The following is a 57,671-nucleotide window of genomic DNA, read 5'->3' on the forward strand; positions in this document are numbered from 1 at the left end:
TGAATACACTATTGGTTTTTAAATTGGTTTTAGTACTGCTACTACTGTTCATATTAGTTAATTTAGGCCGTGCCTTGTTTGTGATGGTTAAAGGAGAAAAGAGTGTTCCTATGAGCCAATATTTGGGTCGCCGAGTTGTCTTTTCCGTGCTGGTGGTCATGTTGCTTTTATTGGCATTAGGGACTGGGATTATCACGCCCAATCCCAGACCTTATTAAGCCGTTATTTTTGTGCTATTTATGTTTAAATTAGAGTACATAAACAAATATAAATAGGCACAACCAAACTACGTCAACAAAGTGCCAATACCAGCTACCTGCTTGAAAAGCAAAGTGATGTTCTGGTGTGAAATGGCCTTTAAGCACTCTAAAAAACAGTACAATTAGAAACACCGTTCCTAAGGTCACGTGCATACCATGAAAGCCGGTAAGTAAGAAAAAGGTATTACCGTAGACGCCAGAATCCAGCGTTAGCCCCATCTCTTGGTAAGCGTGAATGTACTCCTCAGCTTGCAGGAATAAAAAGCCAATCCCCAACAAGATAGTGAATGCTAGCCAGATAGTGAGTGCTTTGCGTTTATTGCTCTCTAATCCAACGTGAGCAAAATGCAAAGTGACTGATGACGTTAGTAGGATCAATGTGTTGTATAGCGGTAATCCGGTCCAGCCCATGGCTTCAGTTGTGGTGCCTCCAGGCGTGGTAACCAGTGGCCACACGGCTTCAAATGCTGGCCAAAGCACTTCATGGGTCATCGCATTGTTTGATGCGCCGCCCAGCCAAGGTATAGCAATCATTCTGGCGTAGAACAGCGCACCAAAAAAGGCGCCGAAGAACATCACTTCTGAAAAGATAAACCAACTCATGCCTTGTCTAAATGAGCGATCCATCTGTTTTGAATAAAGACCTGCCATTGATTCTGTAATCACAGTTCTAAACCAGCCAAAAAGCATAAAAATAATGACCGCGATGCCGGCAAGCAAAATATAACCGCCGTTGCCGCCGCCGTTTTTTAATTCAGAGACATAGCTACCCGCACCAAATGCGATGAGGAAGAGTCCAACTGCACCAATAATCGGCCAAGCACTTTGTGCAGGCACATAATAAGGTTCGTGCTTGGTCGTCATGGTGTTGCTCCTTGCTCTACACTATCGACAGCGCCAATTAGCAGCCCGGTGTGCAGTGCTAGCACATTGTTCGGTACATATATTTTGTTCATCTTGCAGCTCCTTACTCTGCAACATTTTCGACATAGCCTTTGTCGGTGATGTTGTAGAGGGTATAAGAGAGGGTCAAGGTTGAAATGGAGTCCGGTAATTCAGGGTCCACATAAAAGATGAGTGGTAGATCTGCGCTAGCGTTTGCGGCTAACACTTGCTGATTGAAACAGAAACATTCAGTTTTATTAAAGTAGGCAGCGCCTAGTCCAGGAGATACTGACGGTATTGCTTGGCCAACGATGTGTTTCGCTGACAAATTCTTAGCAACAAAGTGGGTACGTATTAACTCTCCGGGGTGGACCTGCATGGTATTCACTTCAGGTTTGAATTCCCAAGGCATATCACTTTGCACTTGGGAAACAAACTCAACAGTGACCATTCTACTTTTATCTACCGTGATGGGCTTATAAACACTGGCAGTACTTTGGGTTTTGCCATTAATACCTAAGGTGTCGCACAGCACATCATATAAAGGCACCAAAGCAAAACCAAAGCCAAACATACCGACAGCGCCAAGCAGGAGCATACCGATAAGCTTACGATTAGACTTACTCTGTGCCTGATTCATCTCTACTTCACCTCAGGTGGTGTGGTAAATGAGTGATATGGCGCCGGACTTGGAATGGTCCATTCTAAACCTTCGGCTCCTTCCCAAGGCTTAGCAGGGGCTTTCTCGCCACCGCGGATACACTTGATCACTACAGCCAAAAAGATAAATTGAGACAAACCAAAGGCAAAACCACCAATCGATACAATCTGGTTTACGTCAGCAAATTGAATCGCATAATCGGGGATTCGGCGAGGCATACCTGCTAACCCGAGAAAGTGCATTGGGAAAAACAGTACATTCACTGAGATAACTGAGCACCAAAAATGCCAGCGTCCTAAAGTTTCGCTGTACATGTTGCCGGTCCACTTAGGCAGCCAATAGTACGCTGCTGCCATGATGGAGAATATAGCTCCGGTGACAAGTACATAGTGGAAATGAGCCACCACGAAGTAGGTGTCGTGATACTGAAAATCCGCTGGGGTAATAGCCAACATCAAGCCTGAAAATCCGCCAATGGTAAAGAGTATGATAAACGCAACTGCGAATAGCATTGGGGTTTCAAAACTGATTGATCCGCGCCACATAGTCGCAACCCAGTTAAAGACTTTTACCCCCGTAGGTACTGCAATGAGCATAGTGCAATACATGAAGAAAAGCTCGGCAAACACCGGCATCCCCGTGGTAAACATGTGGTGTGCCCATACCAAAAATGACAGCACGGCGATACTCGCGGTGGCATACACCATCGACGCGTAACCAAATAATGGTTTGCGACTAAAGGCGGGAACGATGGCAGAGATAATACCGAAAGAGGGTAAGATCATGATGTAAACTTCAGGGTGGCCGAAGAACCAGAAAATATGCTGGAACATCACGGGATCACCACCACCTGCGGCATCAAAGAATGCAGTACCAAAATACTTATCGGTTAATACCATGGTGACGGTGCCCGCAAGCACTGGCATCACCGCTATCAACAAGAATGCGGTTATTAACCAGGTCCAAACAAATAACGGCAGCTTCATCCACGACATGCCGGGGGCGCGCATATTGACGATGGTGACGATAACGTTAATCGCCCCCATTATCGAACTTATCCCCATGATGTGAATGGCAAAAACGAACAGCGCAGTACTGTCTGGACTATAAGTGGTCGATAGTGGCGCGTAGAAAGTCCAACCAAAGTTGGGCCCTCCACCTTCCATAAACAATGAGCTCAATAGAATTGTGAAAGCAAAAGGTAAGATCCAAAAGCTCCAGTTATTCATACGAGGCAGTGCCATGTCAGGTGCACCGATCATCATTGGAATAAGCCAGTTAGCCAAGCCTGTAAAGGCTGGCATAACCGCACCAAATACCATGACTAGGCCGTGCACTGTGGTCATCTGATTGAAAAAGTTAGGTTCGACTAACTGTAAACCGGGCTGAAATAACTCGGCGCGAATAACCATCGCCATCGCGCCACCCGTAAGGAACATAATAAAACTGAACCACAGGTAGAGCGTGCCGATATCTTTATGGTTGGTGGTTAAAATCCAGCGCATGATGCCTTTCGGCGCACCATGATGATGGTCATCATGGTGATCGTCCTGAGCTGCTGGTGAGTCTTGTGTGATTGTGCTCATTTTAGTCCCTTACTTTCCGTGACCAACAACGTCAGAAGCCTGAACAGCATCACCTGAGTTATTACCCCATGCATTGCGCTCATAAGTCACCACAGCTGCAAGCTGTTGTGGTGTCAGTAGCGAGGTAAATGCCTGCATAGCAGTACCCGGTTTGCCATTGATAACAGTATCGAGATGACCCGTTACTGGGCCGGTAATCACTGCGCTCCCCACTAACGATGGAAAGGCGCCGGGTAAACCCGTTCCTGCCGCTTGGTGACAAGCAACACAACTGGTCATGTAGACTTTCTCTCCCATGACCATAAGCTCATCCATTGTTAAGTCATCTAAAGCCACAGCTTTAACTTGTTCAGCCTCAGGTAAGCTGGCAGGTAAAGTGACCGGGATTACGGTGTTGGGATCGCTGGATGCAGCTGGGCTTGAACTCGCGCTAGCAGAGCTCACATCAGCGGCTTGAACTGTATCGCCTGAGTCATTGCCCCAAGCATTACGCTCAAAAGTCACCACGGCAGCAATTTCAGTTGCAGTCAGCTGTTTAGCAAATGCTTGCATAGCAGTACCAGGCTTACCATTGACGACGATATCGACATGGGCGCCGACGGGGCCGGTGGTAATTGGGCTGCCAATAAGAGAAGGGAATACGCCAGGCAGACCTGCACCATTGGGTTGATGACATGCAGCACATTGAGCGAGATAGATTTGCTCACCTTGAGCCATGAGTTCGTCCATGGTTAAGGTTTGCGAAAGTGCGGCCTCTGCTTCAGCTTCAGCATTATTAGCTTGTTGCTGCTGGGCAAGTAACCACTTATCGAAGTCTGCTTCTGAAAGCGCTTCGACAACAATCGGCATAAATCCGTGGTCTTTACCGCACAATTCAGCGCATTGACCACGATAAATACCGGGCTTATCAATTCGTGTCCAAGCTTCATTGATAAAACCGGGGTTAGCATCTTTTTTGACAGCAAAAGCCGGGACCCACCATGAGTGGATAACGTCATCAGATGTCATCAAAAAGCGTACTTTACGATTAATGGGTAATACGAGATGTTTGTCTACTTCAAGCAAATAGTGTTCACCTTTAGCTTCGGTGCCCTCTATTTGTGCTCTAGGAGTCGACATTAAGCTATAAAACTCAACGTCTTTATCGAAATAGCTGTAATGCCACTTCCACTGCGAACCTGTTATTTTAATGGTGAGGTCAGCATTACTGGGGTCTTCCATTGCAATCAAGGTTTTGGTTGCGGGAATAGCCATGATTATAAGAATAATAAAAGGCACTACAGTCCATAAAATCTCGACTTTAGTACTTTCATGAAAGTTGGCGGCGACTGCGCCTTTTGATTTGCGATGGTTGATCATGGCATAAATCATTGCGCCAAAAACAACAATGCCAATAGCACAGCAGATATAAAGGATAATCATATGGAGGTTATAAACCTTACCACTGATCTCCGTCACGCCTTCTGTCATATTAAACGGCATTTCTGATGCAAACAGTGTAGGCGAAAATATTAGCGCCAACACACAGTACAACAATTGCTTCACTAGACTTCTCCTCTGTCAACAAGACAAAGAAGAGTCACACAGTAAGTCTCTGCTCTATGTAAACTCTTCAGTTCCCAAAAAAGCAACGATGACTTCAAAGTGCGCGAGTGGTTTATCCATCGTGTCGTTATGTTTCGACTATCGATTAGACTTTATATAATTTCAGTATTTTAATACTGGTTAGTGTAACCACACTGGCACCTACGGCTGAAATATATCAGGCCGATCTCAGTCTTCATATACTCTTTAAGGATCTACAGTCCATACATAAAGACCGACGACTAAATCGCTCGGATATAACAATATATCGTTGTTATCAGTACCTACCCTACTTGGTGTTGAAATATTGATCAAGATCACTTTTTGATTCATTTGCTTAGCGGCAGTAATAAAAAAGCTCCCGTTAAGGGAGCTTTGCTTTAGAGACTAGATTTGTAATAGAAAGAATTGCTTAATGGACTGCTGCGAACAGTGAACCTTGTTTAAACCGCTCGTCCTGTGTATTTATTGTGCTGTCAGGTAAGTGAGCATTCGCATTTTCAATAATGATACCCACCGCTTGAGCACTCTTTGCGACTAACTGCAGTCGTCTACTGTCTCGTGCATCGACTTCATTCGTCCAGGTTATTACCGCGCTTGATGTGCCACTCGTGAGCGCTTTTTCCATAGCCCAAAGTGTTTCGAATTCATCTTTTGCGTGTACCAGTAGGATTCTATCCATGCGGACGCCAGCAGAAGCGAGCATCTGTTTGTAACCGATATTAGGTGGGCTAATTAATACAATCCAGCGACCTTGTTGGCTCAGTTGAGCAAGTTGGCCACTAATCTGTTTTAATTCAGTGCGCCCCTGAGTGTGAGATACCATAGTTTCGATATCTGTATTTACCTTTTTAGACATAGCTTGAGCAGGTATATCTTGCCAAAGGCCAGGGTGACGCGGGCTTACACCTAATAATTTGTTCATTGCCAATCTCCATTACGGATCACGCCAACGGCTAAACCTTCAATACTTAAGCTTTGGTTTGCCAGATCAACTTCTATCGGTGAATAATCTTCATTCTCAGCATGTAAATAAACTTTATTGCCTTTCTTTTCAAAGCGTTTAACCGTGACTTCATCTTCTACTCGTGCCACCACAACTTGACCGTTGCTTGCATGTTGGATCTTATGCACTGCAAGCAAATCGCCTTCAAGTATGCCGATGTTTTTCATGCTGTCACCGCGTACTTTAAGCAGGAAGTCGGCTGACGGGCGGAACATGGTAGGATCAATTTTATAATGTTGCTCTACATGTTCTTGAGCCAGAATAGGTTCACCTGCGGCCACTTGACCAATAAGCGGTAAACCAAGGTCGGCATCTTCGGTATCATCTTGAATTAACTTAATTCCTCGAGAGGTACCTGGCATGATCTCAATACAGCCTTTCTTCGCTAAAGCTTTTAAGTGCTCCTCGGCTGCATTGGCAGATTTAAAGCCTAAACGTTTGGCTATTTCAGCACGGGTGGGTGGCATACCTGTGTCTGTAATATTGCGTTTAATTAGCTCTAAAATTTCAGCTTGACGTGGTGTAAGTGGTCTCATTATTAAGCCTGTCTTTCCATACAGTAACTGTCAGTATATACAGTATTTCTGTTCGCGCAAGTATTAACCAAATTTATGTTAAAGTTGAATTTATTAGCACTAGGGTGGGGCTGAGAGATTAAGGAGGGATGAACGAGATTTAATCCTGATAGGCAGGATATACATAGACTTATGATGGCTTAAGTCATTGTTCTATAAATACGCAAATGTTTCCGAGTGCCATTATAAAGCAATTGCGCAAACACTCCGAAATTCTGGTATTCTACGGGGTTATTAGAAGCGACTATACTGCAAGCGAATCATGTCGAAAAAAGACTCTCTTTGGTTTAAATCATTACGCTGGATCCAAAAAAAGCTCGTGCACACTATTGTAGTGCCTCATGATCCTTTTGAAGACCTCAATCTCGATCCAAGCAAGCCACTCGTTTATGTCATGAAAACAGAATCTGTTAGTGACATAGCAGCTCTTAGTGAGATAACCGGTAAATTCGGTTTACCTAGCCCATATAATGACTTAGAGGTTAATGGGGTGACTGCGCCGCGCGTTGTCTGCCTTGAAGGTAGCAAGCCTCTATTTGGCGAAAGAGAAAGTGCCGAACAGTATTTGCATTGCTTTAAGCGCCTATTGAGTGTGCATAAGCAAAATGAAGAATTAGATATTCAGCTAGTTCCTGTGAGTCTTTATTGGGGACGAACCCCAGGCAAAGAAGACGACACCATGCGCGCTGCTGTGTTGGAGCGTCAAAATCCGACTTGGTTACGCAAGTGCTTGATGATCTTGTTTCTCGGTCGACACAACTTTGTGCAGTTTTCTAATGCTGTTTCTCTGCGTTATATGGCAGACGAACATGGTACTGATAAGCGCATCGCACAAAAACTAGCCCGTGTCGCGCGAGTGCATTTTCAGCGTCAACGTAAAGTAATGACTGGGCCTCAGCTGCCTAAGCGCCAAGCTCTGTTCCATGCTTTGCTAAAGTCAGAATCAATTACCCGAGCCATTAAAGAAGAAGCGACAAATAAAAAAATCTCCGAATCAGAAGCGCGTGCAAAAGCGATGGAGTATCTAGATGAAGTCGCGGCGGATTACTCCGATAGCTTAGTGCGTATTACCGAGCGTTTTCTTACTTGGTTGTGGAATAAGCTCTATAAAGGTATCAATATTAAAGGTGCGGAGCAGGTTCGTCAGTTGCACCATGATGGTCATGAAATCGTCTATGTACCGTGTCATCGCAGCCACATGGATTATTTGTTGCTGTCTTACATCCTCTATTATCAAGGCATGGTGCCGCCGCATATTGCTGCCGGCATTAATCTTAACTTCTGGCCAGCAGGACCTATGTTCCGCCGTGGTGGCGCATTCTTTATTCGCCGAAGTTTTCGCGGTAATAAGCTCTATACCGCGGTATTCCGTGAATACCTCGATCAACTCTTTACTAAGGGTTATCCGGTTGAGTACTTTACCGAAGGTGGTCGCTCACGCACAGGTCGTTTATTAGCCCCTAAAACAGGCATGATCGCCATGACGCTTAACAGTGTACTGCGCGGTGTTGAACGTCCTGTCACTTTAGTGCCGGTTTATCTTGGTTATGACCATGTAATGGAAGTGGCGACTTATCACAAAGAATTAAGTGGTAAAAAGAAGAAGAAAGAGTCGGTTTGGCAAGTGTTTGGTGCGATTCGAAAGTTAGGTAATTTCGGCCAAGGCTATGTGAATTTTGGTAAGCCAATTACCTTACACAATTTCTTGAACGATGAAGTGCCAACGTGGCGTGAAGATATCGTCCAAGACCCAGAACAAAAGCAACCATGGTTTACACCAGCGGTGAACAAGTTGGCCAGAGAGGTGATGACTAACATTAACGATGCTGCCGCGGTAAGTGCAGTGACGTTAACCAGCTTAGTTTTGCTAGCATCTGAGCAAAATGCGTTAGAGCGTAGCCAGCTAGAAAAGCAGTTGGACCTTTATCTCACGTTATTAAAAGAGTTGCCTTATACCGAATACACATCGGTACCAGAAGGCAGCGGTAAAGACCTTGTATCTCATGGTCTGGAACTGAAAAAGATTAAAATTGAAAGTGATTCGCTTGGGGATATCATTTCCATCGATGATAGCATTGCAATTACAATGACTTATTATCGTAACAACATTATTCATTTAATGGTTGTCCCCTCGCTAATTGCCGCTTGCTTGCTGCGTAAAGAGCAGTGTACTCGTGATGATGTGCTTAGCTTTGTCAGTGATTTTTATCCGTTGCTGAAAGCGGAACTGTTTATGGGCATTGAGGATCCGGCAGCCTATACACACCGCATTCTAGATATTTTTGTCGCGCAAGGCTTAGTGGCTGAAAATGGTCATTTCACTGTTGCTGATAATAAGGTGAATAAGTTGCTGCTGTTGTCTGGCACGATAGACGAAACCATGCAACGTTACGCCATTTTGTTTAATTTGTTGGCAGTAAAACCGAACATGGAACGCTCGGAGCTTGAACGCGACAGCCACCGTCTTGCACAAAGGCTGGGAGCGCTTCACGGTATTACGGCGCCAGAGTTTTACGACAAGAAGCTATACGCCACGCTCAGCGTTAAATTAAAAGAGTTAGGTCATCTAACGGATAGCGAAGGGTGCAGTGATATCAAACGGATTAAAGACAGAGCCAATTTACTGCTACGTTCATTGGTAAGGCAAACAATAGTCGATAGTGTTAATGCGGAGCAAAATAGCTAATGGCCAATCATATGAACGCGGCCAAGAATAAGTCTGCTGGAAAATCGGTGTTAGGCGGCGCAATGATCATCGCCGGCACCACTGTTGGAGCGGGCATGTTCTCGTTGCCTGTTGTGGGCGCTGGGATGTGGTTTGGCTATTCAATGCTGATGCTGGTTGGCATATGGTTTTGCATGTTGGTGTCGGGGCTGATGTTGCTCGAGACTAATTTGCACTTTAAACCGGGTGCGAGTTTTGACACATTAACGAAAACAACATTGGGTCAGTTCTGGCGTATCATCAACGGGCTCTCAATTGCCTTTGTACTGTATATTTTGACCTATGCTTACATTAGTGGCGGCAGCTCGATTGTTAACCATAGCCTTGCAGGGCTTGGGATTAACTTACCGCAAAGTATTGCCGGACTCATTTTTGCCGCCGTATTAGCGTCAATCGTTATTATCAGCACTAAAGCGGTCGATAGAATTACCACTATTATGCTGGGTGGTATGATTATTACGTTCTTTATTGCCGTAGGTAATCTGCTGATCGATGTGGATACCACTAAGTTGTTTGTGCCTGATGGCGAAACCAGTTATGCGCCATATTTACTTGCGGCTTTGCCCTTTGGCTTAGCAAGCTTTGGCTACCACGGTAACGTGCCTAGCCTGGTAAAGTATTACGGTAATCAACCAAAGACGATTATTAAAGCCATCTTCATTGGTACCTTCATCGCACTCGTTATTTATAGCTGCTGGTTAGTGGCGACCATGGGTAATATTCCACGCAGTCAGTTTATTGATATTATCGCTCAAGGCGGCAATATGGGCATATTGGTTGGGGCATTGTCAGAAGTGATAGCCAGTCGCTGGCTTAACACCATGTTGTCGTTATTTGCCAACCTTGCCGTTGCTTCATCATTCCTCGGTGTCACCTTAGGCTTATTTGATTACCTTGCGGATCTGTTTGGTTTTGATGAATCTCGTCAAGGCCGCTTAAAGACCGCCGCAGTAACATTTATACCGCCAACTATTTTGGGCTTGCTATTTCCCAACGGGTTCTTAATTGCTATTGGTTTTGCAGCATTAGCGGCAACTATTTGGGCAGCGATAGTCCCTGCTATGATGGCCTATAAATCACGACAAATATTTGCAGACAGTGACAGTTTTAAAGTGCCAGGTGGCACGCCTTTGATCGTCGTCATCATCATTTTTGGTTTGGTCACTGGCGCATGCCACTTACTGGCCATGGCTGGTATATTGCCCGTTTACGGTTAATCAGCATTATTCATCTGTATGATTAAAAAGCCTCCTTTATAGAGGCTTTTTGTTTTGTCGGTTTATCTTGCTCATATATTGCGTCGGGGTTTGCTTTCTAAAGCGAGCAAAGGAGCGACTGAAACTATGAGCATTTGCATAGCCTAAGCGTTGTGCTATCTCGGCTAAATCTTTTCCTTCCAACATGTATTTGATTGCTTGATTACACAATATATAACCCGATATGTGGGTGAAGCTAAAGCCTATTTTTAGCAAACGCCGTTGCAGTTGCTGCCCTGAGATCCCAAAGAGTTCTGCGACAGAAACCACCGTGGGTAGATCATAATAGCGAGCATAGTTGATCATTTCGTAGAGCACTTTGGGTAGGTCAGAGGGCTGTGGCATGTTCAAATAACTTTCAAGCTGAGCGAGTGACACTGAAGTGGTTAACGTCTCGGTGGGAAAATAATCCATCGGTGATGAACTGAATAAGTCGTCGATACTTATCCATAACTCAGTTTGTGCGGCATTCCAAGATACGGGGCAACCAAATATCGCTTCAGTCTCTTTTTGCTTAATCGGCGGGCCGCTGAGCTTGAGCTTTTTTAAAGTGTAATGATTGCCGGTAAAGTGTTTGATGGCATTAAACAAAGTGATCGCCACCCGCAGTGAATCATGTGAACGAGCCCTTTCTTTGGCATAAGGGTTGTTGTAGCACCATTTCAATATGTTACCTGATTGCAGCGCATAATAGCTTGCCCCAGAATGAAAGCTACAAATCCCATGGTTAATCCGCCGAAAACACAGGGCTAAATCAGGCGCCGACAAGAACCAGTTTCCCGGTATCTCTAGTGCCGAAATATCCAGGTAATGCTGAATTTTCACCATATAGTCGGTATCACCCGTTAGCATCTCTAGTTGTATAAACCATTTAGATACTTCGGTAAACGGGATGAGTGCCATTCGCTCGTCAAACAGAGCAGCTGGGATCGACAGCTCGTTTAAACTAATTCCATAGTGAGCTTCAACACCCTTAAAAACCGGCGCGATATAGCTAGAGCGGATAAATGCCGTATCCATTGTGATAACCATCTTTATTTCGAATGTGGATACCATATTGAATCATAGAATAGAGCTAAATGATATATAGAGGTATTCTGGCTTGTTCTAATTTATAGACAGGGCAAACTGCTTTTTCAATCAGTCGATTTTAAGGTCTAGTTCCCTATGAGTTTATTCAGTATGCCGTTCGTCGATACCGGTGTTGATGCCGCTTTACATGGCGTTGCAGGTGTCGTGATGGTGCTGACAATTGCCGCTGCCGCATTTGGCTTCTGGAAGATCCATGAAATGCCTATTAACAAGGCCCATAAAAAACAGCACCAACAGATAGGGCTCATTACCGCGCTCACCTGGATAGGCTTTGTCTGGCATTGGGTGTGGGTCATCGCGGTGATTGTTGCGTTCGTTGATAGCGAAAAAGCATTGCGCCGTGTGCGAGATATCTGGCGAGAAAACAGTAACGATGACACGAGTGATAACAATGCAGAAATAAAGCCACTTGAGATAAATGAGGAGCAAACCAATGCTTGAAGGTTTAGCGGTTTGGGCTCTATTGATCTACCTGCTGCGTTTAGTCGGCATGCCGTGGAACACTTATAGTAAAAGCTTCGCTTATTTAGGCGGAACGGGGTGGCTGATGTTTGTTTGGGTTGGCCTGCTCAACTACACCCCAATGGACATGTCGGGTGGCTCATTGGTGCAATCGCCACGTATTCAGTTACGGCCTGCCAATACCCAAATAAAAGGTAAGGTAGATAATATCTATGTACAACCCAATCAAACGATTGAGGCTGGTCAGTTAATCTATGATCTGGATGATGAGCCGTTTCAGATTGAGCTCAATAAGACGTTGGTGGCTAAACAGAGCGCAACAGTGGCACTGTCGCTAGCCAGCGAAGATGTGAAACTAGCACTGAAGCAACATGATGTCGCCATTGCTGATGTGAGCATTAGTCGTAATGAGCTGCATGCTGCAACTAAAGATCTACATTGGAAACAGAAAACGCTCGCCCGCTATATTGAGCAGAATCGCGTAGTGCCTGACACAGTGACCAAGAGTTTACTGGATGAACAACAAACGGCGGTCGATCTTGCCATGGCACAAGTGAACACCTATGGTAGCCAAATCGAAAAGGCAGTTACGGCTGAGCAAACGGCGCTACTCAATATTGAGAAGTCTCACCTTAACGTGCAAGGCCGTGAGTCGGACCTTAATAGCGAGATAGAAAATGTAGCGCAAGCACAGTGGAAGCTAGACAACACCAAGGTATACGCACCTGCGGACGGTTATGTCACTAACTTCATTATGCGTGAAGGTCAGTATGTTGGCGTTGCCCCTAGAATGCAGATGTATACCAACGAAAAATATGTGTTAATGCGAGTCAATCATCAGGCTATCCGTAATGTTAAAGTTGGCCAGATGGCGGAATTTTCCTCGGCTGTTTACCCTGGGAAAGTGTTTAATGCAGAAGTTGAAGGGATAGTAGAAGCCACGGGCGAGTCGCAAGGATCGTTACTGGGTTTTGATGACAATGTGAGGCAAACTACGGGGCTAAATGCCAGTAATAAGCACCATTTTGTCAGGCTAAAGCTGACCGAAACCGGTGACTATGATATTCCCGTAGGCTCTGTGGGGTTAGCTTGGATTTCGGGAACCAAACCCATCGCATTCCTTAATTTCTTGGACATTATTCGCGGTATCGTGATCAGAATGAAATCACAAATCTACTATTTTTATTCTTTATAATAAACGTCGGCCATGTGGGCTTCGAACTGAGACCGTGCATGGCTTTTATACTCAACGCCTTAGAAGCCCTCCTTTAAGAGGCTAGGCTCTGGTTAACTAAGCAAACACTCGATCTCTGCCATTCTTTTTGGCGATATAGAGCGCTTTGTCTGCTCGTTTTAGCGTCTGCTCAAAAGTGGACTCACCGTGATGCTCAGAGACGCCAATAGAGATGGTAATGTTGGCTGATTTGGTTGGAATTTGCGCGCTCTCTTTCCGGTTTGATTTACTGGTTAACATTCGCGAATCATTTCGTATAGCGATCTTATAATCCCTCACTTTAATTCTAATCTCCTCTAAGTGAGGCATAATCTCCTCCACGTCCTTATTGGGGAATACTATGGCAAATTCCTCGCCGCCATAACGGTAGACTTTACCCCCACCTCTAATTTTATTCAGTTTACAGGCGACCAACCGTAAAACTTGGTCGCCAATGTCGTGACCAAAATTGTCATTAAACTTTTTGAAATGGTCGATATCGACCATCGCTACGCTGTAGTGACTATTAAGTGACGGCGCCATGGTATTGAGTGCTCGACGAGAATAAAGCCCGGTGAGATCATCGCGGTAAGCCAACTGGTGAGACTCAAACAAGATGGCAAGCAGATAAACGAGAGCGAGCAAACAGAGTAGCAGTGCCAGTGGTAATTCAGCCGGTAAGTAAAATTGAAATAACCAAATAAACAAGGTGACAGTGATAGTCGAATCGATTCGGCTACCACGTGACACACAGCTAATGCAGGTGACCAGCGTTGCGATTCCTATTGGAACCTGCATCGGCGTTAGTAGCTCCAGTACAGTAGGGATCGTATTGGCAGGCGGTTGGTTAATAAAGGAAATCATCGCTATTGAGCCAAACGCGATGGCAAAACAAAGCGCGATACCGAGTATAATCTTGATTGAATACACTGAGAACAAGGCTCTATCGCGAGTTATCGCGAATAGCATAATGATTAATGTTCCGGCGAGAAAGATAGGTTCGCTTATTGGCTCAATAAGACTCGCGTCAACAATATCACCATACTCAAGCAGGTAATAGCTAAGCAGTAACAGTGCCAGGTAAGTGATGCGGCTAAAGTTAAATTGCAACGCCAACAACGCCGCCACTGGGAGCAGGTAGAGTGGCAGTTCACTTATTGTTGGCATCCACGCTTGCCAAATGTACTCATAATATTGCGCAGCGGCAATACCGCTGAACACAATAAAAATGGGCATAAAGAGGTAGCGGACGCTACGTAAAAATACCGACACTGAATATCCTTATAAATGGCCTCTTCAATATTATAGACGAGGCTCGCAGATATCAGTCATTAGTTGTCCTTTGAGATGTATATACCCGTTCTACTTTAAAGTGCATGTTTCAGAGCTGCTTGAGCGGGTTCAATTCAAGGCGCAGTGTTGTCATAATGGTGGTTCCCTTATAAGAGAATGCAACACGGAAGTGGATCCGCTCAGGCGCTCCCGTTGGGTGGGTTTAAAAGTGATTTATACTGCGTCACAGACCTTGGCAATAGACCTGCTATTCCACAACCGTCTTGGCCTTGTCTAAATCACTTTTAATTCCCACTGAAAGCAAGCATCTTGAGAGAGAACGGGGATATATACCCATCTAAGCAATTGACAAGTCTCACTCAATATTTTAATCAGCCAACAATGCCTCATTAGTTGGACAGTCCGCATAAATCAGTCTTAACTTCAAAGAGGGTAAACTGAGTTTGTGATGGGAATTAAAATGAAAATCGATCAATATTTTCAAGGCCAACCTTGCTGGGTAGAGTTAGCATCGTTAGATATTGCGATCAGCAAGCCTTTTTATCACGCATTGTTTGCTTGGGATATTGTTGACATGCCCATCCCACAGGGTACCTATAGTATGTTCAATCTAGAGGGGGACGATCTCGGGGCTATGTATCAATTGCCTGTTGAGATGATCAAAACGGGTGAATTAAGCCAATGGCTGATCTACTTTGCTGTAGAGGATCTCGATAATACGTTGGTGGATGTGGCAGGTGCAGGCGGCACCATAGTGCTTGGGCCTCATGATGTTGGTGAGGCGGGAAGAATGGCAGTGATTACTGATCCTGAAGGGGCAAAGTTTGCGCTATGGCAGGCCAACAATCATATGGGAGCTCAGCGCGCTGGTGAGAAAGGTACTTTATGCTGGGTGGAACTGGCTTGTCGTCAGCCTAAGATCGCAAAGCCTTTTTACTCTCATGTCTTTGGATGGGGCTCGCGAGTGACGGACATGGATGGTATGGAGTACACCGCGTGGCAGGTTGGAAGCCAAGAGGTTGGCGGTATGATGACAATGACTGACGAGTGGGGCGATATGCGAGCCCATTGGATGAGCTATTTTACCGTCGGCGATTGTGATGCAAAAGCACTGCAAGTGGTTGAACTTGGCGGTGCGATTTGCGTTCCTCCGACCGATATAGCCAATGTGGGTCGTTTTGCTGTGGTCAATGATCCTAATGGTGCCGTGTTCTCGATCATTGAACTGAAAATCGCGTAAACATCAGTTTTGTGTGAGTAATTGTAAATTAATGGTTTTTTATGTTGTTTAATCTTTATTGTTTGGTTAATTTGTTTGACTCCGTAGGACGGAGCCTAATCAAAGATGGTTATTTGATTATTAATAAAATTAATTTAGGGAAGACTACAAATGGTAAAGAAATGGATTGGCTTGATGTTGCCTATTGTATTGGTTAGCGTGATGGGATGTGCGTCAACTAGCGACTCAGAGAGTGGAAATGAGACTGTTGAAAAATCAAAGAAAAGCTGTTAAAAAGTGAAAACAACTGGTTCACGGTTAAGTCGCTGTCACTAGCCTTTATGAGTAAAACATAAAAAAGCACTGCTCTAGGCAGTGCTTTTTTGTTTTAGGACTAAAGCAAAGCATTACCCATTATTAGTGGTGATGCCTTTATCTAGATTTCTGCCATAGATAAGCAGGTAAATAGCAGGAATAACAAATAGCGACAGTAATGGTGCGGTCACCATACCGCCGACCATAGGTGCTGCGATTTTCTGCATCACTTCATTACCTGTACCACTACCCCACATGATCGGTAGTAAACCGAAAAAGATCGTCGCTACGGTCATGGCCTTAGGGCGAATACGCATCACGGCTCCGTGGATCAGTGCTTCAGATAAATCGCTACGTTGATTGTATTGCCCTGCTGCTTTGCGATCTCTGATGCTGTTATTCAGGTATACCTGCATCACCACACCAAACTCTGCTGCCACACCTGCAAGTGCAATCATGCCCACCGATACTGCAACCGAGAAATTGAAGTCCAAAAAGTACAACAACCATGCGCTACCCACGAGTGAAAAGGGCAGGCTGAGCATGATCACTGACGCTTGGATGAACGAGCTGAACGTCATCATCAGTAGCATAAAAATCACGATCAGCATCAGTGGTACAACCAACTCCATTTTGGCTTCGACTCGCTGCATATACTCATACTGCCCGGCAAAGGTGTAGCTATAGCGTGATGGTAGCTGGATCTGCTCATCAAGTGCTGTTCTTGCTGCCTTAATGTATTCACCAATAGAGATATCTTTTAAGTCAACAAACACCCAACTGATTAAGCGACCATTTTCACTGGCTAGCATGGGGGCACCATCGCTTACAGTAATACTCGCTAAATTGCCTAAAGGTAAGTATTTACCGGTTTTAGTCATTACCGGTAAATCCTTGAGTTTCTCAAGACTATCGCGCAGTTCGCGCGGGTAACGAATATTGATGGGATAGCGCTCTTGGCCTTGAATCGATTGGCCAACTTGCATACCACCAATGGCCATTTGCACCACGTCTTGGATATCTCTAAGTGTCATCCCGTAGCGAGCCGCATTCTTAAGATCCGGTTCAATATCGATATAACGTCCACCACTGGTACGTTGGGCAAATGCCGATGCGGTGCCTGGCAGCTTGCTAACCACAGCCTCAATCTCGGTCCCAATCCGTTGTAGCTCATCGATATCGGCGCCTGATATTTTGATGCCGACAGGCGTTCTCACCCCTGTAGAAAGCATATCAATACGGGTTTTGATAGGCTGCACCCATGCGTTGGTCATGCCTGGTACTTTGACGGTTTTTTGCAATTCAGCAATAATCCCCTCAAGTGTCATCCCTTCTCGCCATGTCTCTGGCGGGTTAAGCATGATGGTGGTTTCTAACATAGTTAACGGCGCGGGATCGGTTGCCGTCATTGCGCGGCCGACTTTACCAAATACCCGCTTAACTTCAGGCACGGTTTTAATCAATCGGTCTGTTTGTTGTAAGATCTCGGCCGCTTTACCCGCACTGACGCTGGGTAAGGTGGTCGGCATATAGAGTAAGTCACCCTCTTCAAGCTCTGGCATAAACTCGCTACCCATTTTCGTCATTGGGTATACAGCACTGCCAAGAGCCACAATAGCCAGCAAAATCGTGACTTTAGGAAAACGTAATACCAAGCGTAGCATTGGCTCGTATATCGCAATCAATACTCGGCTGATGGGGTTTCTGCGTTCGTCAGGAATTTTGCCGCGAACAAAGTAACCCATTAATACCGGGATCAAGGTGATCGCCAATATCGCACTGGCCGCCATGGCGAAGGTTTTAGTAAATGCCAGTGGATGGAATAAACGTCCCTCTTGTGCTTCAAGTGCAAATACAGGCACAAAGCTCAATGTGATGATCAGCAAACTGAAAAACAGCGCTGGCCCAACTTCAACTGAGGCTTGCCGGATGAGCTCCCAATGAGCATCGCCTGTTGGCGCTTCACCGTTATGTTTTTCACGATAGTGCTCTAGGTGCTTATGGGTGTTTTCGACCATCACAATGGCGGCGTCCACCACGGCACCAATGGCGATGGCAATCCCCCCTAGACTCATAATGTTGGCGTTAACACCAATAATATTCATCACGATAAAGCTGATTAATATCGAGATTGGCAGTGAAATAATCGCCACCAGTGTCGAGCGGGCATGCAGCAAGAAGACGAGACAAATAATGCCAACCACTAACATCTCTTCTAGCACTTTATGTGTCAGGTTCTCTACCGAATTGAGGATCAGTGTTGAGCGATCGTAAGTGATCACTAACTCAACCCCATCGGGTAAACCATTTTCAATCTCTTTTAGCTTATCTTTTACATTGTTGATGGTGGCTAGCGCGTTTTCGCCGTAGCGCATCACTACAATGCCGCCAACGACTTCGCCTTCACCATCCAACTCGGCGATGCCACGGCGAGCGGCTGGACCGGTACGCAGCTGCGCGACATCTTTCATCAAGATAGGGGTGCCAGACTCAGACACTATGCCGAGCGGGATCTCTTCAAAATCATCTAAGGTTTGGCGGTAGCCAGACGACGTGATCATGTACTCCGCTTCTGCCATCTCAATGACAGAACCGCCCGTTGAGCTGTTGGAGTTGTCTAAGGCATTTTTAACCGTCATCAAATCGATTTGATATAGGGCTAACTTATGCGGATCGACAATGATTTGATACGACTGCTCCATACCACCGATAGTGGCTATTTCTGATACGCCCTCAACGCTTTGTAACTCAAGCTTTAAGAACCAATCTTGCAAAGAGCGCAACTGAGCGAGGTCATGTTGACCCTTGCGATCGACCAAGGCATATTGAAATACCCAGCCTACTCCCGAGGCATCAGGCCCTAGGGTAGGTGTTACGCTGGCCGGCAGTTGTCCTTGGGTTTGCGACAAGTACTCCAATACTCGAGATCGTGCCCAATAGATATCGGTGCCGTCTTCAAAAATAATGTAGACGTAAGAGTCGCCAAACATTGAAAAGCCACGGACGGTCTTCGCACCAGGCACGGCCAACATGGCAGTTGATAATGGATAAGTGATCTGGTCTTCCACCAACTGTGGTGCTTGCCCTGGGTAAGAGGTTTTCACAATCACTTGCACATCTGATAGATCGGGTAATGCATCAAGGGGTGTCATGCGCATAGCTTGGTAGCCAATTAAGGCGATTATCGCAGTAAGCGCTAACACCATCACCCGCTGTTTAATCGCGGCGCTAATAATTTTCTCTAACATATCGTAGCCCTCCGATTAATGACTTGCGTGTGGATCGTCAGTAACATTGCTATTACTGCCACTTAAGCGCTGCAAACTGCCCTGAATACTGGCTTCTGAATCCAATAAGAATTGGCCAGACACTATCACTTTATCGCCAGCTTTTAGCCCTTCGATAATTTCAGCTTTTCCTTGGGAAATTATGCCCACTTTTACGCTGACAGAGGTAAATTTATTATCGTCTCGTTGCACCACGACTCGGTTCTCTCGGCCGGTAAGAATGAGCGCCTCGGTAGGAATGGACAGTACGTTTTTCTTTGGACCACCAAAGAGCGTGACATCAACTAAGGTGCCTGGCTTGAGTAGTTTTTCGGTATTTTCTAGCTTGATACGTACTCGCATTGCCCGCGAGACAGGATCCAGCTCTGGGTAGATGTAATCAATAGTCGATTCCAAATCAAACAAACCTTGAGAGGCGGAAGTCACCTCCACGGGGCGACCTTGTTCTAGCCAGCTTTGTTCGTTTTCAAACACGTCGGCAATTACCCACACACTGCTTAAATCAACAATTTCAAACAGCGTATTGCCAGGTTCAACATACATCCCATGGCGTACTGACAAGAGACTAACAAAACCATCTTGGTCGGCGTAATAAGGGACGCGATAAGTGGTTTCACCAGTTTGCTCTAAATGCTTGATGGTATTGGAGCTAACACCTAATAGTTCGAGACGTAAACGCGCTTTGCGCAGTAATCCTGCACCGCGATTCTTGTCTTGTTTGAGGTAATCGATAGCTTGCATGTAATCGTCTTGCGCATTAATGAGTTCTGGAGAGTACAATTCATAAAGAAGTTGCCCTTTCTTTACGCGTTGACCAACGGTATGCACCATTAAGGTTTCAATCCAGCCGCTAACGCGTGTATGCGCATGGCCAATAGCGTTTTCATTGTATTGCACGGTACCAATGGTCTTGACCTGCTTCCACAGAGTGCCCTCGGTGACTTGCTCGCTGCGCATGCCAAGAGCTTGTTGCATGCCGCCGGATACGCCGACAACGACCTCTTCAGTAACCCCACCTACAGTGACCTTTTCTAAGTTCATGCCGCATATAGGGCAAGTGCCTGGCACGTCAGAAACGACGTGAGGATGCATTGGGCAGACATATTTTATATTGCCATCCCCATTTGATTGAGCGGCAGGAATTAACGTCGGTTTTGGCTGACTTAGCAATTTCTCTGCTTTAGTTTGTGGCGCAACGGCTATTTTAGAGGCATCACTTTGATGACTGGCATGATCGTGGCCAGCATGTTCATTAGGGAGAGCTTCCTCCTCCTCTTCCTTGACTAAAAACATGTTACATTTTGGACATCGACCCGGTTCATGGCTCGTGACTTCGGGGTGCATGGGGCAGTAGTAATCTTTGTTCACTGCTGCGACAGTATCTGCTATTAATGTTCCACTCGATGATTCATCTTTGACGAGGAACATCTTACATATAGAACAACGGCCAGCTTCATGGCTGGTCTCTTCTGGATGCATTGGGCAGTAATATTCAGCGTTATGTTGCTGATTTTGTACTGTGGTTTCAGATTGCTCTTGTGATAGAGCTTGGCTGTAGCCAAGTATCGGGGTTGCAGCAACTAATAAGCTGCTTAGCGCACACACTGCGTTTTTACGAAACTGTTTTGATTTGAATAAACTCATAATGCCTTATCTCCACCCTAGCTTTTAGTGATGCATGTGACTTTTTTTATCGGCGTTTTCGCTATTTGCGATAGGCGTTAAGTCCATGCCACATTTAGGGCAGCTATCACCCGCTTTACCCGTAATTGCAGGGTTCATTGGACATGCGTGAGTGTCAGCAGTCATCTTATGATGAGCTGTCTTTCCCTTTTTTGGGCAAGAATCACAGTTATGTCCAGCGGCTTTTGTTGCTTTCAAGTCCATACCGCATTTAGGGCAAGAGTCGCCCTTAGCGCCGGTGACTTCAGGATGCATTGGGCAAGCGTAGCTTTGACTCTGCTCGGCGCCGTGATCATGTGCATGCGCTGATACAGCAGGTGCCCAGGTTAAAAACAAAAAGGTAGTTAATACCATGCTAATAAAGGTTTTCATAACTTAACTCCATCAAAGAGATGGCCGAATGCTGTAAGTGCTAATGCACAAAACAATTAACGGCTTAAATAATTGCTTAATAAGAATAAATAACGTTTTAAAAATGTAGAGACAGGGGGGCGTCTCGATTTACGCTATTGGAGGTCTTAAATCTTGTGGCAATGAGATAGAGTGGAAATGAGGCATTGGAGTGGCCATTGCAATATCGGAGGTGTTGTTGCCAGGCCATGACAACACATTAAACAGTGAACCTGTTACTGAAATTACCAAGCAATGGTTACAATCACTCTGGCATGATCCGTTGCCGTTGCAGCAATTCTTAGAGTTGCCGGGAAGCATTTGCGTATCCTCATCAGAATCACAGCAATGAGTGTTGCTATCTATTTGCTGTTGGTGGCATTCAGCCCCATCTTGCATGCTCATCATTGGCATATCATCAGCCATCGCATTCGGTACCATCAATGATCCATTAGATAGCATTAGCTGACTCAACAAAGCGAGTAGCGTAAAGGCTATTAATGTATGACGGCGAAGGATGCTAAACATGATGGTTCCAAGTAATGTGCTTTGATTAGTCTAACACAGCAAAAAAGTTACACATTGATAAAGTTCACAAATTCACTTTATCAATGTGTTAACAGCTGCGGGAGCTAGATTGCTATTTTTGCAGTAATATTTTAGCCATCAGTTGGCTATGAGTCATCAATGCGACCTGTTTCTCGCTACCGCTATCATCGGTTAACTTAATATAAGGCGAGTTGATAAACTGGTAAGCATCCTCTTCAGATAAAATACTCGGGGTGATCGCCTCATAGTTAGCGGCCGTTTCCAGATCGATATAGAGATATAGCGGTTCAGAGCGGACCCAATTAGAGTCATCGGCATTTGATTCAAAAAGATCGCGGTACTGTAGCTCAATTAAGTTTTGACCGTTCTCCAGTTGCAGGTATCGACTGTCAACATTATTTAACCCATTCACTCCGAGTACTTCAAGTGATTCAGGAAAAGAAACAGAGGCTGCCATACTGGTGAAACTGGCAAGAGAAAGTGCGATAACGCTGATAAATTTTTTCATAATAAACTCCAAACAAAACCGGTAACCATGGGCTGAATGCCTATGGATAAATTACATAGATGTAAATTGCGCTGAGCGCTTGTGATTTAAGGTTAAGCTTGCAGTGAGATCGGTGGTGGGTTAATTGATGCTTGTTCCGCAGTTTGAGGAGACCAAAAGATGGTTTGTAGGCTCTGTCCCGCTTGTTGAGAGCCGAGGTTGAGCTGAGCTTGTGCAATAATAGCGGGGATAGAAACACAGTGTGATACACAATCACCCATGCCTAACACCTCACACAATGCGTCACAATCAACCATGCTCGTGTTAATGCTTAGCATGGCGCTACCACAGCTGGGTGTATCTTGATGGGGAACGGCTATTGAGCTTATCAACACTGGGTTTATCGGTAGCTGAGTTAGTTCGATTTGCTGAACATGTTGGGAAGCGTGTGAGCTGGCATGCAAAAATTTAGGCATAGCCATCGCTGGTGAAAGCAAAAATTGCCCGACCAGTGAGATGAGTAATGCTAAATATGCGATGCGTTTGCACATGTTCAACTTTTCCAAATAATGATGATGTAACTAGATAGACCTTGCTACTAGGTAATTAGTTTCAGGCTACACATATATTTTTTATATTTGTTTGAACTCTGACTCATTTTCACATCTTGAAAAACTCAATTAAATGCTTTAAATACCGCATTATCAAGCCGATAAGACATAATCCTTGCGATAAACAAGGCTTTAGGCTAACTTTAGTGAAAGCGCATATATAGTGAGCAATTTTTGATTCAGTTGAGAGAGTTAGAGCCATGTCTCATTTTGCACTTTTAGTCCCAGATTAATCAGTAGGATATGGTTTATACTAGACCGCATAAATAGAGATGAAGTAAAACTTACATCGATATAAAAATTAAATATTTGGAGATGAGTGATGAACTGGCGAGCACTATTTAAACCTAGCGCAAAATTTTCGATTCTAGCATTGTTGGTCGTTGGTATCGTAGTTGGTGTTGTAGGTTATTTTGCGACACAACAAACTTTGCATGCAACAAGTTCAGATCAGTTCTGTATGAGCTGCCATAGCAATCATTCATTGAAAGATGAAGTGATGGCTTCTGCGCACGGCGGAGGACGCGCAGGTGTTACTGTGCAGTGTCAAGACTGTCACTTACCGCACAATCCAGTTAAGTACCTAGTTAAGAAAATTATTGTGTCTAAAGACCTATATGGTTTCATGACTATCGATGGTTTCAATACTCAAGCATGGTTGGATGAAAATCGTAAAGAGCAAGCCGATCACGCACTTAAGTACTTTAAAGGCAATGACTCAGCTAACTGTCAGCACTGTCATACTCGTATTTACGAAAACCAACCTGAAGCAATGAAGAAGATGGCGAAGAGAATGCACGCTAACAACTTCAAGAAAGCTGATGATAAGCGTAAGACTTGTGTTGATTGCCACAAAGGCGTTGCTCACGTTTACGTTAAATAAGACTCAGTAAACAACAAGCACTATGAATGCAAGTTAGATGAGCTAGCATTCACAGCTTAAAGCCCCATGATAGAAATATCACGGGGCTTTTTTGTGGCTGTTATTTGGGAATCGATAGGGCAGAGACGGTAAGTCGATAGAGCTGAGACGGTAAGTCGATAGAGCTGAGACGGTGAAGCCGGATAGGGCTGAGATGGTAAGTCGATAGGGCTGAGACGGTAAAGCCGATAGAGCTGAGACGGTGAAGCCGATAGAGCTGAGACGGTGAAGCCGATAGAGCTGAGACGGTGAAGCCGATAGAGCTGAGACGGTGAAGCCGATAGAGCTGAGATGGTGAAGCCGGATAGAGCTGAGATGGTGGAGCCGGATGGAACTGAGGTGGTGAAGCCGGATAGAGCTGAGATGGTGAAGCCGGATAGGGCTGAGATGGTAAAGCCGGATGGAACTGAGGTGGTGAAGCCGGATAGAGCTGAGATGGTGAAGCTGGATGGAACTGAGGTGGTGAAGCTGGATGGAACTGAGACGGTAAAGGCGGTGGGGCTGAGATGGTAAGTCGATAGGGCTGAGACGGTAAAGCGGATAGAGCTGAGATGGTGAAGCCGGATAGGGTTGAAGCATAGGTTAGGAATAACCGAAATAGCAAAGAATATGCAGCTTGCTGAGTATCCTTTGCTTTGCCGTCAGCGAAGCGCCCGTCTTAGACTTTTCGTCTAAGCACTTGTCGACTTAGTATATTTCGGCTGTTAACCGTTCTAGCTTTTTTGTTGAGCCAAAACCTGTTGGCGATATTGCAGTAAGCTAAAGACGCCGAAAATAAACACTTGTAGATAATCGCCCTTTTTTAACGCTATTAGGCTTTTAAAAATAGTGTGAAAGATCATCGTTTGGAAGCTGTGCATAAGCACTGTCACGGCCAGAAGAATATTCAAAATAACGGCAATGTTTCCGTCAAATGGCACCGCTAGATTATAAAACATCATTAACCATGCCAAGGCGGTGGCTAGCTTTCCTAACAGTAAAACCAGTTTCATTTAAACACTCTCCTCAGCACCTTGAGTATCGTCAGTTTCCTGCTGTGGGCTGTATTGATATAAACGATAGATCACTTGTCCTGCTTTTTTCTCTTTAAGTTGTGTCCAACTCGCGGGCACATCAAGCTGTGCTAATTCAGACTCAGTTTCAACATAGATAAGTGCGTCAGCGAGTAACCATTGCTGCTGATCTAGCAATTGGATACTTTTCTCTGTCAGTGACTTTCTGAAAGGCGGGTCGATAAATACAATATCAAAGCCTTTATCAGGCGTTGTCGCTAATAGCTTTAAGCTATCGCCCTTAATCACATCGGCGTCGTCACACTTTAACGTCGCTAAGTTTGCAACGAGTTGCTTTGCCGCCTGCGGTTGTAGCTCAAATACTCGGGCATAGGCAGCGTATCGTGACAAAGACTCTAAACTCAGCGCACCACTACCACCAAAACAGTCCAGCACTCTGGCGCCACGTACATCGTTTGCTATCCAATTAAACAAGGTTTCACGCACTCGGTCAGTCGTGGGGCGCAATCCTTCTAGATCATGAATAGGCAGTTTGCGTGATCGCCACTGGCCAGAAATAATCCTTACTTGGCCACTTGAGAGTATTTTTTTGACCATGGTGTCCTCGTGATTTTGCCTTATGGCAGAAAGTGGTAGACTATAGCGTCTGATTTAAGGTCGTTATTTTATATCAAAGCATCACTAAAAGGTAAAAAGCCGTCGTGTACATACGATTCGGTTATATTTTTGCTGCTTTAAGCAGCGTAATTTTGCCATGCTTTTGATATAACGTCCTCCTCCTAACGCATTTATGTACAGCTATTTGAGCATCGGTAAAACACATGGCAAAGAAAGGTTTTTTTTCCTGGTTCCGCAAGGATAAATCTACAGAACAACCACAGGAAGCTGAAGCAGAGTTAAACGTATCAGCTTCGGCTGAAACTGAGCAAGCTGACGCTAAACAAATTGAAGCTGATAACGTTGCTGCAGAGCTCGTTGAATCAGAAAGAGTCGCTGCAGAGCAAGTCGCAGAAACGGAAGCTGCACGTATTGCCGCTGAGCAGGCAGAGGCTGAAACAGTCTCTGCCGAGCAAGCCGCAGAAACGGAAGCTGCACGTATTGCCGCTGAGCAGGCAGAAGTTGAAAGAGTTGCTGCCGAGCAAGCCGCAGAAGCTGAAGCTGCGCGTATTGCCGCTGAGCAGGCAGAAGTTGAAAGAGTTGCTGCCGAGCAAGCCGCAGAAGCGGAAGTTGTACGTATTGCCGCTGAGCAGGCAGAGGCTGAAAGAGTTGCAGCCGAGCAAGCCGCAGAAGCGGAAGTTGTACGTATTGCCGCTGAGCAGGCAGAAGTTGAAAGAGTTGCTGCCGAGCAAGCCGCAGAAGCGGAAGCTGCGCGTATTGCCGCTGAGCAGGCAGAGGCTGAAAGAGTTGCTGCCGAGCAAGCCGCAGAAGCGGAAGCTGCACGTATTGCCGCTGAGCAGGCAGAGGCTGAAAGAGTTGCTGCTGAGCAAGCCGCAGAAGCGGAAGCTGCGCGTATTGCCGCTGAGCAGGCAGAGGTTGAAACAGTCGCTGCCGAGCAAGCTGCACAAGCTGCACAAGCTGACAATATAGCAACAGAGCAACAACCAGAGCCGCAAGCTAAGCCGGTAAAAGAGGGATTATTTGCCCGACTTAAACGTGGTTTAAAGCGTACGAGTGCAAGTATTGGTAGTGGCTTTGTTGGTTTATTTAGCGGCAAAAAGATTGATGACGATCTTTTTGAAGAGTTAGAAGAGCAGCTACTGATCGCTGATGTCGGTGTTGAAACCACCACCCGCTTGATTAAAAATTTAACCGAGCAGGCCAGTCGCAAACAGCTCAAAGATGGTGAAGCGCTGTATGAGCTGATGCGTGATGAGATGCAAAAAATATTAGATCCGGTATCAATTCCACTAATTCCAGAAAATGCAGATGGTCCGTTTGTTATTTTAATGGTCGGTGTCAACGGTGTGGGTAAAACCACGACTATCGGCAAGCTGGCTAAGCAATATCAAGCTGAAGGTAAAACAGTCATGCTAGCGGCGGGTGATACTTTCCGCGCAGCAGCCGTTGAACAGCTGCAAGTGTGGGGACAGCGTAATGATATTCCGGTAATAGCACAGCATACGGGTGCCGATAGTGCATCAGTGTTGTTTGATGCTCTGCAAGCCGCAAAGGCACGTAAGGTTGATGTGCTGATTGCCGATACCGCAGGTCGCTTACAAAATAAAGCACACTTGATGGACGAATTAAAGAAAGTCGTACGTGTGATGAAAAAGCAGAACCCAGCAGCCCCGCATGAAGTGATGCTCACCCTAGATGCAAGCACAGGCCAGAATGCGATTAACCAAGCAAAAATTTTCCAAGAGGCTGTGGGAGTCACAGGGATCACTATTAGTAAGCTAGATGGCACCGCAAAAGGCGGGGTGATTTTTGCAATTGCTGACAAATTTGGTATTCCTATTCGTCATATTGGTGTTGGTGAGCAGATTGACGATCTTCGTACTTTTGATGCAAAAGACTTTATTGAAGCACTGTTTAGTCAATCAAAAGACGACATAGACACAAAATAGCGTTAGTTTATAAACCTTAATAGCGATATCGACGACGAAGAAATCTAATTAATGATTCGATTTGAGCAAGTAAGTAAAGTTTATACCGGCGGGCAAAAAGCGCTATCGGATGTGAGCTTTCATTTAAAGCGTGGCGAAATGGCGTTTCTTACTGGTCACTCTGGTGCGGGTAAGAGTACCTTGCTTAAGTTGATCACGGTAATTGAACGCGCTAATGGCGGCAAGGTGTCAATTAACGGTCATGACATTGCTAAGCTCCGCCGTGCTCAAGTGCCTTATTTACGTCGGGATATCGGGATGATTTTTCAAAATCATCACCTATTAATGGAAAAGAGTGTATTTGATAATGTCGCACTACCGTTAATTATTGAAGGTTTTTCCCATGGAGAGATCCGTAAGCGAGTGGCTGGTGCACTTGATATGGTTGGCCTCTATGGTAAAGAACGACATCATCCCATTATGCTTTCAGGCGGTGAACAGCAACGTGTCGGTATTGCCCGAGCGATTGTGAATAAGCCGCCGCTATTACTTGCCGATGAACCCACGGGTAACTTAGATCCTAAATTATCGATGGACATACTGCGCCTGTTTGAAACTTTTAATGATTCAGGTACCACGGTATTGATCGCAACGCATGACTTAGGTCTTATCGCACGCATGAAATACCGCACTCTCACGCTTAAGCAAGGTCGTGTGCTTGGCGCTCAAGAATTAGATCAATCTGACACTTTAGGTGCCTACTGAGGATTATGATGAATAAGCAACCTCAGTTAACTCGCAGCAAACTACCCATATCCGGTCAAATAGTGATGTTTTTTATTCGCCATATCCAACACGCTATGGCGAGTTTAGGTGAGTTATGGCGCAATCCCATTTCATCATTAATGACGATGGCCGTACTTGGAGTCAGTCTCAGTTTGCCAGCTGCGTTGCAAGTGCTGGTTAAAAATGCCGAAACTATCACTCAATCATGGAACAGCGCTGCCGAAATATCGTTATTTGTCGATGAAGGGCGCAGTGAAAAAAGTATTCAAAGTTTGATCGCTCGACTCAAAGTTTACCCCGAAGTGGCAGAGGTTAATTATATTAATCGTGATCAAGCCCTAGAAGAGTTTCAACGGCTTTCAGGCTTTGGTGAAGCATTATCCTATTTAGATGTTAACCCACTTCCAGCTGTCGTGATGGTGACGCCCAGTCTTAAATATTCAAGTGCTACGGGCGCGCGCGAGTTGCTGAGAAAGCTGGAGCAAGAAGCTGAAGTGAGTTTTGGTCGACTTGATATTGAATGGTTAGAACGATTACAAGCCGTAGTGCGTTTACTTGAACGCACGGTATTGGCGATTGCAGCGCTACTGGTGTTAGCGGTTGTGCTTGTTATAGGTAACACTATTCGCCTCGCTATTATGAACCGCCGTACCGAAATCGAGGTGATGAAGCTTGTTGGTGCCACGGAAGCCTTTATACGAAGGCCATTCCTTTATACCGGTATTTGGTTTGGTATCATTGGTGGCATATTAGCCTGGGTGATTATTAATTTACTGGTATGGTATTTAGACTCCGCACTGGCTGAGTTACTTGGTTTGTATGGCAGCCAGCTGCATATGGAATCACTGACATTAACAGAGCTTGGGCAACTGGTTCTATTAGCTTCATTTTTAGGTTGGCTTGGCTCATACCTCTCCGTACGCCAACATTTGCGGGCTATTGAACCTTCATAGTTATATATTAGGTATAGATGAGGCGCAAAGGCAAAGATGAACTATCCTTCATTTGCGTTGTCTCTATGTAGGTGTGAAAATTCAACCGTATTAGATAACGCCGATGGTTGACATATTTTGTCAATTAGTCGATAGTTCACGGTCCATCTCAATAGAGGTGTGATTTTCAGGTTTAGTTAGACCGTAGTATTAGTAATAAGTAGCAGGAGCGTGAATGACAGATCAAACGCAAACAATGGCACTAATGGTTCCTCAAAGTAGTGGAAGCCTCGAGTCTTATATTCACTCTGCGCATAGAATTTCTATGTTGGATGCAGAGACAGAACATGAGCTGGCGAAGCGTCTGCAGGAAACCGGTGACCTACAAGCTGCGAAACAACTGATTATGTCGCACTTGCGCTTCGTGGTACATGTTGCAAAAGGCTATTCTGGATACGGTTTACCGCAAGCCGATTTAATTCAAGAAGGCAATATTGGCCTGATGAAAGCCGTTAAGCGTTTTGACCCAGATGTGGGTGTGCGCTTGGTGTCATTTGCTGTTCATTGGATCAAAGCAGAAATTCACGAATATGTGCTTAAAAACTGGCGCATAGTTAAGGTCGCAACCACAAAAGCACAGCGTAAGTTGTTCTTTAACCTTCGTAAAACTAAAAAGCGTCTTGGCTGGTTTACGGATAATGAAGTAGGCATGGTTGCAGAAAGCCTAGGTGTTGCAAAATCTGACGTGACCGAAATGGAATCACGCATGGCAGCCCAAGATCCCGCTTTTGATTTGGCCAGCGATAACGATGATGAGAAAGACTATGCACCTATGCATTATCTTGAAGATCATTCATCTGATTTGGCTAACCAAGTTGAAAATGATAACTGGGAAAAAAATAATCAAACGCGCCTGCTTTCAGCTATCAAAACACTTGATGAGCGTAGTCAGCACATTCTTCAGGCTCGTTGGTTAAATGAAGATAAAACAACGCTACAAGAGTTAGCGACCACTTATCAAGTATCGGCAGAGCGAATCCGACAACTTGAAAAGAATGCCATGAACAAACTAAAAGGGCGAATGGAAGCTTAAGGCTTTTTATTTGCACTGACTGAAACCTGCTACGGCAGGTTTTTTTATGTCTGGAACATTTATGCCGAAAGCCCATGGATGGGCAGCTTACGGCTTTATGTCTGGAACATTTGTTTCAGACATTGTTTTTGAAATCAAGCTGCGCTTGACCAAAGTCGTGGGATTCCATCCCACACCCGGCCAAGAAGGGGTCAACAGCAACCCCCTCTTGGATCACCCCTGCCGCCCCAGACGAAGTTGTCTCCCTCGTACTTATGGATAAATCACTAACGCTTCCGATGGGGCATCCTGCCTGCGAAAGCTAACCCGACATCTCTGTCGGGCTTACGCGATTTATTCCAACGTACTTCGGCAACTTCGATGGGGAATAGGTGTTTTCTGTTCGTTAGGTATGAAATCTAACTGTTGAGTTCCTATTTTTAAACTCAAATGCCTAATGGATGCGCTTTTCGAAACCAGTGTAGATGCAGCAGAGGTCGTTGAAAACAAGGCCAATTCTGTTCCAGACAGAATACGGCATTCCATCCATCCTTGGAGGTCAGATGTTTTCGTTGAGGCCACAAGGACGTGCTTGCGGCGAGCCTCAGCAGTATCTGCACATGCGGTCGTTCATTCATATCTGCCCCATATGGATATGGGAAATGTCTTTATGATGTCGGGGACATCATTGACCATGTGATCACGACATTCGGACATCCTGTCCAGCACCACCGCAGGTCATTGGAACCAATGTGGCTGGAGTTATTCTGAGACTTTATGCATAAGACCTAACAGCCGAGAAAAGTAGTAAATAGGAAATTCACGGCGTATATCAATCGGATTCTAATTTATGTGTCTAAAGTTGAATGAAATTCAACTTACTATTTAGTTAGAAGAATCGCTGCAATAATCTGTTTGCGTACAACCTTAATCCCTACTGTAGCGACATCTGGCCACGGGTAATAATATCTTGGCCGCTTGAAGCGGGCAATTTTGTCGGCGAGAAACTCTGTTAACTCTGCTTCTGACGGCTGACTTGCTAAATCATTAGCAAGTTTGATAATTGCTACAGGTAAGTGACCAAACTTGTCATCAGCTTTAGCGAAGACGATGGCATCAGCAATCAAAGGGTGCAGCTTTAACACGGCTTCAATCTCTTCAGGTTGCAGGTTTTCACCACCGCAAACAAACATGTTGTCTAAACGGCCGTCAATGCACAGATTGCCGTTTTTATCCCAATGTCCTAAGTCTGTACTGCGAAACCAACCTTGTATCTCTAATGAAGTGTCCTGTGGCTTATTAAGGCCATCGACACCAAGGTAGCCAAGAAACAAACAGTCGCCTTTTAGCCATATCTCACCGTCGACTATTTTTAACTCTCGTTGAGGTAAAAGTTGGCCGCTTGAGCTATCAGCACGGGCGATGCCAGTGGTGATCTGTGAGCCCATCTCGGTCATGCCGTAACTGGTAAAGGCGTTAATATTGAGCACTGCAAGTTGGTTGAGTAGATCGGCTGAAATCGCGCCACCACCTAACAGCATCGCTTTGACGTGATGGAAGCAGTGAGTGTCAGCGCTCAGTAACTGCTGCAGTTGCGCGCTGACCAATGACAAATGGCTGACTTGGTCTCTGGTTAACTGCTCGGCGAGGGTGATTGATTTATCTTCAAATACCACACAGGCACCCACGAGTGCACAACGATTGAGAATAGCCAGCCCACCGATATGAAACAGCGGCAGCGAGAGTAACCAGCTATCTGTCTCCATAATATCGATCAGCGTTTTAGCGCCTTTGGCACTGGCGATATGGTTCTGCAGGCTATGCACCGCGGCTTTGGGTAAGCCAGTACTACCTGAGGTGAGAATGGCATCTACTGCTTGCGCAGGATCGATCTTGAGCGACTGCTGAGGACTTGTTTTGCCAAACTCAAATTCTAGCAAGCGAGTGTTATCTTGGCCCAGTGTTAGCAGTTTAGCTTTTAGATCTGGTAATAGGGCTTGGGTGTTATTGGATAGCCAACAATAGCGATATTGATGAGTTTGGATTAATTCGATTAGCTGCTTTTGTGCAAAACGTGGTGAGACTGGGCAAAACAGTAGACCGTGGTCGACACATGCCCAGTAAAGCTTGAGTAGCTCGGGGTTATTATTGGCAATACAAGCGACTCTATCCCCTTGCTGCAGCCCTGCTTGCTTAAGCTGCTCACCAATAGCGACGACGTACTGGCTTAGCTGCTGATAACTGACGGCGTGGCCGCTAATCTTATAGGCGATTGAATCAGGTCGTTGCGTAGCAATCTGATGAATAGGTGACAGGATAAGGGCGTTAGCAGGACGGTTCGGCATAAGGGTCTAGTCCAACGCTAGTAGTAGTTGCAGATCGCTTAGCTGCAGGCATTTTGCTTTACCTGTACTTTGTACTAGGTCCTGGCTAAATGCGCTTAATGTGTCGATCCCTGGGACCTCATCTGGAGTCATAATGCTGGCCAAACGGCTGAGGGCTGCAATACCTAAACTGGCTTCCAAACTTGAGCTTAATATTGAGCGAACCCCGTGTTCGGTGGCCAAATGCTGCAAAGACTGCAACTTCTGTAAGCTACCCAGTAGCATAGGTTTGATGATGATGGCACAAAGCCCAGCTTGCATCTCAAACTGGTAGTGTGGGTCATTGAGTGACTCATCGAGTGCCCAAGGTGCTCCAATCGCGTTATAAAATATTGGGTTATCGGCAGGTCGGCTGCAAGGCTCTTCAATGTACTCAATCGCATGGATAGGGATACAGGCGATAAACTCGATGGCTTGTTGCAACTCAAAACCACGGTTTGCGTCGAGTCGTAGTTTTAAATCGGGACGTATGGCTAAGATCTGATGGATCAGCTGGATCTCATCTTCAAGGGACGTTTGTGCGACTTTGACTTTAACGGCGTGAATGTTGTTAGCCAGCGCGGCTACGCGCTCGGCAACTGCAGTTAACGGCTCATCCTGGTTTCGGTAAATTAGCGGAATGGTGCGAACTTCAAGGCTGTGTCCATCGAGTGAGCCCATCAGTTTGGCGTGCAGTAAACTTAAACCATAGGCTATGGCGTTTTGTTCGCTTGTATCGGCAAAATCAAGCAACTTATCGGCAGGCTGTTGATACAGCGCTGCTAGGTACTCACTGAGTTGTGCACTCGTTTGCAAAAGAGAGTGCTGACTAAAACCGGTGAGCTGATGTCCATCGACATCAATACCAGAAAGCGGTGCAATCTCCACCTGCTCAGTGCGCTCATCGGTACCGGAATTGATAGTCGCACAGAGCACCAAACCATGGCGCTCATCGATGCGTTGCTTACCCACGGGCAATAATCTATCGAGATCAATAGTGTATTGATGAAGGCTAAGTTTAGTGAGGATCATTAAGTGGGCCTATTGGATGATGGATTAAATGACGATGGCTTAAGCAGCTGTAATACTTGTTTGCTAAACGCAATGGGTGCAGCGCTATGGATATTGTGGCCACTAGCCGCAACAGCATACATAGCGATGGGATATTGTTGCTGCCAACGAGTCGCGAGTGAGAGAAATTTTTGGTCGTCAGAACCGGCAATAAAATAGCATGGTGCAGATATTATCGCTGGAGTGTCCCAAAGGTCAGCTTGCTCAGCAAGTGAAGTAGCTTGATAACAATTGCCTAGGGCTAAGGCTTGGTTACCACGGCGCTGCTGGATCATTGCTTGACGTTTGCTGGCACTAAGGTCGGCAAATACGGCTTGTTGATACCAAAGCGCTAAGAAATTCTCGATAGTCAGGCTATTTAATTTAGTTGCCCACAGTGCATCACTGGTTTTTCTTGCGGCTCTGTCATCTGCAGATTTAAGGCCTGGATGGCACGACTCGAGTATTAGGCTCAAAATATTCTCGGGGGCTTGCCGCGCAAGGTGCAGCGCAATACGGCCACCGAGCGAATAACCAACCAAGTGATACTGCTGAACCTTAAGCTGTAACAGTGTTTGCTGGATAAGTGCGGTGCAGGCATCAAACCCTGGTGTTGGCAATGTATGGTTAAGGCTCTGGCCGTGGCCAGGTAGATCGATGCTAATGCAATAATATTGCTTCGCGAGCACCTCTATCACCGCAGACCAATCGGCTTTACTGCCTAAAAAACCATGCAGCAGCACCATTGCTGGCATGCTGGGGTTACCTTGGCATTGATATGCCAACATCAGCTTTGTTTCACCCAAGTCGCGATATGCGCAATCTGATCAGTGGCTTGGTTTTGTGAAACGCTCACCTCGATGACTGACGGCCCTGCGTAGGTCATGGCATATTCGTAAGACTCGATAAAGTCATCGAGATCTTCAACTTGGTTGTAGGCTAAACCAAACATTGCCGCACCAAAACCAAACTCAAGCCCATGGGACAAACGATAGTAATCGGTTCGTAGCTGCTCGTTTGGCACTGGCAGTAAATTGAAAATGTTACCGCCATCATTATTGAGGACCACAATGATTAACGGACTGGTGACGCTGCGCGCAATCGCCAGAGAGTTCAGATCGTGTAGTTGTGAAATATCGCCAATAATCAGTGTGGTTGGCTTTTTTTCCGCAATGGCAACGCCGCATGCGGTGGCGAGTAAGCCATCTATCCCTGAAGCACCACGATTGGTGAAGACCGTGGCGTGTTCTGCGCTAATAGGGGCAAACATATCAAATAGTCTGACAGGCAAACTGTTGCCAATAAATAGCTGGTGCTGGCTCGTTTGGCGTTTAGCAATTGCTCGTATGGCTTGCGCCTCACCGAATTGAGCATGATCAATTTGCTGCTGGTATAAGGTTTCTAGCGCTTCATTCTGCTGCACTAATGCTAAGGCCCATTGAGCCTGAGATGAGCGTGGCCAAGGTAGCGCGCTAAAGGTGTTAGCGTGCGCAATCCATACCTGTTTAGCTTTATGGTTAGGGTCGAGTCTTTGCTGCTGCGGCAATACTTGCCAGTAGTCTTTCCAGTTATGCTCGCTCAAATAACTGCTCAAGCGTTTTGACAAGATACGCCCGCCAAACACAATCACTTTTTCGGCCTGTGCTAGCAGAGCTTGCGACTTAGGTTGCAGTAACAATTGGTCGATATTACCAATGGCGGCACTGCTTTGTCGCAGTTGTGATTGGGCATCGGTCACTATGGGCCAGCCGAGCTTTATCGACAATGCGATCAGTTGCTCTGGGTGATGCTCTGGTGCCAGTGTCGCCGCGACAATAATGCCTTTACCATGGACAAACCTTGCTAGCGCATCGTGGGTTGGCAGTTGTGAAGCAGTTTGGGCTGCGTACTGAATATAAGGTGCTTTAGTTTGCTGCCATTGGGCTATCGGCTTTAAGTAATGACTAAAGTCTGCTTGAGGCGCTGCTGGATAGAGTGGCTCGCGGTACATACAGTTTATATGCACGGGTTGTGTTTGGTTACTGACGGCATCATCGATTGAGCTCAGTAATGCCGCTGGGCTAATGCTCTTGTCTGGCGTGGGCAAGTTTAGTGACTTGGCATATTGAGCGAAAATAGCGGGCTGAGTCATCGCTTGGTTAGCGCCACAGTCGATAAGCTCTGGTGGACGATCGCCTGAAAGCACAATCAGTGGCACTTGGGTTAGCCAAGCTTCAATAATAGCGGGGTAAAGGTTAGCCACTGCGGTGCCAGAGGTGGTAATAATAGCCACTGGCGCGCCACTGGCCTTGGCAATGCCCAGCGCCATAAAGCCTAAGCCTCTTTCGTCAAAATGCAGATGTTGGCATAGCTTGTCCTGCTTAGCCGCAGCAAGGGTTAACGGGGTTGAGCGCGACCCCGGCGCCATACAGACATGTTTGACCCCTAGACGAGCAAGCTCCTCTAAGATTAATGTTCCCCAAAGCAGGTTTAATTCAGCTGTATGTTTAGTTTGCATAGTTAATTACCATCCCAATGATAATGTTAGTTTAACTTGCTTTAGTGCAAAGGAATATGATCGTCCTTGGTTTTCTTAAATCTAAGGATTTTCACTGGCAGCGAATAAATCAATAGTCGGTTTTCGACAGTTAAGCACCTAGTAATAGGTGTCATCGTGATTAACATATCGGAGTGTTGAATTTATCGCAGGGCTTATGAATGTACTCACTATAAGTGGAGCTTTTAAATTTATATCCTTTGGCGAAAGCCATCATTTCTGTCTACGACCAAATGCCATTGTTAACCCGCTGTGAGGTCAACACAAAATGTTATTGTCGACTTTGCCACTACTCTAGGTTCTCGTACTTCAATTATTGCTTTAACATGCCGTACAAAGTAATACCAATTGTATTAAATACCTGTTCATTCAGTGCTTTGAAAGCCACCCTACGGGAAGCGCTAAATACTTAATAGAATGACTATAGCGGCGGTTATTTACGCAAGCTATCAAGATGATTTTCCAAGGCATAAATATCATATACGCCATTTGGACGATGCTGTAAAATAGCGGAGTGACAATAATATAAGTTCAAACGTTCTATTTACATCGAGAAGAAGATTGGAGTTAAAAAAACATTGAAAAGTAAGGGCTTTACACTCATCGAGCTGGTGGTTGTTATCATTATATTGGGGATCCTTGCGGTCGCCGCAGCTCCAAAATTTTTAAACATAAGTAGCGATGCACGTATAGCATCCCTAGATGGGTTTGTAGGTGCTGTTAAATCAGCGAATTCAATTGTAATGAGTAAGGCTGTTCTCGCGGGAGTTGCATCGGCTAAAGTTGAAACAAACATCCCGAATACTGATTTATATGTGCTTGACGGTTCTATGAGTATTAAACCTGAACACATAAAGGCTGCAATGAATGTTGATGGGTTTATGATTACTGATTATCCAAACAATTCGACTATGCTAAGTACTTACGTATATTTGGGGGATAAAATATTAGAATCGCAAGAACTTAGAGCCCTGAATTGTTTTGTTCAACTTTCACGATCAGTCGGCGTTGGTAATATTGTTAATAGTGAATTGAAGGTGAACAAATTTTACGATGGCTGTTAAATTGAATTAGACATATGTGGGCCAGAGTACAATTTAGTGCCAAGCGTTCGGCTTTGGATTTGGCCTTTAATCGAAAGTTGGCAGTTACTCCTTAAGACTCTCTTGTCAAAAATAGTGTTAGCAATGACTGATACATTCCTATCGAAGATAGTCATAACCGCGTAAACGCGGGAGTGGTTAGCATAACGCTGACTGCTAACCAGCAGACAGATTGCGACTGATAACCACTTAGAGAGTGTTGGCCTGCGCCAAAACTGAGTTCGGAGGGTATTGCCATAACATGCCAGTGGCAATGACCAGCGCCATGGCAAGTCGATTATCGCTTTCCTTCTTACGTCATTTCCAGTTTTATATGATTAACCTTGATTGTCTATCCACTCACTCATCACCACATGGGTTTTAATTTTGGTGATATCGTCTTGAGCATCAATAAACTCACGGATCTCGTGTAGACGTTTCATTGATGCCGCAGTGGCATAGATCAGTAGATCCATATCGCCAGTGATGCCTTTACAAGTAATAATTTCTGGGATGGTATGGAAAATTTTGATGATATCGGCGCAGTTGGGGCATTTGTGTTGGATTTCAAAGTAGGCAGAGACTCCATCAGTTTGGGATGCACTTAATATCACTTGATAACCACGAATAGTACCCGATGATTCCATCTTCTTTATTCGCTCAGTGACCGCAGAGCGTGATAGATTCACTGCCGCCGCAATGTCTGAGATGCTGCGGCGTGCATCTGATCTTAAGGCACTTAAAATGGCATTATCAAACTTGTCCATGATCAATTCCAACATAATGACGGCATTAAAGTAAAATACCGACAAAATGACGGTAGATTTGGTGAAGGTGACGGCGATTAAACGCAGAAAGCTAGTCAGTCTAGAATTATAATGGTGCCATTGTAAACCAGAGCATATAAGACATGAATCAAATACAAGGAACCATAGGCCGCTGGCAGGGTGCCGGGCTTATGGCCACCACTTTGTTGGGTACCGGCGTGTTTATCCTGCCACAAATGACAATCGTGACCGCAGGGCAAGGCGCATTAATTGCCTGGCTAGTATTAACGCTGGCGATTATTCCGGTGACGCTGGTATTTGGACGTTTAGCCAGTGTGCTACCCCATGCCGCAGGGCCGGCCTATTTTGTAGAGCAAGCGTTTGGTCGTACTGCTGGACGAACGATTGGCTTGATGTTTTTACTGGTGGTGCCCATCGGTGCACCGGCCGCTATTCTAATGACCTTTCAATTCGTTAATGCGCTAGTGCCGATAAATGGTTGGGCGCAAGTTGGCACTGAGTTGTTATTGCTAGGAGTGCTACTGTTACTTAATTTACGTGGCATTCAAGTTTCTGCAAAATTGCAGTTTGGGTTAACGTTAGCAATTGTCTCGGTCGTGGCCGCGCTATTTGGCGGTGTTGGCTTGAGTTTATCGGAGCTTGAATCGTTTACCCATCAAGATGCACCGAATGCGAGCCTGATCATGGCCGCGGTTGGTATTGCATTCTGGAGTTTTTTGGGTATCGAAGCGATGACACATCTTGCTAATGACTTTCGTCAGCCGAAGCAAGATATGATCCCTGCAATGCTCATCGGCACCGTGCTGGTTGGCGTGGTTTATTTAGCCTGTACTTTATTACTCTTGGTCGTGCCAAGCGATACACCTGTGGCGATGGTCGGCGTGTTCGACAGTTTACTGGGCGGCTATGGCGCACAGGTGATTGGCATATTGGGGATCGTGAGTGGTTTGGCTACCGTCAATGTTTATACCGCGAGTGTCTCTAGATTAATCTGGAGCTTTAGCCGAGATGGCGTATTGCCAAAATACTTTAGCCAATTGAATCAGCATCATTCACCTGCTCGCGCTGCAATAGCGGTGCTGATTGCGATGGCATTAGTCATTATAGTGACCTACGCGACAGGTCAGCAGTTAGAAGATCTTATTGCGTGGAGCAATGGGGTGTTTGTGATTATCTATTTGGCCACTATGTTTGCTGCGGCTAAATTACTGAGCAAGCGTTACTTGCCATTGGTGATACTGAGCTGTGCATTATGCGCTGTTATTGGTTTTGCTTTAGGTTGGAATATGACCTACGCGATATTATTAATGCTGGTTCTGTTTCCCATGTTGTGGGCGCAGAAAACCCACCTTAATCGAAAGCAATTCGCGTTGTAGCAGCGGCAATAGCCGCTTACTCAAGGTTTTTGTTGTGTTTCAATCGCGATATTGCGCATCTGAATGAGTTCGCTATGCCTAAGGTGTAGCAATTCAGAGGTGCGGCGGATCATCTGGTCTTCATATTGACACAGGTGCCCGTCAACATAGGCTAAGCGCCACATTGCGAGGATCAAATGCTGTTTTTGCTCGATATCGAAGTTGTCATTAATTGCTTGAGTAAACTCATAAAGTGAGGTTGAATTTTGTTGTGACACGGTCGCATTGGCGATTAATGCACTGACATCCTCTATTGATAAACCCAAAGTGGTGGTGAGAAGCTCAGGTAATATCTTGGCTTCTTCATCTGACATGTTCTCATCGGCCATGACGACTTCTAATAGCAAGCTGGCAGCGGCAAGGTTAAGGTGCTGCGCCTGCTCTTCAGCAGAAAGCGTGTGGTGTTGAGCTTCAAAAAACTGTTTTAGCTTGGCAAGCATGCAAGATCCTCAAAGGTGATTATAAAAATTAGAGCATTAAATCGCATGAGAGTTCCATCTTGACTTAGCTGAATGCTTCAACAATAGCCAAGATGGATAAATCCTTGGTTTACAATATAGCGCCAAGTCCTTTCATTAATAGGTCAGAGGTGCCAGAGGTGCCATTCGTGTCGAGGTAACCCTTTACGATATCAATCATAGGTGCGGCTAAGTCTTTAGAAATGCCTAGCTTTTCAAAAGCGTCGTATACCATAGCACCGCCCTGCAGTGAATCACCTAATCCACCCGCTTTAGATAATAAGCCTGACATACCTGAATCGTTGTCGAGCTCAGGCACTGCACCTAGCAAACCATCGATACCGGGGATAGAGTCCGAAATTGAGCTGAAATCACTACTGCCCAGTGAAGACTGTGCGAGTGATAACAAACTGCCTAAACCGCCCTCAGCTTGACCTTGGCTTAAGCCTAATTGCGACATAACATTACCGACTAAATCATCAGACTGCGAAGGGGTTGAAATCGCTTTGGTTGCTTCTGCTAATGGGTCGAATCCGTGGGCGTTAATCTGAGTTGAGAATATGCTGAGAAGCGTCAGAATACTTGCAGTCAATAATTTCATAAGGGCCATCCTTTTAAGGTAATTCTGTTGTGTTATTTAACGAGTTTAACGGTTTTAACAAACAGTTTGCAGTTTTTTTACTTTTAACAAATAGCTAATACGTGATTTCAACTGTGCATTAATTACCAAACTTGGGTATCCTTAGCCCTAATTCGTGTTACTCGATTTCATTTTTTGGAAAACTCTATGTCATTATCAGCAATCTTGACTCAAGCATTTAACTTTTTTCGTAATAATATTAGCCAATTAGCGGCTTTGACTGTTCCTGTGTTGTTTATCCAAGTGGGTATTCAACTGTGGTTGAGTTTAGAGATAAACGCTGCTGATCTTGAAAACCCTCAGTTTGGCACCAGTCATATGGTCGCTATGATGGTGTTGTTGCTGGTATTTTCATTTTTAATTGCAGCATTAACGCTGTTTTTAGAGATCCGTTCACAGGGACACAGTCCTAGTAACGGCATGATATTAAAAACCAGTTTGAACTTTGTTCCTGCGCTATTGTTGGCTGGCGTCTTTTCGGGTCTAGCGGTACTGGCGCCTTTCTTCGTGCTACTCGCGATCAACCCTATGCTGGGAATAATTGGTTTGGTGATTAGTGTTTATCTTTTTGCTCGGCTGGCCTTTGTTAACTTCATGGTGGTCGTTGAGCGATTGACACCCATGGAAGCTATTAAGCGTAGCTTTGCATTTAGTGGACCGATAACACTGAAAACAATAACGGTATTATTACTGTATATTCCGGTCTCTTTGGTGGGCAGTGTGCTGGCTATGGCGACACAACTTGGCGGTCTACCGTTACAGTTAGTGGGTGAAGTTATTGTGGCATTTTTTGGCTTATTCGTTAACGTGGTTCTATTTCGTTTATATATGGTGTCACGTGAACAGCCAGATACAGCCGGTAATCTAGAGCCATAACCCTCAGTATTGAACATCGGCAATGATGGCGAGTGTTTTAGATGACATACGCCATTGTTCTAGCTAATTCAACGTAACGCATGTGGTAAACGGCGTGGGAGCATATCTTGTTAAACGATATTGAATTCGTTAATCAGTTTTCAGTCGAGCTGGGACAGGATTATCGCAAGGCTAAAAGCTTTGTAACTGATGTGCCAACGCAAGCTTTGCTTCATGTAAGAAGCTTTAGCCATAAGCTAACCAGCTTACTGGCTGAAGAGTATGCTATCGATTTCGATAGCCCCAACCTTTACGATCGCATTGAGCTGCTAAACCAACGCAGACTTATCGATGTTAAAACCACCCGAGCTCTGCATAAACTGCGTGCCGATGGTAATCGTGGTGCCCATCCTGAAAAGTATCACCTTACTCCTGAGCAATTGCAGGAGTTAAGTCAGCGCGCAATAAAAAATCTACTCTTGCTGGTGGATTCACTGTTCAGTCAGGTGACGAATACGAGCAAGCCAGAATATTACTTTGAAGAGTTTGATGCCTTAGCGGGTAGAGACTTGTGCTATCGCGCGGTGATGGAGCGAGACGCGGAATCGCAATATCTAGTCGGTATGTCGCTTAAGACGCGAGCGTTAATGCAAAGAGAGCAGGAATTAGCATTACAGGAAAGCCGTGATGACAAGGTTGAAGATCGCTCTACTGCATCGTTTAAGCAAGCCAGCTATTGGTTTGCGCAGGCCGCCAATGATGATGTGAATGCCTTATATGAACATGGCGTATCATTAGTCCATGGTTACAGCGGTGAATTTGATGTTGTAGGGGGTGAGCAGGCCATTGCTTCAGCGGCAGCTGGAGGCGTCGCTAATGCCATGGCGTTGTTAGGTTACTTCTATTTAGTCGGTAGTCAGCATTTTGAAGCCGATGTGCAGCTTGCTGAGCGTTACTTGAGTCAAGCGGCAAAGCTCGAGCAATCAGAAGCAATGGCAAATCTGGGTGTACTTTATTATCAGCAATCTGATCTGAAAACGGCTTATAAATATATCAGTCGCGCGGCAAAAGTAGGTTTCCCGCATGCACAATACCATCTGGCGCTGATGTTAGCCCGCGGTGAAGGCTGTGATGCTGATGCGGTACAAAGCGAACATTGGTTGGCTGAAGCTGCTGAGCAAGGCCAAGTCGATGCTATGTTCTCTAGAGCACAGTCGATGCTGCATGATGACACTGGATTAGGGGATGATTACTCGCAGGCAGAAAGCTATTTACGTGAAGTGATTAAATACGGTCATAGTGTGCCAGCAATGATAGAGCTGAGTATTGCGCTTGCCGATGGTATGTTAGGGCGTATCGATGTTGTGTCTTCAGCCTCTTTATTAAAACTGGCTCGAGAGCACGCTAATGATGATGAACTGGCGGTGATCGAACCTCTATGGGCTTCACTTGAGCAGCAAGTACTCTCTGTGATGGAAATGACCAACTCACCTCAAGAAAAAGAAGCGTTAGCAAAAGCGGCTGAATTACTTAGCTAGAATGCTCAATACAGATACTCTTTTGCTTCAGTCTTAAAATGCAACTAGTGTGATTTCTATTCCCTTTCCTTCAATAAGCAGTGCGGGCTGCATTTATTGTACAGCTCTAGATTGATATCTATACACACGCCGCGTAGTAGATTTTTCTGTCCTAAATTCTTTCCTAAGTAGAAAACAGGGTAAATGATTCCATACTCATATAATTAACATATTCTCAAATTCCAGTTGTATACATTATTCTATATGTGTACATTGACGACAATCAAAATGCTGGAGCGCCCTATGCCTTATTCTGCTGACAATGAAGCTAAATCAATTCTTATCTCTCCCGCTTATTCAAAAGCGAAAAACCAAGAACTGAATAAGTTTGCAGAGCGCTATACTCGATTTGCACTTGCAATCGGACAGCATGACGAACTCTACGTTGATGCGTATTTTGGCCCTAGAGCATGGCAAGAAGACGCTTTTTGGCAGCCATTAACGGAGCTTAGGTTGCAATACGAAGAGGGTTGCCAGGTGCTTGCGGCTGTTGGTGAAAATCATCTTGATATAGAGTTGAGTGGCCGCTATTGCTTCCTCGAAAAGCAATGGCTATCGATTGGCGCGTATTTAGATCTATTGGAGGGGAAGTCCCTTAGCTTTGAGGAAGAAGCTCGTCGGTTGTACGATTCAGCGGTCGTTGAATACTCATTAGCAGAACTTAACAGCATCCATATAGAACTCGATAACTTATTGCCCGGCGAAGGGACATTCGCAAGCCGTTTGGCCGAATTTAAGTTGTCTTATATTGTACCGAAAAATAAAGTCGCTGCAGTATTTAACGCGGCGATTGATAAGGCGCGTGAATTGACTAAAAAGCAGTTCACATTACCTGCGCATGAGCATTGTGAAATTGAGTATGTTAATGACAAAGTGTGGACCGCATATAACTGGTACAAAGGTGATTACCATAGCCTAATTCAACTCAATCAAGATCAACCGTTAACGATTGACCGATATTTGGAGTTAGCGACTCACGAAGGCTATCCTGGTCACCACGTCTTTAATGCCCTGCAAGAGCAGTTGTTGGTCAAAGAAAAAGGCTGGTTGGAATATTCAATCTATCCCTTGTTCAGTCCGATATCTTACCTTGCTGAAGGCAGCGCTAATTATGCTTTGCGTCTATTGATGAGCCAAGATGAGATTGTGTTGTTTGAGCGTGATGTATTAATGCCGTTGGCTGGCCTCGAGGCGGACCTTACTCTGTTTCACAAGGTGTTTGCTTGTATTAAGCGGCTTGGATACTTTGAAAACCATGTCAGTAAATTATTAACGGATAAAAAGATTAATTATAAAGAGGCGACTCGTCTGCTGGTTGATGATGCATTTTATACCCACTCAAGAGCGGAACAACGCACTCGTTTCTTTGACCAAAATCGTTCGTACATTATTAACTATAGTGTTGGGGAAGATGCTGTTGCTGAGTGGGTGGAGAGTGGAACTGCTGATAAAGCGATACACTGGCAGCGATTTGAGGCCTTATTATCAAGACCTCGTAGCGCATCTGCAATGAAAGTTATTCGTTAGGATTATGCTCAAAGATACGGCCTGCTGCCGTTGATTGAGAAGTATTTTCTCGGGAAACGTTTTCTTGAAAAGCATCGTCTTTCTGAAATTTCTGTCCGGCTTGCTGCTTATTAAAACGCGCGAGTTGACGCTTTAGGTAAACGCGACCAAACAAGCTTAATGCCATAAATGTGATTGCGCCGAAAAGCAGTAAAAAAGGCAGCGCGACGAGCGCTAGAGTCATAAAGGCCAAACCGATAATGAATGCTAACCAGCCGCGAGAGCCAGAAAATCGATTTTGCATTGGGTTGCTTTGAAACGAGTTGTAAATCATATTTTCTCCAAAATGTCTTAGTTGTTAGCTTACACTAAAAAGATGAATAACAACTGAATGGGCAAGTTAACGGATTTAATATTGCCGATTATCTAAGCAGAGATCACGTTAATAAAGGTTAATCTTATTCTGTTTTCAAAAAGTGTTTTAAGTCTGGTGAATCGAAAGCGGTTGCAACACTTTGACAAATAACATTTTTTACCCACTGATGCCCTGGGTCATCATCGTTTCTTTGGTGCCAAAGCAATACATAGGCTAGTGGCATGAATTCGAAAGGCAGTGGGAGTTCCGCTAGCGGGTACAATTTCTTTGCATGTTGGGCAAAACTCGCGGGAAGGGTAAATATCAAATCACTATGGGCGCAGATACTCGCAGCGCCATAAAAGTCAGGCACAGTGGTACTGATCCGGCGATGGTGCCCTAGATCTGCCAGATGATAATCTAATGCCCACCAATCATTGCCTTCACAGCGCACCTGTACATGAGACATCTCTAAATAGATATTTAGATCCCAGAGGCCGGTTGCTATCGTAGCCAGCAAGGGGTGATCTTGCCTCACTAAGCAAACTTGCTTATCGGTAAATAGGGTCTGGTGTGCAATGCCATCGGGCAGGCGATCAATTTTAAAAGCGGACTGTGGGTGAAGATCACGCCCTGAAATACCGAAATCTATCTGACCTTGCTGAATCGCTAGGGTCGAGTTTTCCGTCCAAACATAGCTGTCTAATTTAAGATTGGGTGCCTTGGTCAGCAAAGGGCCGATAAAGTAGGGGATCAGTGTTTCATATGCACTCTCAACCATAGAAAATGAAAACTGCCGAGTACTGCTACCGGGCTCAAAACTGGGGGGTAAAGTCAGTTGATATAAGCTCTGTAAGCTTTGAGGCAGCAATTTTCCAAGTTGTACAGCATGGGCGGTAGGCCTTAAGCCATGTGCCGTGCGTAAAAAAAGTGGATCGCCTAAGGTATCTCTCAAACGATTAAGGCTCTTACTCAATGCTGACTGACTTAGATGTAAGCGATTTGCAGCTCGGGTAACACTTTGCTCCTCCAATAGTATTTGTAGAATGACGAGTAGGTTTAAGTCGATACGTGCCAAATTCTCTAATTTCACGAGATATTCCTCAATGGAAATTCATTATGGAAATAATATCATTTCTGTTCATACCATAGTTTGATTAATATAGCCGTGTTTACAATATTTGAGAAAGATAATGCGCCGTAATTTACTCCCTATTTTAATGTCGATGGTTGTACTCAGCCCATTGGCTATCGATATTTACCTTCCTTCTATGCCTGCTATGGCGACTGAATTTGCTGTTTCGGCGAGTCAAATACAGTCGACTTTAGTGTTGTTCCTTTTTGCTATGGGAACGGGACAATTATTAATTGGACCGTTAGCCGATAGATATGGCAGACGACCTGTCGCATTGGGCGGTATTATTCTTTACATCGCCAGCAGTATCCTTGCCGCCGTTTCCGTTGAATTTCACTGGTTGCAGTTTGCGCGTGTATTGCAGGGCTTAGCGGCTTGTTCGACCTCTATTGTGGTCTTTAGTGCGGTACGTGACTGCTTCACTCCAAAAGAGAGCGCGCGTTATTATAGCTATCTTAACGGCATGATCTGCGTTATCCCTGCATTGGCACCAACCTTGGGTGGTTTACTGGCGCTGCAATTTGGTTGGCGCTCGACCTTCGTGTTTATGACGCTCTACGCGATATTAATCCTGATCTTTGTGGGTTATCGCTTACCGGAAACACGCCCTAAAAGTACCGATAGTTCAGGGCCATTATACCGTTGGGCTCGCTATAAACCCGTAGTGATAGAGACACACTTTTTGTTCTATGCATTTGCCTGCATGGCGGGAATGGCCGCGATCTTAAGCTATGTTTCATATGCGCCGGTGTGGTTGATTGACCGATTAGGGGTATCAGAGTTGATGTTTAGTGGATTGTTCGGTTTAAATGCTGCCGTCAACATCGTCGCTTGTTTTGCCGCGCCTTTAGTCATCAAAAAATTAGGTAACCGTCCCACTGTAATTGTCGCACTTTGGTTTATGTTAGCGTCTGCAGCCACCCAAGTATTGGTGCAGGTGGTTGGCCCACAAACGGGCTTAGCAGCAGCGATTAGCTTTATGTTACCAATGATGTTGCTCTGTATTGGCTTTGCTTTATTGCTTGGCCCTGCAACCAGTATGGCGTTATCCGCATTTGGTGAGAGAGCAGGCACTGCGACGGCAATGCTCGGTTTTATTCAGATGAGCGGCGCGTCACTGCTGACTGCGATAGTGCAACAAACGAGTTTGCCTGCACCTTATGCTGTTGCCATTATTATGGGCGGATTGGCGATTATCTTGTTGGTCATGATGGCGATGTCTCGCTTTGATCATTGGCACCAAGAGCAGTATGCTCACTAACAAATTAAGGATTAACCGTTAGCGTACAGCGACGATTAACCGTAAAACACCCTTTGACCTGTATGAATTAACCATTCATGCAGGTTTTTTTTATCCATAAATTGGCTTGGAATTGGTATAAACTAAGCACTATCGAGTTTGTCCCATTATTAGGTTTACACTTTTGTCTCGTCCTAACTGCCCTTCGTGCCACTATCCACTAAAAGCCTGTTTGTGCGCCAGCATAAAAAAAATGCAGGTTAAAACTGAGCTGATCATTTTGCAAGATCCTACTGAAGTGGGTCACGCTAAAAATAGTGTGCGGCTGTTGGAGTTAGTTATTCCTCAGACGCAAGTTGTGGTCGGTGAAACCGCAGAGGACTTTGCTCTGCTACGTGAGCAATTGGCTTTGGCCAATAAACCGATATATTTGGTGTATCCATCAACGGCAAGTCAGTCAGTGGCTGATATCGTCATTGATACGGATGTGATTCTAATCTTGCTCGATGGTACCTGGCGCAAGGCATATAAATTATTGCAATTGAATCCATGGTTACAGGCTTTTCCGGCTTTGCATCTTGATTTAGATTGCGCTTCTAACTACACGATTCGTAAAGCCAGCCGCAGTGATAGCGTGTCAACATTGGAAGCGAGTGCGATGATGCTAAAGGTGATAGAGCCTCAGCAAGATGTGACACCACTAACCGATGCGTTAGCGGCTTTAGTCGAACAGAGGTTAGCGTCAATGCCGGCTGATGTGCGCGCACGATACCAAGAAAATAAATAGAGGTAGGATTTGTGAATTGCATCGTCTCTTACTTAATAAAACCCTATTCAAGTCACGCTAATTCATTAAGAGATAGGGTTTAATAGAGATGTCAGCTAGATTAGTTGAATATAAGAGGCTGCCTCATTCACCGCTTTTGCAGGGAGCGACACTGAATTTATTCAGGTGATTGATGCAGCCATCTTTTAGTCAAATCGTACTTATTTTAAGCTTTTTTGAGCAAGCTTAATGACTCAGATGCAAAAACCTCGGCCGTTGCTGGCCAGCCAAAGTAATAACCTTGGCCATATCCTTTGCCCATCATCAGTAATAGATCTTTTTGGGCTTCGGTTTCGACCCCTTCAGCGATATAGCAAAGATTCAATGTATGAGCCAGTTGCACCATGGCTTTGCATAACTCTTTGCCTTGAGGTTCATGCAGTCGCTGTGCGAAACTGGAATCGATTTTCAAACAATCAATTGGCAAGCTGCCTAATCGACTTAGCGAGAATAGACCGGCGCCAAAATCGTCGATGGCTATGCTGATATTAAGTTGTTTGAGCTCGTTTAATACTGCTGACATCATTGTGGGTTTGCGGATCAAAGCTGACTCTTCAATTTCAATCACCAACTTGTCGGAAGGTAATTGAGTTTGCTGCAGAACCTTGGTTAACATCGACACAAAGTCTGGGTGTTCTAGTTGTGAAGTGGATATATTGACCGTGATTTTCAACTGGTCATTGTACTGCGCATGCCACTTGCTCATTTGTTCGCAAGCTTGCTCTAGAGCCCATAGCCCTACGCTCACCATTGAGTTGGTTTCTTCTAGTAATGGGATAAATTCACGGGCTTCTAATATTTCGCCGTTACTGCGCTTCCATCTTAATAGTGCTTCGACAGCAATCAAATTATTGTTTTCGAGGTCAATAATCTGTTGGTAAACCAAACTGAATTGACCCAGGCTTTGCGCATGCCTTAAATCATTGAGTATAAGCAGTTTCTTCTCTGCTGCTTCTCTGATCGCCGCATTATAGAATCGAATATGATTTGGGCTTTTCTTAGCGGAATACATGGCTGTATCAGCCATGCTGAGTAATTGATTTGCCTCGTCGCTTTGCTGTGGAAATAACGATATGCCGATACTGGTGCTTAAATAAAACTTTTGACCATCGATCTCAAAGGGGACATCAAACAAGGACAGTACCAGATCTGAAAAAGCTTCTATCTCTTGTTTGTTTTTGCACTTTGGCAGCACTAAGGTAAATTCATCGCCCCCTAAGCGGGCTATCTCTGCATCGTCTAGACAACAGGTTTCTAATCTTGCGGCCACAAGTTGTAAGACTTTATCACCCGTGGCATGACCAAAACTGTCATTAATATTCTTAAAACCATTGAGATCCAAAAACATTAAGGCACCAATCATTGTGCTGTGTTGCTTGATATTATTAATGGCTTTATTCAAGATTTTAATAAGGTGGAATCGATTAGGCAGGCCAGTCAGTTTGTCGTACATTGCTTGCTGAGTGAGCTTGGCTTCCAGTCGCTTCTTTTCACTGATATCGCTGAATAAGTTAACAAAATAGACGGTATTGCTAGCATAAATGCGCCTGCAACTTTGCCAGGCAGGAAATTTTGAGCCGTCGGAACGATATTTCCACACCTCTCCTTGCCAGCTACCTTTGCTTTTTAATGGATTTGGAGCAATGCCATCATTAATCATCGCCTCAAGGTTAAGCTCACTGGGTGTTTTACCCAACATGTGCTCAGCGCTATAGCCGCAAATGCGGCACATCGCCTTATTTACCGCAAAAATGTGACTGTCTTCGTCAGTAATATAAACAGCTTCAGCACTGTCTTCTAAGGTGATCGACATTAACTCTTTGGGTAGATTTTCAAAGCCATTACTTGAGTGTGAACGTCGTTTCCCACGTCTATCCATAGGCGTAAATTGGATTAATACCACATTATTATCATCAAGACTAAACGGATAAAGCGTGACTTTTGTTGGGAGTTCAGTGCCTTGCTGACTTAAGTATAACCAGTTAAAGGAAACGATCTTTCCTTTGGCTGCTTCACGCAGCTGTTGTTGGCCATATTCGACACTATTTCTTCCAGAAGATTGGATCCTCGGGGAAAAATCATAGGGTGTGGAATGGATGAAGTTTTGCTCAATGCTTTCGAAATAGCTTAGGGCGACTGGGTTGGCACCAATAAAGCGGTGGTCTTGTACAATCGCCAGAGCAGGTAAAACATCAGCAATTTCAAATTGAATAAGCTGATCGGAAAGAGAAGGGGTGGCAGATTTCAGACGAGAGTATAACTCTGACCACTTTTGCATACTCATTTTTCCCGTTCCTTCATTACATTATTCAAATAGCAGACACTGGCTAAAAGTGAATAAATCTAGCGTTTAGCAACTGCTTTCCATAAGCGTCAAAAATACCTTTATTTGACGCTTTGTACAAACTTGTTGTAACAAAAATTTTATATTTTGTGAGTTTATGGGGCATGAATCTTATTTGTTAAGGAGCTTCTAGCTAAGAACTAACGTTCACACAAAAGCATAGCATTGTTTGAACGTTAGTTACTTGATGCCATCGTCACTATGTCTTTGTCGGTTTTAGGTTTAATTGGCGTGTCCATGAACTTGTGGAGCTTAGACATACGGCACAAATAAAAAGCGATAAATGAGCCAGGCTGTTGTTAGAATGTGAATTATTGACTGACACTGATCAAAGGACTTGTTCGATGATGGTACTTAAACGACCTTATACAGCATGGTTATACGCAATTGTCTTGTGCTGCCTCAGTAGTAATATCATGGCAGCTGATAAGCCTTCACTCGCAGAAAAAGGAGAGTTAGCTAAAGAGCGCTCTTTGACAATAGAACAAGAACAGTTGAAAAAAGCACGCGAAGCGTCCAGTTTACATGCTGAACAAGAGGAAAAACTGTTGTCGAAGGCTGAGCCAAGCGATTGGGAAAGTGAGCAGTATGAAAAAGCACAGCAGCACTTTGAAGGGCGTGAATCTAGAGAAGAGAAGTACTTACGTGAGGCAAAGGAAGCGGCGAGTAAAGAGCATAAAATGGCTAAACCTATTAAGGACTAACTCATTATGTTGAGGTTAGTCTTTTTGTGGCTGTTGCTTATCAGTAGCAATAAATAAGCGCGGTATGAGTGCAAATATGCGATGAAAGTTAAACTGCCCCTTGGTACTTATCATCAAAATAATAGCTAAGACTAACCTGAGTAGTGAGACGTCATTTGAGTTTATGTCCTTTATGCCAACAACCAAGTTTAAGCGCATTTCATCAGGATAACGTTCGGGCGTATCAACGCTGTGACAACTGCTATTTAGTCTCGGTGGCGGCTGCGTTTAGATTGAGTGTGATAGACGAAAGAGCGATTTACGATCAACATCAGAATGATCCTGATGATCAACGCTATCGACAATTTCTTGCTCGAGCCATTAATCCGCTATTTGAGCGAGTAGAGCCTGATGCAGAAGGGTTAGATTTTGGCTGTGGTCCGGGGCCGACCATTAGTGTGATGGCTGCGGAGTTAGGGCTCAAAACTCACAATTATGACCTGTACTACTTTAACGATCTTGAGTTGCTTAGTCGCCAGTATGACTTTGTCACTATGACTGAAGTGATTGAGCATGTGGCAGATGCACTGCCATTGTTGCAAACGTTAGACTCATTGCTTAAGCCTGGCGCCATTTTAGTGGTGATGACTAAGCGTGTTATTAGTGAAGCCGCATTTTCAACATGGCACTATAAGCAAGATTTAACTCACATCAACTTTTACTCAATCGAAACATTTGAGTGGATCGCGGCCAAGTTTAATTGGACGCTTGAAGTGATAGGTGCCGATGTGGTGTTTTTGACAAAAGCCGCTAATAGCTGAGGTTAATCGTTATACTTAACGGCTGAGTGTTTCCCCTTTTTATCCATCATGATTTTAACGGAATAATAAATATGATAAATCGAATGTCACGTGTTATTGGTTACGCAGTATTGGTCTCTGGGCTGCTATTAAGTGGCATTGTGCAGGCAAAGGCGCCTTATTCAATTGCATTTCTCAATAAAACTGAAGCTGCACTGGTGCTGACCCAAAATGATGATTTCATTCAGCGTGTGAGTCAGTTTGATATCGACGCCAGAATGAAGCAGCCCAATGCGCAGTCAAAAAGTGATTACCTTGCTTTTGTCGCGCAGCAGACAATGGATTGGAATGAGCAAGAGCAGTCAGTGCTCACTAAGGCATTTGACAGTATTAGCGCTAAGCTAGTGGATTTAAATATTCATTTACCTGAACCGATTCAGTTTATTAAGACCACAGGATTAGAGGAGGGCGGTGCCGCTTACACTCGTGGGCAAGCGATAATTTTACAGGCTCGCCAAGTGGCTAATGAAGAAGAGCTTCCACGGTTATTAGCGCATGAACTGTTGCATGTTTATTCTCGATTTAACCCCAAAGTTAAACAGCAATTGTATCGCGCGATTGGTTACCACTATATTGGTGATATTGATTTTCCGAGCAAACTTGCACAGCAAAAAATCACTAACCCCGACGCACCGGTCAATGACTTTGCAATACGAGTTAACTATAAAGACCAGCCAGTGTGGGTTGTTCCCATTTTATTTGCTGACGTTGCGCAATATGATCTTGAAAGGGGCGGTGAGTTCTTTGATTATCTAACCTTTGAATTTGTCATTGTTGGCCGGGATACTGAAGCTAGCAAAAGCACTTATGATGCCGCTGCAGTTGAAATAGTTGCAGTGCCTGAGCTAAAGGGCTTCTTTAGCCAAGTGGGTCGTAATACCAATTATATTATTCACCCCGAAGAGATTATTGCCGACAATTTTGCTTTATTGGTTATTGAAGAAACCGAATTGAAATCACCAAAAATCCTGTTCAAAATTGAACAGGTCTTTAAGCAAAACTAACCGCCAGTCATCATAGATTACTGATTTTTAGGGTTCTGTAAATAAGTGGTGCAAGATAACCTTTTGCACCATTTTTTCTGTTTCATCGTGTTCAGTTTCTAAAATTAGCCCATATTGGATCTGTCCTGTTTTACCCTCAAGGTCGACTGGCAACAGATATTGACGACCAAGTTCGAAGCCTTCTATCTCGTCACCCACAAAAGTGCCCCCTAGTGTAAAAACTTCATTTTAGCGGCGCTGATCATTACCTTTTATTAACCAATGTTACGATTGATTTACCGAGCGTTACAAATAATAAGCTGGCTTAATTTGATTTTCTCGACGATTTGCTTTGTTATGTCAGCTGAATAATACCAATCAGATTAAGTAAGTGGTCTATTTATTAATGTTAATCAATGGGTTTATACCAGACGTGAATGGCGATAACGAGTGCCTTAATTATAGCGTTCACCACAGGGTATAAGTGCATTCTAGCCATTAACAGTGACCAGATAATAAATGCGATTGATATCAGTCAATATCGGTAATTAAAACTGATATTTATAGTCATTTAGTTGCTTGCGACGATGACGTAAGTGCTTAAACAAGGAGCGAATAATGAAGCGCTATACAAAGGCATTGTTAGTGTCTGTGGGTATGCTATTGACAGCACCTGCAGCTCAGGCAACAGAAGCCAAAGATATTCAAAGTTTCACGCTGGATAACGGCATGAAAATAATGGTGTTGGAAGACAGTTCAATCCCTAACGCCAACATGTACCTTTTTTGGAAGGTCGGATCTCGAAACGAGGTACCGGGCATTACCGGTATATCGCATTTCTTTGAGCATATGATGTTCAATGGCGCGAAAAAGTACGGCCCGAAAATGTTTGACCGCACCATGGAGGCGGCAGGTGGAGCAAACAATGCGGATACCACCGAGAATCTAACGGTGTATACCGATTGGTTCCCCGCCACTGCGATTGAAACCATTTTTGAGTTGGAAGCAGATCGTATCGAGAACCTCGATATTAGTGCCGACATGGTTGAAAGCGAGCGAGGCGTTGTTGCCTCAGAGCGATTAACCGGGCTCGAAAACTCTAATTGGCGTAACTTGCAAGAGGAGCTTAAAGGCGCTGCCTTTAGAGCGCATCCATATAGTTGGTCGGTGATTGGTCATGAGTCCGATATTGCCGCTTGGACTTTAGATGATTTAGTTCAATACCATAAAACATACTATGCACCGAATAACGCAGTCGTGGTTATTGCGGGTGATGTGAAATTGGCTGACGTTAAACGTCTTGCGGATCAATACTTAGCGCCTATTCCTGCACAAGCCCCGCCAAGAGAAGTTAAAACGGTGGAACCGCTGCAAAAGGGTGAACGTCGCGTCTATGTTCAAAAAGCTTCGGTGAGTACACCCAATGTGATGTTGGGCTATCACGTGCCTTCGACTTCAAATGCTGATTATTACGCACTGGATCTGTTGTCTTCTATTTTAACGACCGGTAATAGCTCACGCATGTATCAAGGCTTGGTCGATAAGCAAGTCGCGATTGAAGTTGAAACCTACATGCCAATGTCTTTCGATGCCAACCTATTTTATGTGATGGGCGTCGCCAATCCTGGCGTGACAGCAACTGAACTTGAAAAAGGCATGATTGCTGAGATCAATCGCGTTGCGCGTGAAGGTGTGACTGAAAATGAGCTTGAGAAGGTTAAAAACATTAAGTTAATGGGCTTTTATCAAGCGATGGAAACCATCAATGGTAAGGCTAATACAATAGGGACGTATGAACTGTTTTTTGGTAGCTACGATAAGCTGTTCAATGCACCGCAAGCCTATAACAAGGTAACGCCTGCTGATATTCAGCGTGTGGCGCAAACTTACCTTAAACGTTCGAATAGAACCGTTGCTGTGCTGGCTGCTATTGAGGAGACTGACGAATGAAAACACTAACGACAGCACGAGCACGTACTTTGGTATGGTTGCCCAATGTGGCGAAAACAAAACAAGTTGTGAGTGCAATGACCATTGCAAGTGTTATGGCACTTACAGGTTGCGCAGCAACAGACATGAAAGCCACCACTGTAGATACTGGCAGTTTTAGTATGCCTGCCTATCAGCAAATGACGCTTGATAATGGTCTGACTATCTATCTTATGCCGCAAACTGAAGTGCCGTTAATCACTGTGAATGCGACTATCCGTGCTGGTGCGGTCAACGACACTACATCGGGCGTCGCGCAGGTTACTGCAGCGAGTTTGATGTTGGGCGCTGCGGGTAAAACGAAGCTAGAAATAGAACAAGAGATCGACTTCTTAGGCGCTAGCCTCTCAAGTGGAGCGGGTAAAGAGGGCAGCTATCTCAGTGCTGACTTTATGGCAAAAGATGCCGATATCATGCTGCCTTTGATCCAAAGTATCCTGTTATCACCAGATTTTGACGCGACAGAGTTTGATAAGCTGCGTCAAAGAGATATCGCCGGATTAGGGCAATCTAAAGAGAGTCCTCGCGCTGTAATCAGCCGTTATTACGACAAATTAATTTTTGCTGACCACCCTTATGGTAATGCCACGTCAGGTAACAGTCGTTCGCTAGCAGAGCTTAATGTGTCACAGTTGCGTGCTTTTCATAAGAGTTACTACCAGCCATCAAATACCGCCATTAGCGTCGTGGGGGATTTTGATGCAACGGCAATGAAAGCTAAATTGCAGCAGTTATTCGCTAAGTGGCAGGATACTGAGACAGTCACTCGTTTAAACCTAAAGCAGGGCTTGCCACAGCTTGATTCAAGCAATGTGTTGTTAGTCGATAAAGGCGATGCTGTTGAAACGACTTTCTTGATGGGCGGCATGGGTATAAGCCGTGACAATCCTGATTTTGTTGGGTTAACCGTAGTCAATACCATATTAGGTGGCCGTTTTACTTCATGGCTAAATGATGAATTAAGGGTCAATGCAGGGTTAACCTATGGCGCTCGTTCGGGCTTTAGCGCTTATTCTGCGGCGGGGACCTTTAGAATTAGCACCTTCACTAAGACGGGGACGACTAAAGAAACCATCGATTTGGCTTTGAAAACCTATAACCGCTTATGGGAGCAAGGTATTGACCAAGCCACGTTAGATTCGGCTAAGGCTTACGTTAAAGGGCAATTTCCGCCTAAGTATGAGACCAGTGGCCAGTTAGCTGGGCTAATGTCGGATATGTATCTTTATGGTTTCGATGATACGTTTATCAATGAATTTCAGGCAAAGGTCGATGGCTTAACGTTGCAAGAGTCAAAACGTTTAATCGATACTTACTTCCCTAAAGATAACTTACAGTTTGTTATTATTGGCAATGCCGCCAAGATAGCGCCTATTGCTAAGCAATACGGCACGGTAAAGCAGGTTGATATTAAAGATGTTGGTTTTGGTGGTTAACCGATAATCAGACACTCATTATTTTGAGTTTAGATTAGGTTACCAATAAGAAAAGCCGCGATGAATGTCGCGGCTTTTTTACGCTTAATTTTTGATTAAAACATAATTAGTCTGTCGCTAAGATCTTATCGACAATCGCTTTATTGGCTGCGGGGAACTCAAATGAGGCTAAATCTTTCTTAGCGACCCACTGCACCTCTTGGCCTTCTACGCCATTGGCAATCCCAGAAAAATCGGTCACCCAATGAATATCAAGCATGACTTTTTTATCACCGTAATCATGATGGATCTCCATCATAGGCGTAGTGCTTGATACACTGAGGTCGACCTCCTCTTTAAGCTCTCTTATGAGCGCTTGAGAAGTGGTTTCACCAGACTCTACCTTACCGCCTGGAAACTCCCATTTTCCGCCTTGATGTAGGTGTGCGTGACGTTTAGCCAACAAAATTTGCTTGGCGTTGTTTTCAATCACCCCTACCGCGACGTGAATTTGTTTACTCATTGCTTATTGTCATCGTCGTTGAGAAAGAAGTCCGCATCATCGTAGCCGAGCTGATCGAGCATCTCGGGATCAAATTCAGGCTTAACAGGGATCGCGTGCTTCTCTGACGCCCAATCTCCGAGATCAATCAGCTTGCAGCGGTCACTGCAGAAAGGCTTAAATTTAGCATTGTTGTCCCAAGTGACTTCTGCTTGGCAGGTCGGGCATTTTACAGTAAGAGGCATAATTTAATTAGCTAGTGCTTCAAAAATGAGGGTGCCACGATTTTATCGCTTTTAAGGACAGGTTGCCATCTGAAACTGAAAGGATTGATCTGAGTGCTTTTGTTTATCAAATTGCACAAAATGGATTGCATAACGGTTTTTATGACCGCTAATGGTAGGGTAGCAGCCTTGTTCGGCAGCGAGCTTAACTCTGATCAGCGATAACGCCTGGTCGCTGTTGCCTTGATAAAACCCAGCCACCGCTTGATGCTCAGTATACTCGGTTGATTGTCGTGTTAAGTCGAGTAGCAACTTAATCGGTGATAGAAGGCAAGCAAACTGGCTCATCCATTCTTGATACTCAGCCTGACGAGTTTCCCAAGGTTTAGCCAGCCAAAAATGCAGTTGCGGCAGGTCAAAGTTACAGCTTGCACC

The 57,671-nt window shown here is 44.9% G+C and carries 53 protein-coding genes and 1 pseudogene (1 of these 54 running past the window's edge); 24 read left to right on the forward strand and 30 right to left on the reverse strand.

Annotated elements, in window-relative coordinates; genetic code table 11:
* On the forward strand, window positions 1–218 hold a 218-nt coding region (locus CXF82_RS18450; RefSeq protein WP_257982819.1), incomplete at its 5' end, for a DUF2909 family protein.
* A gap of 30 nt (window positions 219–248) precedes the next feature.
* Here the strand turns inward: CXF82_RS18450 and CXF82_RS18455 are convergent.
* From CXF82_RS18455 to lexA, 6 genes are all read right to left on the reverse strand, one after another.
* Window positions 249–1,124, reverse strand: a complete 876-nt coding sequence (locus CXF82_RS18455; RefSeq protein WP_102044720.1) for a cytochrome c oxidase subunit 3 — start codon at window positions 1,122–1,124, stop codon at window positions 249–251.
* 103 nt (window positions 1,125–1,227) lie between these two features.
* Complete coding sequence (locus tag CXF82_RS18460) at window positions 1,228–1,785, reverse strand: cytochrome c oxidase assembly protein (RefSeq protein ID WP_102044721.1); 558 nt, start codon at window positions 1,783–1,785, stop codon at window positions 1,228–1,230.
* Window positions 1,786–1,787: 2 nt separating this feature from the next.
* Window positions 1,788–3,392 (reverse strand): cytochrome c oxidase subunit I, encoded by a 1,605-nt coding sequence (gene ctaD / locus CXF82_RS18465; RefSeq protein WP_101090754.1) that lies wholly within the window; start codon window positions 3,390–3,392, stop codon window positions 1,788–1,790.
* 9 nt (window positions 3,393–3,401) lie between these two features.
* The gene (gene coxB / locus CXF82_RS18470) at window positions 3,402–4,937 is read right to left on the reverse strand and encodes a cytochrome c oxidase subunit II (protein ID WP_102044722.1); all 1,536 of its coding nucleotides are present in this window, start codon (window positions 4,935–4,937) and stop codon (window positions 3,402–3,404) included.
* Between the two features lie 451 nt (window positions 4,938–5,388).
* Window positions 5,389–5,901, reverse strand: a complete 513-nt coding sequence (locus CXF82_RS18475; protein WP_101090752.1) for a cell division inhibitor SulA — start codon at window positions 5,899–5,901, stop codon at window positions 5,389–5,391.
* Window positions 5,898–6,518 carry a transcriptional repressor LexA gene (gene lexA, locus CXF82_RS18480; protein WP_101090751.1) on the reverse strand — a complete coding sequence of 207 codons (621 nt, stop codon included), beginning with the start codon at window positions 6,516–6,518 and terminating at the stop codon, window positions 5,898–5,900. The genes CXF82_RS18475 and lexA overlap by 4 nt, the downstream gene beginning before the upstream one ends.
* Before the next feature lie 301 nt (window positions 6,519–6,819).
* Between lexA and plsB the strand changes: the two genes are divergently transcribed.
* The gene (gene plsB, locus CXF82_RS18485) at window positions 6,820–9,243 is read left to right on the forward strand and encodes a glycerol-3-phosphate 1-O-acyltransferase PlsB (protein ID WP_101090750.1); all 2,424 of its coding nucleotides are present in this window, start codon (window positions 6,820–6,822) and stop codon (window positions 9,241–9,243) included.
* Complete coding sequence (gene mtr, locus CXF82_RS18490) at window positions 9,243–10,499, forward strand: tryptophan permease (protein WP_102039906.1); 1,257 nt, start codon at window positions 9,243–9,245, stop codon at window positions 10,497–10,499. Before plsB ends, mtr begins: the two co-directional genes overlap by 1 nt.
* 36 nt (window positions 10,500–10,535) lie before the next feature.
* On the opposite strand, the gene CXF82_RS18495 is transcribed toward mtr, so the two are convergent.
* Window positions 10,536–11,558, reverse strand: a complete 1,023-nt coding sequence (locus CXF82_RS18495; RefSeq protein WP_232775018.1) for an AraC family transcriptional regulator — start codon at window positions 11,556–11,558, stop codon at window positions 10,536–10,538.
* Between the two features lie 147 nt (window positions 11,559–11,705).
* Here CXF82_RS18495 and CXF82_RS18500 point away from each other — a divergent pair, with 147 nt between their 5' ends.
* Both CXF82_RS18500 and CXF82_RS18505 read left to right on the forward strand, forming a co-directional pair.
* Window positions 11,706–12,071, forward strand: coding sequence for an MFS transporter (locus tag CXF82_RS18500; RefSeq protein ID WP_101090748.1), 366 nt, complete (start codon window positions 11,706–11,708; stop codon window positions 12,069–12,071).
* Window positions 12,064–13,287 carry an HlyD family secretion protein gene (locus CXF82_RS18505; RefSeq protein WP_101090747.1) on the forward strand — a complete coding sequence of 408 codons (1,224 nt, stop codon included), beginning with the start codon at window positions 12,064–12,066 and terminating at the stop codon, window positions 13,285–13,287. The genes CXF82_RS18500 and CXF82_RS18505 overlap by 8 nt, the downstream gene beginning before the upstream one ends.
* A 96-nt stretch (window positions 13,288–13,383) precedes the next feature.
* On the opposite strand, the gene CXF82_RS18510 is transcribed toward CXF82_RS18505, so the two are convergent.
* Window positions 13,384–14,577, reverse strand: coding sequence for a GGDEF domain-containing protein (locus tag CXF82_RS18510; protein WP_101090746.1), 1,194 nt, complete (start codon window positions 14,575–14,577; stop codon window positions 13,384–13,386).
* A gap of 481 nt (window positions 14,578–15,058) precedes the next feature.
* Here CXF82_RS18510 and CXF82_RS18515 point away from each other — a divergent pair, with 481 nt between their 5' ends.
* A complete protein-coding gene (locus tag CXF82_RS18515) occupies window positions 15,059–15,838 on the forward strand; it encodes a VOC family protein (protein ID WP_102044723.1) in 780 nt (259 codons plus the stop codon).
* Window positions 15,839–16,224: 386 nt separating this feature from the next.
* Here CXF82_RS18515 and CXF82_RS18520 read toward each other — a convergent pair whose 3' ends face one another.
* The 6 genes from CXF82_RS18520 to CXF82_RS18545 all read right to left on the reverse strand — a co-directional run bounded on the left by CXF82_RS18520 (window position 16,225) and on the right by CXF82_RS18545 (window position 23,079).
* Window positions 16,225–19,380 carry an efflux RND transporter permease subunit gene (locus tag CXF82_RS18520; protein ID WP_101090744.1) on the reverse strand — a complete coding sequence of 1,052 codons (3,156 nt, stop codon included), beginning with the start codon at window positions 19,378–19,380 and terminating at the stop codon, window positions 16,225–16,227.
* A 15-nt stretch (window positions 19,381–19,395) separates the two neighbouring features.
* Entirely contained in the window at window positions 19,396–21,063 is a 1,668-nt protein-coding gene (locus CXF82_RS18525) for an efflux RND transporter periplasmic adaptor subunit (RefSeq protein WP_102044724.1), read from the reverse strand.
* A gap of 24 nt (window positions 21,064–21,087) precedes the next feature.
* Entirely contained in the window at window positions 21,088–21,474 is a 387-nt protein-coding gene (locus CXF82_RS18530; RefSeq protein WP_101090742.1) for a heavy metal-binding domain-containing protein, read from the reverse strand.
* 129 nt (window positions 21,475–21,603) lie between these two features.
* Window positions 21,604–22,020 (reverse strand): hypothetical protein, encoded by a 417-nt coding sequence (locus CXF82_RS18535; protein WP_101090741.1) that lies wholly within the window; start codon window positions 22,018–22,020, stop codon window positions 21,604–21,606.
* A 112-nt stretch (window positions 22,021–22,132) separates the two neighbouring features.
* A complete protein-coding gene (locus CXF82_RS18540) occupies window positions 22,133–22,549 on the reverse strand; it encodes a DUF2057 family protein (protein WP_101090740.1) in 417 nt (138 codons plus the stop codon).
* 92 nt (window positions 22,550–22,641) lie between these two features.
* Window positions 22,642–23,079, reverse strand: a complete 438-nt coding sequence (locus tag CXF82_RS18545) for a hypothetical protein (RefSeq protein WP_101090739.1) — start codon at window positions 23,077–23,079, stop codon at window positions 22,642–22,644.
* Between the two features lie 382 nt (window positions 23,080–23,461).
* Here CXF82_RS18545 and CXF82_RS18550 point away from each other — a divergent pair, with 382 nt between their 5' ends.
* Window positions 23,462–24,022 (forward strand): NapC/NirT family cytochrome c, encoded by a 561-nt coding sequence (locus CXF82_RS18550; RefSeq protein ID WP_101090738.1) that lies wholly within the window; start codon window positions 23,462–23,464, stop codon window positions 24,020–24,022.
* A 324-nt stretch (window positions 24,023–24,346) separates the two neighbouring features.
* Window positions 24,347–24,574: pseudogene (locus CXF82_RS18555) on the forward strand (hypothetical protein); the annotation flags it as partial.
* Window positions 24,575–24,774: 200 nt separating this feature from the next.
* On the opposite strand, the gene CXF82_RS18560 reads toward CXF82_RS18555, so the two are convergent.
* Both CXF82_RS18560 and rsmD read right to left on the reverse strand, forming a co-directional pair.
* The gene (locus tag CXF82_RS18560; RefSeq protein ID WP_102039902.1) at window positions 24,775–25,053 is read right to left on the reverse strand and encodes a DUF1145 domain-containing protein; all 279 of its coding nucleotides are present in this window, start codon (window positions 25,051–25,053) and stop codon (window positions 24,775–24,777) included.
* Window positions 25,054–25,671, reverse strand: coding sequence for a 16S rRNA (guanine(966)-N(2))-methyltransferase RsmD (rsmD, locus tag CXF82_RS18565; RefSeq protein ID WP_102044726.1), 618 nt, complete (start codon window positions 25,669–25,671; stop codon window positions 25,054–25,056).
* A 224-nt stretch (window positions 25,672–25,895) separates the two neighbouring features.
* On the opposite strand from rsmD, the gene ftsY reads away from it, so the two are divergent.
* The 4 genes from ftsY to rpoH all read left to right on the forward strand — a co-directional run bounded on the left by ftsY (window position 25,896) and on the right by rpoH (window position 30,431).
* On the forward strand, window positions 25,896–27,641 hold the full coding sequence (ftsY, locus tag CXF82_RS18570; protein WP_102044727.1) for a signal recognition particle-docking protein FtsY: 1,746 nt from the start codon (window positions 25,896–25,898) through the stop codon (window positions 27,639–27,641).
* A gap of 51 nt (window positions 27,642–27,692) precedes the next feature.
* Window positions 27,693–28,385 (forward strand): cell division ATP-binding protein FtsE, encoded by a 693-nt coding sequence (gene ftsE / locus CXF82_RS18575; RefSeq protein ID WP_102044728.1) that lies wholly within the window; start codon window positions 27,693–27,695, stop codon window positions 28,383–28,385.
* An 8-nt stretch (window positions 28,386–28,393) separates the two neighbouring features.
* The gene (gene ftsX, locus CXF82_RS18580; RefSeq protein ID WP_101090732.1) at window positions 28,394–29,359 is read left to right on the forward strand and encodes a permease-like cell division protein FtsX; all 966 of its coding nucleotides are present in this window, start codon (window positions 28,394–28,396) and stop codon (window positions 29,357–29,359) included.
* A 214-nt stretch (window positions 29,360–29,573) separates the two neighbouring features.
* Window positions 29,574–30,431 carry an RNA polymerase sigma factor RpoH gene (rpoH, locus tag CXF82_RS18585; protein WP_101090731.1) on the forward strand — a complete coding sequence of 286 codons (858 nt, stop codon included), beginning with the start codon at window positions 29,574–29,576 and terminating at the stop codon, window positions 30,429–30,431.
* Between the two features lie 860 nt (window positions 30,432–31,291).
* Here rpoH and menE read toward each other — a convergent pair.
* The 4 genes from menE to menD are packed head-to-tail and all read right to left on the reverse strand — an operon-like array spanning window position 31,292 to window position 36,320.
* Window positions 31,292–32,755 carry an o-succinylbenzoate--CoA ligase gene (menE, locus tag CXF82_RS18595; protein ID WP_102044730.1) on the reverse strand — a complete coding sequence of 488 codons (1,464 nt, stop codon included), beginning with the start codon at window positions 32,753–32,755 and terminating at the stop codon, window positions 31,292–31,294.
* Window positions 32,756–32,761: 6 nt separating this feature from the next.
* Window positions 32,762–33,805: an o-succinylbenzoate synthase gene (gene menC, locus CXF82_RS18600; protein WP_102044731.1), complete on the reverse strand. Its 1,044-nt coding sequence runs from the start codon at window positions 33,803–33,805 to the stop codon at window positions 32,762–32,764.
* Window positions 33,805–34,611 (reverse strand): 2-succinyl-6-hydroxy-2,4-cyclohexadiene-1-carboxylate synthase, encoded by an 807-nt coding sequence (menH, locus tag CXF82_RS18605; protein WP_102044732.1) that lies wholly within the window; start codon window positions 34,609–34,611, stop codon window positions 33,805–33,807. The genes menC and menH overlap by 1 nt, the downstream gene beginning before the upstream one ends.
* Window positions 34,611–36,320: a 2-succinyl-5-enolpyruvyl-6-hydroxy-3-cyclohexene-1-carboxylic-acid synthase gene (gene menD / locus CXF82_RS18610; protein WP_102044733.1), complete on the reverse strand. Its 1,710-nt coding sequence runs from the start codon at window positions 36,318–36,320 to the stop codon at window positions 34,611–34,613. The genes menH and menD overlap by 1 nt, the downstream gene beginning before the upstream one ends.
* Window positions 36,321–36,937: 617 nt before the next feature.
* On the opposite strand from menD, the gene CXF82_RS22715 reads away from it, so the two are divergent.
* Window positions 36,938–37,423 (forward strand): type II secretion system protein, encoded by a 486-nt coding sequence (locus CXF82_RS22715; protein ID WP_101090725.1) that lies wholly within the window; start codon window positions 36,938–36,940, stop codon window positions 37,421–37,423.
* A 356-nt stretch (window positions 37,424–37,779) separates the two neighbouring features.
* Here the strand turns inward: CXF82_RS22715 and CXF82_RS18620 are convergent, their stop codons facing one another.
* On the reverse strand, window positions 37,780–38,208 hold the full coding sequence (locus CXF82_RS18620; RefSeq protein ID WP_102044734.1) for an Lrp/AsnC family transcriptional regulator: 429 nt from the start codon (window positions 38,206–38,208) through the stop codon (window positions 37,780–37,782).
* 143 nt (window positions 38,209–38,351) lie between these two features.
* On the opposite strand from CXF82_RS18620, the gene yjeH reads away from it, so the two are divergent.
* Entirely contained in the window at window positions 38,352–39,605 is a 1,254-nt protein-coding gene (gene yjeH, locus CXF82_RS18625) for an L-methionine/branched-chain amino acid transporter (RefSeq protein WP_102044735.1), read from the forward strand.
* Between the two features lie 20 nt (window positions 39,606–39,625).
* Here yjeH and CXF82_RS18630 read toward each other — a convergent pair whose 3' ends face one another.
* The gene (locus CXF82_RS18630) at window positions 39,626–40,084 is read right to left on the reverse strand and encodes a tellurite resistance TerB family protein (RefSeq protein WP_101090721.1); all 459 of its coding nucleotides are present in this window, start codon (window positions 40,082–40,084) and stop codon (window positions 39,626–39,628) included.
* A 109-nt stretch (window positions 40,085–40,193) separates the two neighbouring features.
* Window positions 40,194–40,703: a DUF2780 domain-containing protein gene (locus tag CXF82_RS18635; RefSeq protein ID WP_101090720.1), complete on the reverse strand. Its 510-nt coding sequence runs from the start codon at window positions 40,701–40,703 to the stop codon at window positions 40,194–40,196.
* Window positions 40,704–40,889: 186 nt separating this feature from the next.
* Here CXF82_RS18635 and CXF82_RS18640 point away from each other — a divergent pair, with 186 nt between their 5' ends.
* From CXF82_RS18640 to CXF82_RS18650, 3 genes are all read left to right on the forward strand, one after another.
* Window positions 40,890–41,618 carry a hypothetical protein gene (locus tag CXF82_RS18640; protein ID WP_102039894.1) on the forward strand — a complete coding sequence of 243 codons (729 nt, stop codon included), beginning with the start codon at window positions 40,890–40,892 and terminating at the stop codon, window positions 41,616–41,618.
* Between the two features lie 107 nt (window positions 41,619–41,725).
* Window positions 41,726–43,135 carry a DUF4145 domain-containing protein gene (locus CXF82_RS18645; RefSeq protein ID WP_101090718.1) on the forward strand — a complete coding sequence of 470 codons (1,410 nt, stop codon included), beginning with the start codon at window positions 41,726–41,728 and terminating at the stop codon, window positions 43,133–43,135.
* A 282-nt stretch (window positions 43,136–43,417) separates the two neighbouring features.
* A complete protein-coding gene (locus tag CXF82_RS18650) occupies window positions 43,418–44,701 on the forward strand; it encodes a hypothetical protein (protein WP_102044736.1) in 1,284 nt (427 codons plus the stop codon).
* On the opposite strand, the gene CXF82_RS18655 is transcribed toward CXF82_RS18650, so the two are convergent.
* Both CXF82_RS18655 and CXF82_RS18660 read right to left on the reverse strand, forming a co-directional pair.
* Window positions 44,691–45,014 carry a hypothetical protein gene (locus CXF82_RS18655; RefSeq protein ID WP_101090716.1) on the reverse strand — a complete coding sequence of 108 codons (324 nt, stop codon included), beginning with the start codon at window positions 45,012–45,014 and terminating at the stop codon, window positions 44,691–44,693. The genes CXF82_RS18650 and CXF82_RS18655 overlap by 11 nt on opposite strands.
* 124 nt (window positions 45,015–45,138) lie before the next feature.
* Window positions 45,139–46,128 carry a LysR substrate-binding domain-containing protein gene (locus CXF82_RS18660; protein WP_102044737.1) on the reverse strand — a complete coding sequence of 330 codons (990 nt, stop codon included), beginning with the start codon at window positions 46,126–46,128 and terminating at the stop codon, window positions 45,139–45,141.
* Window positions 46,129–46,228: 100 nt separating this feature from the next.
* Here CXF82_RS18660 and CXF82_RS18665 point away from each other — a divergent pair, with 100 nt between their 5' ends.
* Complete coding sequence (locus CXF82_RS18665) at window positions 46,229–47,431, forward strand: multidrug effflux MFS transporter (protein WP_102044738.1); 1,203 nt, start codon at window positions 46,229–46,231, stop codon at window positions 47,429–47,431.
* 163 nt (window positions 47,432–47,594) lie between these two features.
* Window positions 47,595–48,197, forward strand: a complete 603-nt coding sequence (locus CXF82_RS18670) for a tRNA-uridine aminocarboxypropyltransferase (RefSeq protein ID WP_101090713.1) — start codon at window positions 47,595–47,597, stop codon at window positions 48,195–48,197.
* Between the two features lie 205 nt (window positions 48,198–48,402).
* Here CXF82_RS18670 and CXF82_RS18675 read toward each other — a convergent pair whose 3' ends face one another.
* Complete coding sequence (locus CXF82_RS18675; protein WP_180961131.1) at window positions 48,403–50,514, reverse strand: EAL domain-containing protein; 2,112 nt, start codon at window positions 50,512–50,514, stop codon at window positions 48,403–48,405.
* A 410-nt stretch (window positions 50,515–50,924) separates the two neighbouring features.
* Between CXF82_RS18675 and CXF82_RS18680 the strand changes: the two genes are divergently transcribed.
* The 3 genes from CXF82_RS18680 to CXF82_RS18690 all read left to right on the forward strand — a co-directional run bounded on the left by CXF82_RS18680 (window position 50,925) and on the right by CXF82_RS18690 (window position 53,127).
* Window positions 50,925–51,284 (forward strand): hypothetical protein, encoded by a 360-nt coding sequence (locus tag CXF82_RS18680; RefSeq protein WP_257982820.1) that lies wholly within the window; start codon window positions 50,925–50,927, stop codon window positions 51,282–51,284.
* A gap of 155 nt (window positions 51,285–51,439) precedes the next feature.
* Window positions 51,440–52,084 carry a class I SAM-dependent methyltransferase gene (locus tag CXF82_RS18685; protein WP_102039888.1) on the forward strand — a complete coding sequence of 215 codons (645 nt, stop codon included), beginning with the start codon at window positions 51,440–51,442 and terminating at the stop codon, window positions 52,082–52,084.
* A gap of 71 nt (window positions 52,085–52,155) precedes the next feature.
* A complete protein-coding gene (locus CXF82_RS18690) occupies window positions 52,156–53,127 on the forward strand; it encodes an eCIS core domain-containing protein (RefSeq protein WP_145991705.1) in 972 nt (323 codons plus the stop codon).
* Between the two features lie 27 nt (window positions 53,128–53,154).
* On the opposite strand, the gene CXF82_RS22395 is transcribed toward CXF82_RS18690, so the two are convergent.
* A complete protein-coding gene (locus CXF82_RS22395; protein ID WP_157822901.1) occupies window positions 53,155–53,325 on the reverse strand; it encodes a hypothetical protein in 171 nt (56 codons plus the stop codon).
* A gap of 399 nt (window positions 53,326–53,724) precedes the next feature.
* Between CXF82_RS22395 and CXF82_RS18695 the strand changes: the two genes are divergently transcribed.
* Together CXF82_RS18695 and CXF82_RS18700 are read left to right on the forward strand one after the other, a co-directional pair.
* Window positions 53,725–55,056 carry a M16 family metallopeptidase gene (locus CXF82_RS18695; protein WP_102044739.1) on the forward strand — a complete coding sequence of 444 codons (1,332 nt, stop codon included), beginning with the start codon at window positions 53,725–53,727 and terminating at the stop codon, window positions 55,054–55,056.
* A gap of 77 nt (window positions 55,057–55,133) precedes the next feature.
* Window positions 55,134–56,531, forward strand: a complete 1,398-nt coding sequence (locus CXF82_RS18700; protein ID WP_374702379.1) for a M16 family metallopeptidase — start codon at window positions 55,134–55,136, stop codon at window positions 56,529–56,531.
* Between the two features lie 106 nt (window positions 56,532–56,637).
* Here CXF82_RS18700 and mutT read toward each other — a convergent pair whose 3' ends face one another.
* The 3 genes in view from mutT to zapD are tightly spaced (at most 51 nt apart) and all read right to left on the reverse strand, a layout consistent with a single transcriptional unit that may run on beyond the window.
* Window positions 56,638–57,033 (reverse strand): 8-oxo-dGTP diphosphatase MutT, encoded by a 396-nt coding sequence (gene mutT, locus CXF82_RS18705; RefSeq protein ID WP_101090707.1) that lies wholly within the window; start codon window positions 57,031–57,033, stop codon window positions 56,638–56,640.
* The gene (gene yacG / locus CXF82_RS18710) at window positions 57,030–57,257 is read right to left on the reverse strand and encodes a DNA gyrase inhibitor YacG (RefSeq protein WP_101090706.1); all 228 of its coding nucleotides are present in this window, start codon (window positions 57,255–57,257) and stop codon (window positions 57,030–57,032) included. The genes mutT and yacG overlap by 4 nt, the downstream gene beginning before the upstream one ends.
* 51 nt (window positions 57,258–57,308) lie before the next feature.
* Window positions 57,309–57,671 carry the 3' end of a cell division protein ZapD gene (gene zapD / locus CXF82_RS18715; RefSeq protein WP_101090705.1) on the reverse strand. Its footprint extends 372 nt past the window's final position, so only the last 363 of its 735 coding nucleotides appear in the window; its start codon lies off the right edge, out of view — the gene reads right to left on this strand; its stop codon occupies window positions 57,309–57,311.

Source organism: Shewanella sp. GutDb-MelDb, from assembly GCF_002836075.1.
In the GTDB taxonomy this organism is placed as follows: Bacteria; Pseudomonadota; Gammaproteobacteria; order Enterobacterales; family Shewanellaceae; genus Shewanella.

Coding starts and splice junctions, on each gene's coding strand:
- yjeH (WP_102044735.1), top strand. CDS start 38,352: ATGAATCAAATACAAGGAACCATAGGCCGCTGGCAGGGTGCCGGGCTT.
- CXF82_RS18520 (WP_101090744.1), bottom strand. CDS start 19,380: ATGTTAGAGAAAATTATTAGCGCCGCGATTAAACAGCGGGTGATGGTG.
- CXF82_RS18620 (WP_102044734.1), bottom strand. CDS start 38,208: ATGGACAAGTTTGATAATGCCATTTTAAGTGCCTTAAGATCAGATGCA.
- CXF82_RS18680 (WP_257982820.1), top strand. CDS start 50,925: ATGATGGTACTTAAACGACCTTATACAGCATGGTTATACGCAATTGTC.
- CXF82_RS18460 (WP_102044721.1), bottom strand. CDS start 1,785: ATGAATCAGGCACAGAGTAAGTCTAATCGTAAGCTTATCGGTATGCTC.
- menE (WP_102044730.1), bottom strand. CDS start 32,755: ATGCCGAACCGTCCTGCTAACGCCCTTATCCTGTCACCTATTCATCAG.
- CXF82_RS18500 (WP_101090748.1), top strand. CDS start 11,706: ATGAGTTTATTCAGTATGCCGTTCGTCGATACCGGTGTTGATGCCGCT.
- CXF82_RS18545 (WP_101090739.1), bottom strand. CDS start 23,079: ATGTGCAAACGCATCGCATATTTAGCATTACTCATCTCACTGGTCGGG.
- CXF82_RS18635 (WP_101090720.1), bottom strand. CDS start 40,703: ATGAAATTATTGACTGCAAGTATTCTGACGCTTCTCAGCATATTCTCA.
- ftsX (WP_101090732.1), top strand. CDS start 28,394: ATGAATAAGCAACCTCAGTTAACTCGCAGCAAACTACCCATATCCGGT.
- CXF82_RS18695 (WP_102044739.1), top strand. CDS start 53,725: ATGAAGCGCTATACAAAGGCATTGTTAGTGTCTGTGGGTATGCTATTG.
- CXF82_RS18690 (WP_145991705.1), top strand. CDS start 52,156: ATGATAAATCGAATGTCACGTGTTATTGGTTACGCAGTATTGGTCTCT.
- CXF82_RS18535 (WP_101090741.1), bottom strand. CDS start 22,020: ATGTTTAGCATCCTTCGCCGTCATACATTAATAGCCTTTACGCTACTC.
- CXF82_RS18540 (WP_101090740.1), bottom strand. CDS start 22,549: ATGAAAAAATTTATCAGCGTTATCGCACTTTCTCTTGCCAGTTTCACC.
- CXF82_RS18505 (WP_101090747.1), top strand. CDS start 12,064: ATGCTTGAAGGTTTAGCGGTTTGGGCTCTATTGATCTACCTGCTGCGT.
- CXF82_RS18515 (WP_102044723.1), top strand. CDS start 15,059: ATGAAAATCGATCAATATTTTCAAGGCCAACCTTGCTGGGTAGAGTTA.
- menH (WP_102044732.1), bottom strand. CDS start 34,611: ATGTTGGCATATCAATGCCAAGGTAACCCCAGCATGCCAGCAATGGTG.
- CXF82_RS18550 (WP_101090738.1), top strand. CDS start 23,462: ATGAACTGGCGAGCACTATTTAAACCTAGCGCAAAATTTTCGATTCTA.
- CXF82_RS18630 (WP_101090721.1), bottom strand. CDS start 40,084: ATGCTTGCCAAGCTAAAACAGTTTTTTGAAGCTCAACACCACACGCTT.
- menC (WP_102044731.1), bottom strand. CDS start 33,805: ATGATCCTCACTAAACTTAGCCTTCATCAATACACTATTGATCTCGAT.
- ftsY (WP_102044727.1), top strand. CDS start 25,896: ATGGCAAAGAAAGGTTTTTTTTCCTGGTTCCGCAAGGATAAATCTACA.
- CXF82_RS18530 (WP_101090742.1), bottom strand. CDS start 21,474: ATGAAAACCTTTATTAGCATGGTATTAACTACCTTTTTGTTTTTAACC.
- CXF82_RS18455 (WP_102044720.1), bottom strand. CDS start 1,124: ATGACGACCAAGCACGAACCTTATTATGTGCCTGCACAAAGTGCTTGG.
- ftsE (WP_102044728.1), top strand. CDS start 27,693: ATGATTCGATTTGAGCAAGTAAGTAAAGTTTATACCGGCGGGCAAAAA.
- CXF82_RS18675 (WP_180961131.1), bottom strand. CDS start 50,514: ATGCAAAAGTGGTCAGAGTTATACTCTCGTCTGAAATCTGCCACCCCT.
- CXF82_RS18665 (WP_102044738.1), top strand. CDS start 46,229: ATGCGCCGTAATTTACTCCCTATTTTAATGTCGATGGTTGTACTCAGC.
- lexA (WP_101090751.1), bottom strand. CDS start 6,518: ATGAGACCACTTACACCACGTCAAGCTGAAATTTTAGAGCTAATTAAA.
- CXF82_RS18655 (WP_101090716.1), bottom strand. CDS start 45,014: ATGATTTACAACTCGTTTCAAAGCAACCCAATGCAAAATCGATTTTCT.
- CXF82_RS18475 (WP_101090752.1), bottom strand. CDS start 5,901: ATGAACAAATTATTAGGTGTAAGCCCGCGTCACCCTGGCCTTTGGCAA.
- rpoH (WP_101090731.1), top strand. CDS start 29,574: ATGACAGATCAAACGCAAACAATGGCACTAATGGTTCCTCAAAGTAGT.
- menD (WP_102044733.1), bottom strand. CDS start 36,320: ATGCAAACTAAACATACAGCTGAATTAAACCTGCTTTGGGGAACATTA.
- mutT (WP_101090707.1), bottom strand. CDS start 57,033: ATGAGTAAACAAATTCACGTCGCGGTAGGGGTGATTGAAAACAACGCC.
- ctaD (WP_101090754.1), bottom strand. CDS start 3,392: ATGAGCACAATCACACAAGACTCACCAGCAGCTCAGGACGATCACCAT.
- plsB (WP_101090750.1), top strand. CDS start 6,820: ATGTCGAAAAAAGACTCTCTTTGGTTTAAATCATTACGCTGGATCCAA.
- CXF82_RS18640 (WP_102039894.1), top strand. CDS start 40,890: ATGTCATTATCAGCAATCTTGACTCAAGCATTTAACTTTTTTCGTAAT.
- CXF82_RS18495 (WP_232775018.1), bottom strand. CDS start 11,558: ATGGATACGGCATTTATCCGCTCTAGCTATATCGCGCCGGTTTTTAAG.
- CXF82_RS18700 (WP_374702379.1), top strand. CDS start 55,134: ATGACCATTGCAAGTGTTATGGCACTTACAGGTTGCGCAGCAACAGAC.
- CXF82_RS18525 (WP_102044724.1), bottom strand. CDS start 21,063: ATGAGTTTATTCAAATCAAAACAGTTTCGTAAAAACGCAGTGTGTGCG.
- mtr (WP_102039906.1), top strand. CDS start 9,243: ATGGCCAATCATATGAACGCGGCCAAGAATAAGTCTGCTGGAAAATCG.
- CXF82_RS18650 (WP_102044736.1), top strand. CDS start 43,418: ATGCCTTATTCTGCTGACAATGAAGCTAAATCAATTCTTATCTCTCCC.
- yacG (WP_101090706.1), bottom strand. CDS start 57,257: ATGCCTCTTACTGTAAAATGCCCGACCTGCCAAGCAGAAGTCACTTGG.
- rsmD (WP_102044726.1), bottom strand. CDS start 25,671: ATGGTCAAAAAAATACTCTCAAGTGGCCAAGTAAGGATTATTTCTGGC.
- CXF82_RS18560 (WP_102039902.1), bottom strand. CDS start 25,053: ATGAAACTGGTTTTACTGTTAGGAAAGCTAGCCACCGCCTTGGCATGG.